Here is a 56,006-nt window from a genome sequence, read left to right as displayed (position 1 = left end):
GCGAGGACCGGCTGATGGAGCTGCTCACCCGCGCCATCGCGGCCGGCCAGCCGCCGCCCGAGACGGTCCGGCGGCTCACGCGGGCCGTGCTGGAGCACCAGGGCGGGCTGCTCCAGGACGACGCCACCGTGCTGCTCGCGCGCTGGACCCGTGCGGCGCCCGCAGGGTGACGCGACACTCCCCCGACACAGTCCCGCAACGCGGAGCACGCACCATGGGGAGGTGACCGACACCGCGCCCCGGCCCGACGAGGCGCCGGAGGTCCTGCCGCTGGCCGGCTACACCGTCGCGGTCACCGCCGCCCGCCGCAAGGAGGAGCTCGGGGCGCTGCTGGACCGCCGGGGCGCCCGGGTGGTGCACGCCCCGGCGATCCGGATCGTCCCGCTCGCCGACGACACCGAGCTCGTGGCCGCCACCCGCGAGGTGCTGGCCCGGCCGGTCGACCTCGTCGTCGCGACCACCGGGGTCGGCTTCCGCGGCTGGTTGGAGGCCGCCGAGGCCTGGGACCTGCCGCTGGTCGACCACCTCGCGAAGGCGCGCGTGCTCGCCCGCGGCCCGAAGGCCCGCGGCGCCATCCGCGGCGGAGGCCTGGTCGACGCGTGGTCGCCCGAGTCCGAGTCGTCGGCCGAGGTGCTCTCCCACCTGCTCTCCGGCGCGGAGGGTCCGCTGGAGGGTCGCCGGATCGCCGTCCAGCTGCACGGCGACCCGCTGCCCGACCTGGTGGCGGGGCTGCGCGACGCCGGCGCCGACGTCCTGACCGTGCCGGTGTACCGCTGGGTCCTGCCCGAGGACGTGACGCCGGTGCGCCGCCTGGTGGGCGCCGTGGTCGCGGGCGCGGTCGACGCGGTGACGTTCACCAGCGCCCCGGCGGCGGCCAGCCTGCTCCGGGTCGCCGACGAGCTGGGCCTGCGCGCGGACCTCGTCACCGCGATGAACGACCGGGTGCTCGCCGTCGCCGTCGGACCGGTGACCGCGGCCCCGCTGGACGCGGCGGGCATCCCGTCCCGCCAGCCCGAGCGGGCGCGCCTCGGCGCCCTGGCCCGGGAGGTGGTCGCCCGACTCCCCGAGCGCGACCCGGTGCTCCAGGTGGGACCGCACCAGGTCCAGGTGCGCGGGTACGCGGCGGTCCTCGACGGGCGCCTCGTGGAGCTCGCGCCCGGCCCCATGGCGGTGCTGCGGGAGCTGGCCCGCCGTCCTGGTCACGTCGTCCCCCGGCCCGAGCTCGTCGCGGCGCTGCCCGGCGGCGGGGACGGGCACGCCGTCGAGATGGCCGTGACGCGGCTGCGCGCGGCGCTCGGTGCGCCCGTCGTCGAGACCGTCGTCAAGCGCGGCTACCGCCTGAAGCTCTGACCCGTGCCCGGGCGGCGGGCGCGAGCGTCTTGAGCGGCTGCCACGGACGGTCCACAGTGGCACCGGGTCCGCCGGGGCGACGGGAGGAGCCGTCATGACCGTGCTGGTCGCGTACGCGAGCCGGAGGGGCAGCACGCGGGAGATCGCGGAGCGGATCGCCGCCCGGCTGCGCAGCCACGGGTTCGAGGTGCACCTCGACCCGCTGCTCGGCCGGGAGCAGGTCGGCCACTTCCAGGCGGTGGTGCTGGGCAGCCCCATCTACGGCCGGCGGTGGGAGCGGGAGGCGGTCGACTTCTGCCGCCGGAACGCCGCCGCCCTGGCCGGCCACGCCGTGTGGACGTTCAGCGTGGGCTGGCCGGGGACCGCCGACGGGCAGGAACGGGATGCCCGGCACCTGGACGAGGTGCACCGGCTCGTCCCCGCACGCGAGCACCACTACTTCCACGGCGCGCTGGCCGCCCGCGACCTCCCGCTGGTCCGGCGGGTGGCCTTCGGGATGCGACGCGGTCGCACCGGCGACCTACGCGACTGGCCGGCGATCGACGCGTGGGCCGACGCGATCGCCGCGCAGCTGCCGGCCCCCGCGGGCTCCCCCGGGCCGGGGTCGGTCAGCGCAGGTCCCGCCGCATCAGGACGCGGGGGAAGCCGTTGATGACCGACGTGGTGTCGGCCGCCTTGACGAAGCCCGCCCGCTCGAAGAGCCGCTGCGTGCCGACGTAGGCCATGGTCAGGTCGACCTTCCGGCCGTCGTTGTCGACCGGGTAGCCCTCGATCGCCGGGGCACCCCGCTCGCGGGCGAACTCCACGGCGCCCGCGACGAGGTGGTGGGCGATGCCCTGGCCACGGTGCCCGGGGCGCACCCGCACGCACCACAGCGACCAGACGTCGAGGTCGTCGACGTGCGGGATCTTGCGGTTGGTGGCGAAGGCCGTGTCGCTGCGCGGGTGGACGGCCGCCCAGCCCACGACCTCGTCGCCGTCGTAGGCGAGCACCCCCGGCGGCGGGTCCTCCCGGACCAGCTGCCGCACCCGCTCCCCGCGCTCCTGCCGGTGCAGCGCGAGGTTCTCCTTCGAGGTCAGGCGGTAGCTCAGGCACCAGCAGACGTCGGCGTCCGGCCGCTTGGGACCGACCATCGTCGCGACCTCGTCGAACTCGGTGGCCGGACGCACCTCGATCGCCATGCCGCGGATCTTCGCAGTTCGGCCCCGTCCAGAGGCTCGCCGCGAGCCTGCGAGCGGTGAGGGGGACGGGGTCCTTCTTCAGACGCGGCCGAGCGCCGTGCCGGGCCGCAGGTAGACCGTCCAGGTCACCGCGACGCAGACGACGTAGAAGGCGATGAACGCCAGGTACGCGGAGTCGCCGGTGCCCGTGGTCATGAACGACTGCCGGAACGCCAGGTTCACCAGGACCCCGCCGAAGGCGCCGATCGCGCCGGCGATCCCGATGAGCGCTCCGGACATCCGCAGCGCCCGCCGGTCCGCGGCGTCCGGGTCGCCGCCCTCGGCCACCTGCTGCAGCGCCTGGGAGCGGAAGATCGCCGGGATCATCTTGTAGGTCGAGCCGTTGCCGATGCCGCTGAGCACGAACAGCAGCACGAAGCCGACGACGAACAGCGGCAGCGACTCCACCTGGCTCGCCGTCCAGACCACCGACGCGCCGATGGCCATCGCGACGAAGTTCCAGCAGGTGATCCGCGCGCCGCCGAACCGGTCGGCCAGCGAGCCGCCCACCGGCCGGATCAGCGAGCCCAGCAGCGGCCCGAGCCAGGTCAGCGACGCGGCGGCCAGCGGCGTGGCGAAGGACTCGGTGAACTGGTTCTGCAGGACCTGCCCGAAGGCGAAGCCGAACCCGATGAAGGAGCCGAAGGTCCCGATGTAGAGGAAGGACATGATCCAGGTGTGCGACTCCCGGGTCGCCTCCCGCATGGCGCGCGGCTGGTTGCGCGCCGTCGTCAGGTTGTCCATCAGCAGCGCGGCGCCGAGGGCGGCGACGACGATCAGCGGGATGTAGACGAACAGGATCACCCGGGGGTGCTCGACCCCGACCGTGGCCAGCACGAGCAGACCGACCAGCTGGACGACGGGGACGCCGAGGTTGCCGCCGCCGGCGTTCAGGCCGAGCGCCCAGCCCTTGAGCCGGTCGGGGTAGAAGGCGTTGATGTTGGCCATCGAGCTCGCGAAGTTGCCGCCGCCGACGCCGGCGAGGCAGGAGACGACGAGCAGGGTCGTGAACGAGACGCCGGGCTCGAGCACGATCGCGGTGGCGATCGTCGGGACGAGCAGCAGCGCGGCGCTGACGATCGTCCAGTTGCGGCCGCCGAACCGGGCGACGGCGAAGGTGTACGGCAGCCGGACGAAGGCGCCCAGGGCGGTCGGCAGGGTGGTGAGGAGGAACTTCCCCGCGGGGTCGATGCCGAACACCGGCTCGGGCAGGAACAGCACCAGCACCGACCAGAGGCTCCAGATGGAGAAGCCGACGTGCTCGGAGAAGATGGAGAAGAACAGGTTGCGGCGGGCGACCCTCTTCCCCGTGCTCTCCCAGAACTGCGGGTCCTCCGGGCGCCAGTCGTCGATCCACCTCCCCCTGCGACCGGACGGCGCCTCGGCGACCGGGTGCTGCGTCGGCTGGGCGGGGCGGGTGGGAGCGGCCATGCGAGGACCGTCGCAAGGGCGCGTTACCCGTGCGTCGCCCCGAGGCTGAACTCGTGTTCCGTTCTGCTCACCGAGGCTGACCCGCTGTGGTGAGGGCGGACGTTCCCGGTGTGCAGCCCGGACGCGGGAACGACGAAGATCACCGGGTGACCGCATCCGAGCAGACCCACGCCGAGGACGGGCTGACCGGCCGCGCCCTCATCGAGGCCGGCAGCCCCGTGGCGGGGTCGATGTGCCGCGCCGCGGCGACCGTCGTCTTCGAGCCGGCGGCCGCGGTGGTGCAGGTCGACGACCGGTTCGCCGCGTGCCTGCGGACCGCCGCGGACGAGGCGGCGGGCGTGCCGGTACCGCGGGAGCGGGTGCGCGCCGGTGCCGCCCTCGCGTTCGCGGTGGAGTACGCGGCGACGCTGCGCCGCAACGGCCGGCCGACGCGCGACGACTGGTTCGGCGAGCGCGCCGGCGGCCGGCCCCCGGCCCAGGAGCTCGCCGAGGCGGTGGTCGCCGCGGCCCGCCGCTCGACCGACGAGCGGCGGGTCCGCCACCTGGGCTACCTCCTCGCGGAGGTGGCCGTCTCCCCCGACGTCGACCTCGAGCTGGCCGGTCGCGCCCTGCGGCTCGCGGACTCGCTCAGCTGGCGGCAGCTCGCCCTCCTCGCCGGGGTCGGCCGCCGCGAGCGCGTGCCGCTGCCCATGCCCCCGCTCGAGGACGAGCCGCGTGCCTGGACGGCCTGGGGCGCCCGGGAGGACGTCACCGGCCTGCAGTCGGCCGGCCTGCTCGACCCGCCGCCGCCGGTCGCGGCGCGGCCGGTCGCCACGCTCCCCCGCCTCCGGGCCGCCGACCTGCGGCTGACGCGCCGCGGCGTGCTCGTGCACCGGCTGCTCGTGCTCGACCTCCTGCACGACGACGCCGTCGCGTCCGCGCTCGCCGACCTGGGGCTTCCCCGCAGCTGAGCCCCCTCACCGGGCCCGGGCGAGCGCAACCAGGTTCGCGACGACGCCGATGGCCGAGCCGACGACGCCGACCCACAGCAGCACCCGGCACACGACCGGCCAGACGTCGGAGTCGCCGAGGTCGAACGGGAAGACCTGCAGCAGCCGCACCGCCGCGACGAGGCCCAGGGCGGTCGTGGCGAGGGCCCCTGCCGCCGTCAGCCACCGCGGGTCCCGAACCAGGTGGACGAGGTTCACCGCGGCGGAGACGACCAGCGAGGCATCGATCCACCCGAGCACCGACTCGAAGTCGCCGGTCAGGAACGGGACGGCGTCCCACCCCGGCCAGCCGTGGATCAGCCACAGCAGGACCAGGTTGATCGCGGCCGCGACCGCGTAGCCGCTCCGCCGGCTCGCCGCGGACTGACGCCGATCGACCGTCGTCCTCATGGCACCCCCTCCGTCCCGGCCGACGCTAGGAGGGTCGGCTACCGGCGATCAGGGCCGTAGGTCGCCCGTCCCAGAGGGCGGAGGTCAGGCACGACGAGGGGCTGCTGCACGAATCGTTACCGATTCGTTGCCGCCGGGTGTCATCCTTTCCGCCCCTTCGGAGCGTCTTACGTACCAGGGGGCCACTGAGGGGAGCCTGCGTTGCTCGAGCACCACGGCACCACCGCGGACACCGCATCGGTGATCGCTGCGCGTCAGCTGGCCGAGGACGCTCACCGGCGGCGCGTGCTGTCCGACCTCAAGCGCCGTCGTCGCCGTCCGCTCGTCGTGCCCCCGCTGCCGGCCGCCCGGCAGGCCCCGGACTCCACCGCGGGCTGAGCAGCGCACGCCGAGGCGTGGACGACGTCCCTCCCCCGGTCGCCGGAGCGGCATGCCTGCTGGCGGCCGGCCTGGCGCTGGGCGCCTGCCAGGCGGGAGCCGAGACCGTCTGCTCGGCCGTCGGCTGGTCGAACGGGCTGACCGTGGAGCTGGCCGAGGGGTGGCCCGAGGTCGCGGACGGCGCGCTCGGCCTCGACTGCTCGTCCCCCTGCGGCCTCCAGGTTCGCCAGGGCGACGAGCCGGACGGGCTCACCGTGCCGCTGACCGGGACGGTGACGGTGGCGCAGCTCGGCATGACCACCCCCGACTCGGTGACCGTCACGGTGCTCGGGGCCGACGGGGTCGAGCTGGCCGTGCACGAGGCGGATCCCGACTGGATCCGGGTGGGCGGCACCGAGGAGTGCGGCGGCCCGCACGCCGCCACCGTCGTCGTCCCGGTCCCCTGACCCCGGCCCCGGCGCACCCCGGGTGCCGCGACCGGGCCGCAGGAGGACAGTGACGGCGGCGGAGGGAGCGTCGGATGGACGAGCGGGACGCGCTGTCCGCCCTGCTGCCCCCGCTGGTCCCGGCCGCGGTCCTCATCACCGACTCCCCGGAGGACGCGGTCGCGCTCCTGGCCGCCGCGCTCGGCGCGCCCGGCGCCCTCGACGACCTGGCCGGCGCGCGCCGCGCGCTCGTCCGCGAGGGGCTGCGACGGCCCGGCCGGGTGGTGCAGGTCGTCGAGTCGGCGACGAGGCCACCGGACGACGACGACAGCGCCCTGGCCGCGGCCCTGCGCTCCCTGCCCGACCGGGACCGGGCGGCAGCCGTGCTGCACCTCGTGGCCGGACCGCTGCCGGGCGGCGCGGGCGACCGGGCCGTCGGCCTGCTGGGAGCGGAACTGGCGCGGCTCGACGAGGAGGAGCGGCACGAGCGCGACCGCGCCGCCGCGGCGTACCGGGCACCCGGGTCGGCGCCCGCGCCCGATCGACCCCCTCCGGAGCTCCCCGAGCGGCTGGCCCGGCTGGCCAACGGACGGCCGCTGCCACCGACCGCGCTCGAGACGATCGCCGCCGCGGTCGACGACGCCGCGCGCAGCCGTCGTCGCCGTCGGCTCCGCGTCGCCGCGGCCGCGGTGGCGGCCGGGCTGCTGCTCGCGCTGACCCCCCTGCTGCCGCGCGGGCCCGAGAACCCGCCGACGGTCTTCGGCGGTCCGACGAGCGGGTCGCTGGCCGAGGACGGCCGATTCCTCCGCGGGATCCGTGGGGCCACCTGGCCGGAGGCGCCGTCCGATCGGCGGGTCGTCTTCGCGGGCGACGTCCCCGGCGGGCGCTGGGCGCTGGTCGCCGCCGGCGGGACGCCGTCGAGCCCGGCGGCCGTCGCGTGGTTCACCGGTCCGGCCGGTGCCGACGCGGACGGCATGGTGCTGCGCTCGGTCCGGACGGCCCCCGAGCCGGCCCTCCCCGTGTCCCTGACCGACCCGGCGACCGGGGCCCTGGTGGTGGTGGGCCTCCCGGGCGACCGGATCGAGGTGTCGGAGCGGCCGGTGGTCGCCGCCGACGGCTCGCTCACCCGCGAGTACCACGGCGTCCCGTCCTCGGCGGGCGTCGCCGTCACCGGCCTGCCGCCCACGCCGTACACCGGGATGAGCGCCCTGCGTGTCCGCGTGGTCCGGGACGAGCGGGCCCTCCCGCTGCTCCCGCCGACGGTCCTCGACGCCCCCGGGGATCCGCGCGTCCAGGTGCCGCTGACCTCGCTCCGTCCCGGCGCGCCGTCCGCGGTCCAGGACGTGGCCGTGCAGTCGCGGCTCCGCTCGGTGCTCGGCCAGCTCGGCCTGGCGCCCGAGGACACCCCGGTCACGGCCCTCTGGTCGGGCGACCTGCCCGGTCCCGAGGACAGCCCCACCCGGCTGAGCGTGCTGGCGATCGCCCAGGCGTCCGGCGCCTACGTCGTCACCGCTCCGTACGGCTACGAGGCCGATCCGGGCGGGCCGGCCGTCACCTCGTGGTGCGGCACGGGGGTGCTCCCGTCCGGGCCGCCGCTGGAGGAGCGCGTCGTCGTCCTGCGCTGCGACTTCCGCGACCTCTCGATGCGCGCGGAGATCTCCCGGTTCCTGGTCGTCGTCGCGCCTCGTACCGCGACGTCGGTCCGGGTGCTGGACGGGACCGGGGCCACGATCGGCGAGCACCCGCTGGCCGACGGCGTGGCCGTCGTCCGCTCGCCCGGTGACGTCGCCCGGGTGTCGGTGACGACGGCGGGCGGCGGGACCGCGGAGGCCGTCCCGTTCGTGAACGCCGACCTCGCGGGTTGAGGCGCGGTCGCCTCAAGTGCGGCGCAAGTGCATCCAAGCCGCTCGTAAGCGACTCCCGTCATGGTCGCCCCCGACCGCACCCGACGAGGAGAACCCCCATGGCTTCGCAGACCTACCCCACCCCGTCCTCCGGCTCGCCGGCCCCGCAGTACGGCCGGCCGCAGTACGGCCCACCCGACTACGGGCCTCCGGCCGGCGGCTACGCGCCCGCACCCGCGCCGCGGCGCAAGCGCACCGGAGCCGTCGTCGCCGCGGTCGTCGGGGCGGTGGTGGTGCTCGGCGGGCTGGTCGTCGGCGCGCTCCTGCTCTTCGGCGCCAAGACCCTGGACACCGCGGAGGTCGAGAACCAGGTCCAGCGCCTGACCGCGGAGCAGACGGGCGTCGCGCCCGAGGACGTGTCGTGCCCCGCCGACGTCGAGGCGGAGTCCGGCGCGGCGTTCACCTGCACCGGGTCCCTGGAGGGGCAGCCGATCTCCTTCACCGTCACGCAGACCGACGACGAGGGCGACGTGCGGATCGAGAGCGACAACACCTTCGTGGACGTGGGGACGGTCGAGGCGTCGCTCGACGAGCAGCTGGGCGAGCTGACCGGCGTGGTCGTCATCAGCAGTTGCGACACCGGCGGCCGCTCCGTGCTCGTCGACGCGGTCGGGACGCCGATCCCGTGCTTCGTGGACAACGCCGCCGACGCCTCGGACACCGCCGAGGTCGTGGCGACGGTGGACGAGGACGGCGCCGTCTCCTACGAGTTCGCCTGACCGGCTACAGCTCGACGACGACCTGGCCGTCCACCTCGCGCACCGGGTAGACCCGGATCGGCGCGGCTCCGGACGTCGAGGCGCCGTCGGACCACCGGTACGCGTAGAGGTGCAACGGGCAGACCAGCACGTCGACGTCGGTCTGCCCGTCGGCCAGCGGGCCGCCTGCATGCGGGCAGGCGGCCTGCGTCGCGTGCAGCGAGCCGTCGCGCAACCGGAACACCGCCACCTGGACGTCACCGGCGACGAAGGCCCGCCCCTCCCCGGGCGGGATCTCCGCCACCGGGCCGAGGACGTGCTCGGTGGTGGTGCGGACATCGGTCATGCTCATCGGACGGGCACCTTCGGGAGCGGGATCAGGGGCAGCGCGGGGCGGAACTGGCCCGGGGTGGCCGGCTCCTTCGCGTCCTGGCCCCACGGGTCGCGGTAGGCGTCGATCGAGCGCTGGATCCCGGCGTCGAGGTCGGCGCAGATGCCCTCGCCGTCCTCCAGCAGGACGTGCTTGAGCTTCTCCAGCCCGACGCGGGGCACGAAGTCGTAGGTGCGCTCGAGCCAGTTGGCGTTCTCGCGGTAGTACTGCATGAACCGGCCGGCGAGCGTGATCACCGCCTCCGGGGAGTCCACGGTCGCCAGGAGGTCGCCCTTGCGCACCGACGCCCCGGCGGCGCCGCCGACGTAGACCTCCCACCGGCCGTTGCCGATCGCGACGACCCCGAGGTCCTTCACGTACGCCTCCGCGCAGTTGCGCGGGCAGCCGACGACGGCGAGCTTCATCTTCGCCGGGCTCTCGATGCCCTGGAACCGGGTCTCGAGGTCGATGCCGAGCTGGGTCGAGTCGCCGAGCCCGAACCGGCAGAAGTCGCTGCCGACGCAGGTCTTCACGGTGCGGAAGCTCTTCCCGTAGGCGTAGCCGGACGGCATGCCGAGGTCGTCCCACATCGCCGGCAGGTCCTCCTTGCGGACGCCGAGCAGGTCGATCCGCTGGCCGCCGGTCACCTTGACCATCGGCACCTCGTACTTCTCCGCCACGTCCGCGATCCGGCGCAGCTGCGCGGGCGTGGTGACGCCGCCCTTCATCTGCGGGACGACGGAGAAGGTGCCGTCGCGCTGGATGTTGCCGTGGACGCGGTCGTTGACGAACTCGGCGTCCTTCTCGGGGATGTAGTCGTGGCCCCACATCATCTTGAGCAGCGAGGTGAGCCCCATCTTCGACTTCGCGTCGTCCTTGCCGCCGGGCGCCAGGGCGGCGAAGACGGCGGAGACGCTGCGGAGGTCCCGCTCGCGGATGGCGGCCATGAGCTCGGGCTTGGCCAGGGGGATGCCCGGCACGTAGTAGGAGGCGGCCGGGTCCTCGGCGAGGTCGCCGTCGGCGGCCCACTCGACGATCTGCTTCACCAGCGACTTGCAGGAGCCGCAGCCCTTGCCGGCGCGGGTGCGGTCCATGACCTCGCCGACGCTGCCGCAGCCGCCCGCGACCGCGCCGCAGATGTCGCCCTTGCTCACCCCGTTGCAGTTGCAGACCTGGGAGTCGGCGGGCATCTCCGCGACGCCGACCTCCTCCGCGCCGTCGGACAGGTCGACCAGCAGGCGGATCCGCTCCTCGGGCAGCGGGGCGCCGCGGTCGAACGCCTGGGTGAGGAAGGCGACCTTGCGGGTGTCGCCGAGCAGCGTGGCCCCGACCAGCTTGTCGTCGCGGATGACCACCGAGAGGTGCACGCCGCGCCGGGGCTCGGAGATCACCAGGAACTCGTCGTCGTCCCGCTCCGGGGTGTTGATGCCCATCACGGCGACGTCGACGCCGGCGACCTTGAGCTTCGTCGCCGTCCGGCTGCCGTGGTACTCGGCGTCCGGGTCGGTGCCGGTGAGCACGTCGGCGAGGACCGTGGCGTGCTCCCAGGCCGGCGCGACGAGCCCGTAGACCTCGCCGCGGTGCTGGGCGCACTCCCCGATCGCGTAGACGTCGGGGTCGTCGGTGCGCAGCTGGTCGTCGACGACGACGGCCCGCTCCACCTCCAGCCCGGACCGGACGGCGACGTCGGTGTGCGGGCGCACCCCGGCGGCGACCACGAGCAGGTCGGTGTCGATGCGCCGTCCGTCCTTGAGCACGACCGCCTCGACCCGGTCGGTGCCGACGACCTCGGTGGCCAGGACGTCGAGGTGCACGGTGATCCCGAGTTGCTCGACGCTCTTCTTCAGGATGGCGCCGGCCTCGGGGTCGAGCTGCGCGTTCATCAGGTAGGGCATGGCGTGCACGAGGTCGACCTGGAGGCCGTGCCCCTGCAGCGCGCGGGCCGCCTCCAGCCCCAGCAGGCCGCCGCCCATGACGACGGCGCGGCGGCAGCTGCCCGCCTCGGCCAGCAGCGCCCGCGTCTCGTCGATGGTGCGGAAGCCGTACACGCCCGGCAGCAGGTCCCCGGAGTCGGTGCGCACCCCGGCCATCGGCGGGATGAACGAGTAGCTGCCGGTCGCCAGGACGAGGTGGTCGTAGGGCGTGGCCGACCCGTCGTCGGCGTGCACCAGCTTCGCCGCGGTGTCGATGCGCGCGACCCGGACGCCGGCCCGGAGGTCGATGCCGTTGTCGGCGTACCAGTCGTGGCTGTTGAGCACGATGTCGTCCTCGTGCTCCTCGCCGGCCAGCACCGGCGAGAGCATGATCCGGTTGTAGTTGCCGTGCGGCTCGTCGCCGAAGACGGTGATCCGGAACTGGTCGCCGCCGCCGCGCTCGAGCACCTCCTCGACGAAGCGGGCGCCGGCCATGCCGTTGCCGACGACGACCAGCCGGCCGCGGGTGTCCAGCTCGTCGTCCACGCGGAGGGCGGTGAGGCCCTCGGGGCGGCCGCCCAGGACGGCAGTCACACCTCCACCAGCCCGAGGTCGACCACGAGCTCGCCGGTGACGCCCTCGGGCGCCGCGGCGTGCAGCTCGACGACGGTCCCGCCGACGAGTTCCTCGACCACGCGCAGCGGCACGTGCACGTCGCCCTTGGCGCCGATCGGGAACCAGCGCATCGGCTCGCCGTCGCGGAGCAGCAGCACGTAGACCAGCTCGCCGGTGGAGTTGCCGCCGCGGAAGTACAGGGCCTGCGCGGACTTCCCCTGCGGGACCGTGTAGCGCAGGGCGGCGTCGACCGGGCCGGGCTTGGCCAGGCCCTCGCCGGTGATCGGGAAGACGCCTTGCAGGAAGCGTGGGGTGCTCTTCACGCGGGTGCTCCTCTTCCGGGTGGGGTGGCGCGGCTGGGGGGCGGACGGGACGGAGTGGTCGCGCGGCTGCGGCTGGGTCGCGGCGGGCGGCGGTGGGATGAGCTCCTCGGGCCCGCCGACCCGGGCCACGGCGACCGCGCAGACCTTGAAGGCGGGCATCTTCGAGGTGGGATCGAGGGCGTCGGCGTCGGTCAGGGCGTTGGCGCTCGAGCCGCCGCCCCAGTGGAACGGCGCGAAGACGACGTCGGGCCGGACGGCATCGGTGACCAGCGCGTGGAAGCGGGCCCGTCCGCGCCGGGTGGTCAGCTGGACCACGTCGTCCTGGGCGATCCCGAGCCGCCGGGCGAGGTCGGGGTGCAGCTCGGCGCGGGGTGTCGGCGCGACCAGCTGGAGGCTGCGCGTGCGGCGGGTCTGCGTGCCCGACTGGTACTGGGCGAGCACCCGTCCGGTGGTCAGCACGTACGGGTGGTCGGCGTCCGGCCGCTCGTGGGCGTCGACGTGCTCGACCCGGACGAACCGCGCCCGGCCGTCGGGCGTGGCGAAGCGCTCGGTGAACAGCCGCGGGGTCCCGGGGTGGTCGGCGGAGGGGCACGGCCAGAAGACGCCCTGCTCGTCGTCGATGCGGCGGTAGCTGATGCCCGAGTAGTCCGCGGCGCCACCGGCGCTGGCGCGGCGCAGCTCCTCGAACACCGTCTCGGGGTCGCCGCTGAACAGGTGCCCGGTGCCGAGGCGGTCGGCGAGCGTGGCCAGCAGCTGCAGGTCGTCGGGGACCCCGGTGGGCGGGTCGAGCGACTTCCGCCGCCGGATGACCCGCCCCTCGACGTTGGTCATGGTGCCGTCCTCCTCGGCCCACATGGCGCTGGGCAGGACGACGTCGGCCAGCTCGGCGGTCTCGGAGAGGAAGAAGTCGCTGACGGCGAGGAAGTCGAGGTCGCCGAGCCGGCTGACGACCCTGCGCGCATCCGGCGCGGACACCGCGACGTTGGAGGCGAGGACCAGCAGGGTGCGCACGCCCCCGTCGGTGCCGAGCGCGTCGAGCAGCTCGAAGGCGCTCCGCCCGGGCATGGGGAAGTCCTCGGGGTCGACCCCCCAGACGGCGGCGACGTGCGCCCGCGCGGCGGGGTCGTCGAGCTTCCGGTAGCCGGGCAGCTGGTCGGCCTTCTGGCCGTGCTCGCGGCCACCCTGACCGTTCCCCTGCCCCGTGACCGTCCCCCACCCGCTGCCCGGACGCCCGGGCAGGCCGAGGGCCAGGGCGAGGTTGATCCACGCCTGCGCGGTGTCGGTGCCGCTGCGGTGCTGCTCGGCGCCGCGGGCGGTGAGGACGATCGCCTTCGCCGCCCTCGCCAGCGCGAACACCGTGCGCCGCTGGTTGGCGACCGGCACGCCGGTCAGCCGCTCGACCCGGTCGGGCCAGTAGGCGGCCACGCCCGCCCGGACGTCGTCGAAGCCGGTGGTGCGCGCGGCGACGTACTCCTCGTCGACCAGCCCCTCGGCCAGCGCGATGTGCAGCAGGCCGTTGGCCAGCGCCAGGTCGGTGCCGGGGAGCGGCTGGAGGTGCAGGGCGGCGTTGCGCGCCGTCGCCGTCCGCCGGGGGTCGACGACCACGTGCTGGGCACCGCGCTCGCGGCCGGCGTCGAACCACTGCATCGCCGGCGGCATCGTGTCGGCCGGGTTGCTGCCGACCAGCACGACGACGTCGGCCTCGGCGATGTCGGAGAGCGGGAACGGCATCCCGCGGTCGAGCCCGAACGCCCGGTTCGCCGCGCCCGCGGCCGACGACATGCAGAAGCGGCCGTTGTAGTCGATCGCGCTCGTGCGCAGGGCGACCCGGGCGAACTTCCCGAACTGGTAGGCCTGCTCGTTGGTGAGCGACCCGCCGCCGAAGCAGCCGACGGCGTCGCGGCCGTGCCGTGCCTGCGTGCGCTCGATCGCGTCGACCAGCCGCCCCAGGGCGTCGTCCCAGGTGCTCTCGACCAGAGGGCTGCTGCGGTCGCCGGGGGTGCTGCGGACCAGCGGCCGGAGCAGCCGCTCCGGGTGGTCGAGGAGCTCGGTGGACGACCAGCCCTTCGAGCAGAGCCCGCCCCTGTTGGTCGGGAAGTCGGCGGGCACGAGGGTGGCCGGCCGGTCGCCGGCGGTCACCTGCATGCCGCACTGCAGGGAGCAGTACGGGCAGTGCGTCAGGGTCGTCCGCGCGCTGCCCGTCCGGGCCGCCGAGGGCGACGGCGAGGCGGCGGCGGGCATGGACCCCAGCGTGGGTGGCCGTCGTTTCCCCCCGTGGACACCCGCGTCAACGCTGCGTTCCGGCTCCCTCACAAGGGGGCGGGGGCTGGTGTGCGCTGCGCACCGGCGCAGGATGGGGGGCGAGGGGGCGATCGCGAGGCGAGGGAGCACGTATGAACGGGCCGGACACGACGCCGGACACGCTGCCCGACGAGAGCGCCGATCCCGACACCCCCGAGGGCCGCGGCGGCGCCGCCGCCGTCATCCCCGCCGCCTCGCCGGGCACCGGCCGCGGCGGCCTCGACCGCCGGCGCGTGCTGGGTGCGGCCATCGAGTTCATCGACCAGCGGGGCCTCAACGCCCTGACGATGCGCCGCCTGGGCGCCCACCTCGGGGTCGAGGCGATGGCGCTGTACCGCTACGTGCCCGGCCGGGAGAACCTCCTCGACGGCGTCGTCGAGTCGGTGATCGACGAGCTGTACGGCGACCCGGACGTGCACCTGGCCGCGTCGCACGGCTGGCAGGACTACCTGCAGCGCCTGGCGCACGGCGTCCGCCGGATCGCGCTCGCCCACCCCGAGGTGTTCCCGCTGGTCGCCACCCGCCCGCCGGCGGCGCCCTGGGTGCGCCCCCCGCTGCGCAGCCTGCGGTGGGTGGAGTCCTTCCTCGACGCGCTGATCGGGAGCGGCTTCACCGAGGAGTCCGCGGTGGCGGCGTACCGGGCGTACTCCAGCTTCCTGCTCGGGCACCTGCTGCTCGAGGTGTCGCAGAAGGGCGTGAAGATCAGCCCCGAGGACGCCCCGGAGGGGGTGCCGGAGGCGGTGGCCGCCACCGATCTCAGCGAGTACCCGACCGTCGTCCGGCTGGAGTCGTTGCTCTCCCTCGACGAGTCGGCGGCGGAGTTCGAGGAGGCGCTGGAGAACCTGCTCGAGCGCCTCGAGGTGGTGCTGCGGGAGGGGCGCACCCCGCGCCGCGGCGATCCGCGGGACTGATCCGGCACGACACGCGGGCGGTCGGTTTACGACGTAAATCGACGGGCATGGCCTGGGACGGCCCTCGGCGGAGCACGTACCCCCGAGGTGAGACCGCAATCCCAGCCCTGAACCCGCGAGGAGCGCACGTGATCACCGAACAGCAGATCAGCACCGTCATCGGCAGCACCGCCCACGGCGCGGACGGCAAGCTCGGCACGGTCGGCGAGGTCTACCTCGACGACGAGACCGGCCGTCCCGAGTGGGCCACGGTCCGCACCGGCCTGTTCGGCACCAAGGAGTCGTTCGTGCCGCTGGCCGACGCCGACCTGTCGGGCAGCGACCTCCGGCTGCCCTACGACAAGGACAAGGTCTCGCACGCGCCGAAGGTCGACACCGACGGCCACCTCTCCCCCACCGAGGAGGCCGAGCTCTACCGCTACTACGGCATCGGCTCGGGCCTCGGCTCGGGCAACGGTGAGCAGTTCACGGAGACGACCACGACGACCGGCACCGTCGGGCACGACACCAGCGGCCCGACCACCGACGACGCGATGACGCGCTCGGAGGAGCACCTGAACGTCGGCACCCAGCGGGTGGAGGCCGGCCGCGCCCGCCTGCGCAAGTACGTCGTCACCGAGAACGTGACGCAGACGGTGCCGGTGTCGCACGAGGAGGTCCGCCTCGAGCGCGAGCCGATCACCGACGCCAACGTGGGCGCCGCCCTCGACGGCCCGGCCATCTCCGAGGAGGAGCACGAGGTCGTCCTGCACGCCGAGCGGCCCGTCGTGGCCAAGGAGGCCGTGCCGGTCGAGCGGGTCCGCCTGGACACCGAGACGGTGACGGCGCAGGAGACGGTGACCGACACCGTCCGCAAGGAGCAGATCGAGCTCGACGCCGACGCCGACGTCCGGCGGTCGTGATGACCGAGGGCGCCCATTCCACGAAGGGCGCGGCCCGGGACGCGGTCGACGCGCAGCGGTCCCGCTACGGCGGGATCAAGTGGGGGGCGGCGTTCTTCGGCTGGCTGTCCGCGAACGGCCTGGCGGTCCTGCTGGTGGCGCTGCTCAGCGCCGCCGGGGTGGCGATCGGCCTGACGCAGGGCGTGCCGTCGACCGACGAGGCGGTCCAGGAGGCCGACACGATCGGCGTCGTCGGCGGCATCGTGCTGCTGGTGATCCTGTTCCTCGCCTACCTGGCCGGCGGCTACGTGGCCGGCCGGATGGCGCGCTTCGACGGCGCCCGGCAGGGCATCGCCGTCTGGGTCATCGGACTGCTCGTGGTCATCCTGCTCGCGGTGCTCGGCCTGGTGTTCGGCTCGCAGTACAACGTGCTGCAGCAGCTCAACCTGCCGCGCATCCCGATCGAGGAGGGCACGGCGACGACCGGCGGCATCATCGCGCTGGTGGCCATCCTGCTCGTCACGCTGGCCGGGGCGATCGTCGGCGGCAAGCTCGGCGACCGCTACCACCGCAAGGTGGACCGCGCCGGCTTCGACGTGTGAGCACACCGCACCTCCGCACGGGGGCCGTCCCGCCTGGGGCGGCCCCCGTCCGCGTCTCCGGGCGTGGTGGGATGCCGGGGTGACCCAGGGCCCCACCATCCGGCGGATCGACTCCCCGGACGAGGAGGGTCCCGACGTCCGTCCCGCCGAGCAGCGCGACGTGCCGCGCATCGCCGCCACGCTCACCGTCGCCCTCGCCGACTCCCGCTGGACCCGCTGGGCGCTGCCCGACGACGGCCGCATGCAGCGGCTGACCCGGCTGCACGAGCTGGACGCCGGCCACAGGGGTGTGGCCACCCGCACCGCCTGGGTCACCGACGACGTCGACGCCGTCGCCGTCTGGGAGCCGCCGCCCGGGGCCGAGGGCACCGCCCCGCTGCCGGCCGACGTGCGCGCCGCCCTGGCGAGCGAGTTCCCCCACCTGTCGGCGCACCGGACGGGCGTCGTCCGGGACACCACGGCGCTGATCGCGTCCCACCGCCCGGAGCAGCCGCACTGGTGGCTGCTGCACCTCGGCGTGCGCCCCAGCTCGCGGCGGCGCGGCCTCGCGGCGGCCGTCCTGGCCCCGGTCCTCGTCCGGTGCGACAGGGAGAAGACGCTCGCCGCGACGGCGGTATTCGGCTGGGCCAACGTGCGCTTCCTGCGCGGGTTCGGGTTCGAGGTCACCGCCGAGCTGCGGACGACGGACGACGAGCTGCCGGTCTGGGTCCTCGTGCGGCAACCTCAGCGGCTGCTGACCGGCTAGAAATCCTGTGCGGGGGTGTCGATCCGGCCGGCACCCGTTCGTACAGGGGGTGAGCGACCGGCACGAGGTCGGCGCCGCCCCGAGGAGGAACGCCATGCCGAAGTACCTGATGACCGTGGTCGAGCCGAGCACCGGTCCGGGGCTCGAGCCCGGGCAGCTCGAGCAGATCATGAAGGACGTCGACGCCCTCCACCACCAGATGCAGGACGCCGGCATCTGGGTGTTCGGCGGCGGACTGCACCCGCCGGCCACCGCCACGACCCTGCGTCCGCGGAACGGCGAGGTCCTGGTGTCCGACGGCCCGTTCGTCGAGGGCAAGGAGCACGTCGGGGGCTTCTCGGTCATCGACGTCCCGGACCTCGACGCCGCGCTCGAGTGGGGACGCAGGCTCGTACACGCGACCACCATCCCGATCGAGGTCCGGCCGTTCTACGACACCGAGGGCTGACGGTGTGACGCCGCCGGCCGCGACGGAGCTCGAGCGGGTCTTCCGCGAGCACTCCGGCAAGGCGGTCGCGGTCCTCACCCGCCTCCTCGGCGACATCGACGCCGCCGAGGAGGCGGTGCAGGACGCGTTCCTGACCGCCGTCCGGCGCTGGCCTCAGGACGGCGTCCCACCGAGCCCGGCCGGCTGGATCGTCACGACCGCCCGCAATCGGGCGATCGACCGGCTCCGCCGGGAGAGCACCCGCACCGACCGGTACCGCCAGGCGGCGCTGCTCCGCGACGACACCCCGACGGCCGAGGAGGAGGGTCCCGTGCCCGACGACCGGTTGCGGATGGTGTTCACCTGCTGCCACCCGGCGCTGTCCACGCAGGCGCAGGTCGCCCTGACCCTGCGCCTGCTGGGCGGGCTCACCACCGCCGAGATCGCGGCCGCCTTCCTCGTGCCGGAGGCGACGATGGCCCAGCGCCTGGTCCGGGCCAAGGCCAAGATCCGCGACGCGCGCATCCCCTACCGGGTGCCCCGCGAGGCGGAGCTGCCCGACCGGCTCCCCCCGGTGCTGGCGGTGGTCTACCTCGTCTTCACCGAGGGGCACAGCGCCTCGTCCGGGGACCGGCTGGTGCGCGAGGACCTCTGCGCGGAGGCGATCCGGCTCGGGCGCCTGCTGGCCGAGCTGATGCCCGACGAGCCGGAGGTGGTGGGGCTGCTCGCCCTGATGCTGCTCACCGACGCCCGCCGCTCCGCGCGCGTCGACCGGGACGGCGAGCTGGTGCTGCTCGCCGACCAGGACCGCGAGCTGTGGGACCGGTCGCTGATCGCCGAGGGCCAGGACCTGGTGCGCGCGTGCCTGCGCCGCAACCGGCCCGGCCCCTACCAGCTGCAGGCCGCCATCAACGCGGTCCACAGCGACCCCGGGCCCACCGACTGGCACCAGGTCCTCGCGCTGTACGACCAGTTGATGGCCGTGGCGCCGAGCCCGGTGGTCGCGCTCAACCGGGCGGTCGCCATCGCGGAGGTCCGGGGTCCCGCGGCCGCGCTGCCGCTGGTCGACGCCCTCGACCTCGACCGGCTCGACGTCTTCCACGCCGTGCGGGCCGACCTGCTCCGGCGGCTCGGCCGGTGGGCGGAGGCGGCCGAGGCGTACGCCGCGGCGATCGAGCGGAGCGGGAACGAGACCGAGCGCCGGTTCCTGCGCCGGCGCCTGGCGGAGCTGGGCTAGTCCCAGGAACGGCGCTGCTTCTTCAGCTGGCCGCGCTGCTTCTTCGCCTCGATCCGACGCTCCTGGGACCCGCGGGTCGGCCGGGTGCGCCGGCGGCTCGGCGGCGGGGGCGCGAGCGCGGCCCGCAGCACGGCGGCCAGCCGGTCCCGGGCCGCCTGCCGGTTGCGCAGCTGCTGCCGGTGCTCGCTGGCGGCGACGGTGAGCACGCCGTCGACCAGCCGGGCTCCCAGGCGGGACGCCAGCCGGGCGCGCTGCGCCTCGCTCAGCCCCGGCAGCTCCAGCGGGGCAACCGACAGCTCGACGCGGGAGTCCGCGGTGTTCACGCCCTGTCCCCCGGGGCCCGACGACCGGGAGAACCGCCAGCTCAGGGCACCCGCCGGCACCACGAGGGAGCCGGTGACCGCGAGGTCACCGGAGGCGTCGTCGGTGGCCGGCATGCGCACAGTGTCGCCGACCCTCACGCGGGCACCCCGTCGAGCGGGCCCGGCGCCAGGTGCTCCGCCGTCCAGCCCGGCACGCTGCCGGCCCACTCGGCGCGCTCCCCGGGGTGCACGCCGCGCAGGATGCGGCGCCAGGTGAGGGCACGGGCCAGCGGAGTGACCCGGAGCCCCGCGCCGCACTGCTCCCGCAGCTCCCGAGGGCTGCCGTAGGCCGACCACGGCTCGAGGTAGGCGTCGCGCAGCCGGCGCAGCGCGGGGTCGCCGTCCGGCAGGCCCAGGGCGCGGCCGGCCATCCGCAGGCTGACGAGCAGGCTCAGGAAGGGGTGGGCGACTGAGGCGTCACCCCAGTCGAAGAAGCGGTACCCGCCGCCGGTCACGAAGACGTTCGCGTCGTGCAGGTCGTCGTGCTGCAGCGTGGCGGGGATGCCGCCGTCGTCCAGGGCATCGCAGTCGTCGGCGAACCGGCCGAGCGAAGCTTGCACGGCTGCCCGTTCGTCGGTCGGGAGCCCGCCCGGACGGCCGGAGAGCTGCGCCTCGTCGTCGGCGAGCAGGTCGTCCACCAGTCCGGGCAGACGTTCCGGCCGGCAGTCGGGCACGCCGGCCGCGAGCATGGCGTCCGCGTGGGGCACGAGGCGGAGCTGCAGGTCGGCATACGCCTGGAGCATCGCCGCCCAGCCCGCGAGGTCGGGACCGCTCTGCCGGAGGGTGCGGCCGCCGTCGGGGAGCAGCAGGAGCCTGCGCGCGGGGTCCACGGCCAGCGGGACCAGCACCTGGTCGGGCGCCCAGCGCCCCAGCGCCTCGGCCAGGACCGGTTCCTGCGCCGACCCCGGACCTACCGCCTTGAGCCAGACCGCTCCGCCTCCGCGCACGGGGAGGCGGAAGGCTGTCGACCAGGCGCGCACGTGCGGCTGCTCCGCCTCGCCGGCGAGCGCGAGCCCCGCGCCGGCCAGCTGCCCGGCCGCCCACTCCAGGGCCGCGGCGCGCCAGGCCGCGTCGCGCCAGGTGGCGCCGCCCGTCGTCCCGTCCTCACCGGTGCGCACCCGGCGACGCTAGGCGACCCGCTCACCCGGGCGCACGCCGTTTCCGGACGTCAGCCGTTCGGGACCGGGTCGGCACCACCGGTCGCGCCGGGCCGGCACCGGACAAGCCGGCGGATCGTCAGCCAGGACCCGCGCCGGGCGCCGTGCCGCTCCAGCGCCTCGACGGCGTAGGCAGAGCACGTGGGCGCGAAGGAGCAGCAGGGCGGGCGCCTCGGGCTGATCTGCCGCTGGTAGACCCGCACCGCCGCGACCATCCGGTCGGCGAGCCGCGTGCCCCGCTCCCCCGTGCCGCTGCGCCGGACCTCGCGCACCGTGGCAGGTGCGAGGAGGAAGGAGTCGGTGCCGCAGCCGATCGCGTTCGCGAGGCAGCAGCCGGTGTTGAGCAGGAGCAGGTCGCGCAGGCAGCCGTCGTCGCGGCGCCCGTAGCCGTACCCGTAGCCGGGTGGCGGGCCGTAGCCGTAGCCCGGTGGGCGGCCGTAGCCGCCGTACCCACGTCGCGGACGGCGGCGGCGCGGGCCCCAGCCACTGCTCCAGATGAACACCATGGGGAGGGCAGTACCGCGGGATGATCGTGGGCATGCCATCCCTGCCCGAGGCGCTCGCCACCGGACCGGTCGTCCTTGACGGCGGGCTGTCCACGGAGCTCGAGTCGCGCGGGCACGACGTCTCGTCCGCCCTGTGGTCGGCCCGCCTCCTCCGCGACGACCCGACAGCGATCGTCGCCGCGCACGCCGCCTTCGCCGCGGCCGGCGCCCAGGTGGCGACGACGGCGAGCTACCAGGCGACTGTCGAGGGCTTCGCCGCGGCCGGGGTGGGCGCGGACGAGGCGCGGCGGCTGATCGCGTCGTCAGTGGCGCTGGCCCGCGAAGGCCAGGGCGGTGCGGGCTGGGTCGCGGGATCAGTGGGGCCCTACGGCGCCATGCTGGCCGACGGCTCGGAGTACACCGGCGCGTACGTCGCCGACGTGGATGTGACCGCCCTCCGCGCGTTCCACCGGCCACGGATGGAGCTGCTCGCCGCCGCCGGGGCCGACGTCCTGGCCTGCGAGACGGTGCCCGCGGCGGCCGAGGCGGAGGCGCTCCTCGCCGAGGCCGACGCCCTCGGCGTCCCGGTCTGGCTGTCGCTGACCACCGTCGTCGACGACGACGGCGTGGCCCTGACCCGGCGCGGCGAGCGGGCCGCCGACGTGTTCGCCATGGCCGCGGACGTCGACGCCGTCGTCGCGGTCGGGGTCAACTGCACGGCGCCCTCCGCCGTCGGTCCGACAGTCGCCGCCGCGGCGGTCGCCGGCAGGCCGGTCGTCGTCTACCCGAACAGCGGCGAGACCTGGGACGCCGCCGCCCGGCGGTGGACCGGGCCGCCCGGGGTGTCACCCGACGACGTCCCCGCCTGGACCGCCGCCGGCGCTCGGCTGGTCGGCGGGTGCTGCCGCGTCCGCCCGGCCGACGTCGGGCGGATCGCGGCAGAGCTGCGCGGCTAGAGGATCGGGTTGCCCCCGGTGACGGCCACCCGGGCGCCCGAGACGTAGGACGCCTCGTCGCTCGCGAGCAGGACGTAGACCGGCGCGAGCTCGGCCGGCTGACCGGGACGGGCCATCGGCACCTGCTGCCCGAAGCTCTCCACCTTCTCCTCGGGCATGGTCGCCGGGATCAGCGGCGTCCAGATCGGGCCCGGGGCGACGCTGTTGGCCCGGATCCCCTTGTCCGCGTACATCTGCGCCATGCTCGCGGTGAAGTTGGCGATGCCCGCCTTGGTCATGGCGTAGGGCGCCAGGTTCGGGCTCGGCATGTCCGAGTTCACCGACGACGAGTTGATGATCGCCCCGCCCGGCGGCATGTGCGGGATCGCGTCCTTGGTCAGCACGAACATGGCGGTGAGGTTGGTGGCGACGGTGTGGTCCCACTCGTCGTCCGAGACCTCGTCGAGCGTGTCGTGGCTCATCTGGAAGGCGGCGTTGTTGACCAGGATGTCGACCTTCCCGAACTCCTCGACGGCCTTCGGGATGATCGTCTTGCAGTGCGCCCGGTCGGAGATGTCACCGGGCACCAGGACGCACTTCCGCCCCGCCTCCTCGACGTACTTGGCGGTGTCCTGCGCGTCCTCGTGCTCGTTCAGGTACGAGATGAGGACGTCGGCGCCCTCGCGGGCGAAGGCGATCGCGACGGCCCGGCCGATGCCGCTGTCGCCACCGGTGATCACCGCGGCCTTGCCGGTCAGCTTCCCGGAGCCGCGGTAGCTCTCCTCGCCGTGGTCGGGCTTCGGGTCCATCTTCCCGAGCACGCCGGGCACGTCCTGCTTCTGCGCGGGCTGGCTCTCGGGGCGGGGCGACGACATGGGTCCTCCGGTGCGTGCGCGGGTGCCCGGACCCCTGCGGCCCGGAACTCTCCCGCGCGCTACCCGGCGAGGACTACCGGGAACCTGGAGGGGAACCCGGCGGGGTGGCTCAGGCCGCCCGCGCGACCTCCGCGGCGCGGATCGCCGTCACGGAGCCGGACAGCTGCCAGCGCATCTCCAGCCGCCGCCTGCCGTTGCCGTCCACGACGGGAACCCACCGGCACTCCGGGCATCCGAGATCGCGCATCGTCCATCCACCTTTCGTTCACCTGCTGTTCACCTTCTCTCCATCTCGGCGTCAGCTATGCAGATCCTGAGGTTCCGTTACCGCTTCGTGACCGAATTCGCCCCGCCCGGGCGGTGCGCGGGAAGCCGGACGGCGTCGGGCACGCTGTTCCTCCTGATGACGACCACCGCCCCTCCCCTGCTCGACGACGCCGCCGACCTGACCGCCCTCCGCGCGAAGGGCGACGACGCCGACGAGCTGTTCGCCTCCTTCGCCGCCTGGGCCGAAGCGGGCGGCACCGTGCTGTACCCGGCCCAGGAGGAGGCGCTGATCGAGCTGGTCAGCGGCGCCAACGTCGTCCTGGCCACGCCCACCGGGTCGGGCAAGTCGCTGGTGGCCACCGGCGCCCAGTACGCCGCCCTGGCCGGCGGTCGGCGGAGCTACTACACCGCGCCCATCAAGGCTCTGGTGAGCGAGAAGTTCTTCGCGCTCTGCGGGGTCTTCGGCGCCGCCAACGTCGGCATGCTGACCGGCGACGCCAGCGTGAACCCCGGCGCCCCGATCATCGCGTGCACCGCCGAGGTGCTCGCCAACATCGCGCTGCGCGAGGGCGCCGATGCCGACATCGGGCTCGTCGTGATGGACGAGTTCCACTTCTACGGCGACCCCGACCGGGGCTGGGCCTGGCAGGTGCCGTTGCTGGAGCTGCCGAAGGCGCAGTTCCTGCTGATGAGCGCCACGCTCGGCGACGTCACCTCGCTGCGCGAGGACCTGACCCGGCGCACCGGCCGGCCCACCGCGCTGGTGGCCAACGCCGAGCGCCCGGTGCCGCTGCACCACTACTACGCGACGACGCCGATGCACGAGACGATCCAGGAGCTGCTGGACACGAAGCAGGCGCCGGTCTACGTCGTCCACTTCACCCAGGCGTCGGCGCTCGAGCGGGCCCAGGCGCTGATGAGCGTCAACGTCTCCACCAAGGAGGAGAAGGCCGCGATCGCCGAGATGATCGGCGGCTTCCGGTTCTCCTCGGCGTTCGGGACGACGCTGTCCCGGCTGGTCCGCCACGGGATCGGCGTCCACCACGCCGGCATGCTGCCCAAGTACCGGCGCCTGGTGGAGCAGCTGGCCCAGGCCGGGCTGCTCAAGGTCATCTGCGGTACGGACACGCTCGGCGTCGGCATCAACGTGCCCATCCGGACCGTCGTCTTCTCCGCGCTGTCGAAGTACGACGGCACCCGCATGCGGCTGCTCCAGGTGCGCGAGTTCCACCAGATCGCCGGGCGGGCCGGTCGGGCCGGCTACGACACCGCGGGCACCGTGGTCGTCCAGGCACCCGAGCACGAGGTCGAGAACCTCAAGATGTTCGCCAAGGTCGAGGACGACCCGAAGAAGCGGCGCAAGCTCGTCCGCAAGAAGGCGCCCGAGGGCATGGTTCCCTGGAGCGAGGCGACGATGAACCGGCTGATCGAGTCCGAGCCGGAGAAGCTGACCAGCCACATGCGCGTGACGACGGCGATGGTGCTCGACGTCGTCGACCGGCCCGGCGACCCGTTCGCGGCGATGCGCCGGCTGCTCACCGACAACCACGAGCCGCGCAAGCGGCAGCTGCGGCTGATCCGCGAGGCGATCGGCATCGCCCGGTCGCTGCTCCAGGCCGGTGTCCTGGAGCGGCTGCCCGAGCCGGAGCCGGACGGCCGCCGCTACGACCTGACCCTCGACCTGCCTGAGGACTTCGCGCTCAACCAGCCGCTGTCGACCTTCGCGCTGGCCGCCATCGACCTGCTCGACCCGGCCTCGGACACGTACGCGATGGACGTCGTCAGCGTGATCGAGGCGACCCTCGACGATCCGCGCCAGATCCTCGCCGCCCAGCTGAACAAGGCCAAGGGCGAGGCCGTCGCGCAGATGAAGGCCGAAGGCATCGAGTACGAGGAGCGGATGGAGCTGCTCGAGGAGGTCGGCTACCCCAAGCCCCTCGAGGAGCTGCTCGGCCACGCCTACGACGTCTACCGGCAGACCAACCCCTGGGCCGCCGACGCGCAGCTGTCGCCGAAGTCCGTCGTCCGGGAGATGTGGGAGCAGGCGTTCACCTTCCGGGAGTTCGTGAACACCTACGGCCTGACCCGGTCGGAGGGTGCGGTGCTGCGCTACCTCTCCGACGCCTTCAAGGCGCTCCGGTCGGGGGTGCCGGCGTCCGCCCGGACCGAGGAGGTCACCGACCTCGTCGAGTGGCTGGGCGAGCTGGTGCGCCAGGTGGACTCGTCGCTGCTCGACGAGTGGGAGGCGCTGACCAACCCGGACGACGGCCCGGTGGCCGAGGTCGCCGTCCCGGCGCGGCCGCGACCGCTGACCGGCAACGTGCGGGCCTTCACCGCGATGGTCCGGAACGCGCTGTTCCGCCGCGTCGAGCTGTTCGCCCGACGCCGCTGGTACGACCTCGGCGAGCTGGACTCCCCTTCCGGCTGGGACGCCGACAGGTGGGAGGAGGTCGTCCGGGCCTACTTCGAGGAGCACGACGAGGTGCGGACCGGGGCGGACGCCCGCGGTCCCGCCCTCCTGATCGTCGACAAGGACGAGCCGGGCGTCTGGCGGGTGCGGCAGATCCTCGACGACCCCGAGGGGAACCACGACTGGGGCCTCGACGTCGAGGTCGATCTCCAGGCCTCGGACGAGGAGGGCACGGCGGTCCTCCGCCTGGTCGACGCGGGCCGCAAGGACTAGGCGCGTCGTTGACCTCCCGCGGCCCCGGCCGCCAGACTTCCGCCGTGCCGACCCCGGGAACCACGCCGCAGTCCGGATACGCCCCGCTCGGCGACCTGCGGATGTACTACGAGGTCCACGGCGCAGGGGGCACCCCGCTCGTCCTGCTCCACGGCGGGCTCTTCGACATCGACCAGCAGTTCGGGGAGCTGATCCCCGGGTTGTCCGTGACGCGCCAGGTGATCGCCGCCGACTTCCAGGGCCACGGGCGGACCAACGACGTCGACCGGCCCTTGCGGACCGCGGACCTGGCCTCCGACGTCCTCGGCCTGCTGCGGCACCTGGACGTCGAGCAGGCCGACGTGTTCGGGTTCAGCGTCGGCGGCGCGGTGGCGCTGCACCTGGCCGTCCGGCACCCGGAACTGGTCCGCAAGCTGGTCGTGTCGTCGGTGTCCTTCAGCCCCGACGGGGACCGTCCGGAGAACAGCGAAGCCGTCGGCGGGATGACCGTCGACATGCTCGCCGGCACCCCGATGGAGGCGGCCTACCGCGCGAAGTCGCCCCACCCCGAGAAGCTGCAGGACCTGCTCGACAAGCTCGGGACGTTCGACGAGGGATCGACGGGCTGGTCCGACGCGGACATCCAGGGCATCGCCGCCCCGACCCTGATCACGGTGGGCGACTGCGACATGGTGACCCTCGACCACGCCGTCCGGTTCCTGCGCCTGCGCGGAGGCGACGTGAACGGGGACTTCGTGGGCGTGCCGGCGTCGCAGCTGGCCGTCTTCCCCGGCACCACGCATTTCCACGGCCTCGCCCGGACCGCTCTGGTCCTCGACGTGGTGACGACGTTCCTCGACGCGCCGACGCCCGGGTCCTGAGCGACACGCCGGGATCCGTCCGGAGCCGTGCCGTTTCGGTCGCCGGGCGGCCCTCCGCGGCTCTAACCTCGTCCTCAGCGGCGGTCTCCCCGCGCCGCGTCGCGCGTCGGAGGACCCGATGACCCAGCGCCTGCAGCAGCCCAGCGACTCCGGACGACGTACCTCGCGCAGGCGCGCACCGCGGGTCGAGGTCCCGGTCAGCGAGCCGACGATCCTGGGCTTCCCGGCCGAGCGGGTGGGCGACACCGCGCCGAGGCAGGCCGTGCCCGAGGACGCCGCGAGGGACCTGCCGGAACCCGGGCTCACGGTCGTCCGCCGATCGGAGCCGGTGGGCGCCGCGGCGCTGGTGCTCGCCGGGGTGGCGGCCAACGTCAGCCTCCTGCTCGCGTGGTCCCCGGGCGAGGGCCCCACCGGCCTGACCCTGGTCCGACGCGGCGGCGAGGCCCTCGACGCGGGGCTCGCCGAGTCGGCACACCGGGGCGTGTGGGAGCCGCTGGCCGTCGTGCTGTGCGGCGGACTGCTCGTCCTGCTCGGTTTCGCGCTGCTCGTGCCCGCCCGCGCCCACCGGATGCTCGGGGTGCTGGCGCTGGCCGTCGCGCTGGCCGCCACCGCGGCGGTGGTGCTCCTGGTCTCCGCCGCCGGCTGGCGCCCCGACCGCTTCGGCCCCGGCCTGTGGTGCGCCGTCGCGGTCCCCGTGCTCGGCCTCCTGGGGGCGCTCAAGGCGATGCTCACGCCGCCGCGCGTGACACTGGCCGGTGATCCGACTGTGAGCTGATCGACCGGCCGACCGCGGGCGGCGGCCCCTCCCGCCGTGTCAGGCTCGACCCGATGTCCGCATGACCGGCTGGGAGATGCTCGCGGTGGCGGCCGCCGGTGTGGCCGCCGGTGGCATCAACGCCGTCGTCGGCTCGGGGACCCTGGTGAGCTTCCCGGTCCTGCTGGCCGTCGGCCTGCCGCCCGTGCCGGCGACCATCAGCAACTCCCTCGGCCTCGTGGCCGGCAACCTCAGCGGCTCGATCGGCTACCGCCGCGAGCTGCGCGGCCAGCGGCGGCTGCTCCTGCGGCTCATGCCCGCCTCGGTGCTGGGCGCCCTGACCGGGGCCTTCCTGCTGCTGCACCTGCCCGCGGCGACCTTCGAGGCCGTCGTGCCGGTGCTCATCGGGATCGCCGTCGTGCTGGTCGCGGTGCAGCCGGTGCTGCAGCGCCGGGTTCCCGAGGGGCCCGGCGCCCCGGTGCGGGGTGGGCGCCTGGCCGCCCTCTTCGCCGGTGCGTACGCGACGGGCACCTACGGCGGCTACTTCGCCGCCAGCCAGGGCGTCCTCCAGATCGGCATCTTCGGGTTCCTGCTGCGCGAGTCGCTGCAGCGCCTCAACGCGCTGAAGAACGTGCTGACGCTGACCGTCAACACGGTCGCGGCGGCCGCGTACGTCGTCGTCGCCACCGACCGGGTCGACTGGGCCGCCGCGGGGCTGCTCGCCGTCGGCTCGCTCGCGGGCGGCGCGGTCGCCTCCCGGTACGGCCGCCGCCTGCCCGCCGGGGTCCTGCGGACGGCGATCGTGGTGCTGGGCGTCGTCGCCATCGTGGTGCTGGTGCGCCGGTGAGCACCTGGGAGTTCGGCTTCCTCGTCCTCGCCGGCATCGGGGCGGGCCTGACCGGGAGCATCGCGGGCCTGGCGTCGCTGATCAGCTACCCGGCGCTGCTGGCGACCGGCATCCCGCCGGTCACCGCCAACGTCTCGAACACCGTCGCGCTCGTCCTCAACAGCGTCGGGTCGGTCAGCGCCTCCCGACCGGAGCTGAAGGGGCAGCTCCGCCGCCTCATGCCCTTGGCGGTCGCCGCCGTCCTGGGTGGGATCGCCGGTGCGGTCCTCCTGCTGCTCACGCCGTCGGAGGCGTTCGAGCGGATCGTGCCGTTCCTCATCGCCGGGGCGTCGGCGGCCATCCTGGTGCAGCGACCACCGCGGGACCTGGCCGCCCGGGGAGCGGAGCACCACCGCCCCGGCGCCCACGACCCCCGCTGGCTCCCTCTCGGGACGTTCGTCGTCGCCATCTACGGCGGCTACTTCGGCGCGGCCGCCGGAGTGCTGCTCCTGGCCCTCTACCTGCTCGGCACGGGCGAAGGGCTCCCCCGGGGCAACGCGATGAAGAACGTGATCCTCGGGGTGGCCAACGCCGTCGCCGCGGTCGGCTACGTGCTGTTCACGTCCGTGGCGTGGTCGGCCGTCATCCCCCTGGCGATCGGCTGCCTGGTGGGCGGCCGCATCGGACCGGCCGTCGTCCGGCGCGCGCCCCAGGCCGGGCTGCGACGGGTGATCGCGATCGCCGGCCTGGGGCTCGCCGTGCACCTGGCCATCCAGGCGTTCAGCGGCTGACGTAGGCCGCCAGAAAGAGCACGAACCCGCTCGCCAGCAGCAGCAGCCGGGCGGGCGTGGCGCCGTTGAGCAGTCCCGCCGTCGCCTCCACCCACTGCGGCCGGACCGTCGCCTCGCGGGCCCGCTGCCGCATCATCCGCACCTCGTCGGCGAGCAGGATGCCCGCGCTGCCCAGCATCCCCAGCCCCAGCACCACGAAGGCGAGCGCAAGGCGGTCCTCGAAGCTCTCCGCCGTCCCGGCGAGCAGCAGGACGACGACCACCCCGAGCAGCAGGCCGAGCAGGCCGCCGGCCACGGGTGCCCACGGACCCATCACGGTCAGCGGTCCGCGGCGGGGTATGCGCGGCCGCGGACGGACCGTCACCGGCGCCGTCGGCTGCAGACCCGGGGCGACCTCCTCCTCGCGCGTCTCGGGCGCCGGGGTCGGCTCCGCCGCCGGCGGTGGGGGCACCTCGGCGGCGGGCCGGACGACCGGGATCTCGGCCGTGCCGGTCCCGACGGACGTGCTTCCGTTGCGTTCACTCATCGCTGATCACCTCGTCCGCCACGCTAGGCGCACCCGTCGCCCGCGCCCCGGACGGCGCCCCGGCGGCCCGCGCACGCTGCGTGATGCCACGCCGGGTACCACGCGGCGCTCCCCCGGACCCACCCGGGCAGACTGGCCCGGTGATCAGCATCCGGCCCGCAGTGCCCGCCGACGGACCCCGTCTGGTCGCCCTCGACCGGGCCACCTGGTCGGTGGAGAACGCCGTCGTGCCGCTGTGGGCCGAGGACACCGACTTCTTCGAGCGCCGGACCCCCGACGACGTGCTCGTCGCCGAGCAGGTCGGCCGGCCCGTCGGCTACGCGGGGCTCGGCCACCCGACGCCGCTCGAGTGCAACCGGCACGTGCTGCACGTCCAGGGGCTGACCGTCGACCCGGCGTGCCAGCGCCAGGGAGTGGCCCGGCGGCTGGTGGAGGCGGCGGTCGACGAGGCCCGGCGGCGCGGCGCCCGCAAGCTGGGCCTGCGCGTCCTCGGGGGCAACGCGCCGGCCCGGGCGCTCTACGCGTCGTGCGGCTTCGTCGTCGAGGGCGTGCTGCGGGAGGAGTTCTTCCTGGGCGGGCGCTACGTCGACGACGTCCTGATGGCGCGCGACCTCAGCAGGTAGCGAGCAGCGACTCCAGCGCGTCGGCCTCCGCGGGCGTGACCGACAGGGCGTAGGTGGACTTCACGGTCACCACGACCGTCGCGTAGGAGCAGCCGTAGGCGGGGTCGCTCGGCACCCACTCGTCGGCGGTCGAGTCACCCTTCGCGGAGTTCTCCGAGCGCGTCGTCGCCATCAGGTTCGCGAGGTCGTTGGCGAAGGCCTCGCGCTGGTCGTCGGTCCACGCCGCCGCGCCCTGCACCCACGCGGCGGCGAGCGGGACGACGTGGTCGATCGGCACCTCGGCCGCGGTGGCCTTCTCGAAGCGCACGACCTCACCGGTGTACGGGTCGTCGAGCCTGCCTGCGACCACGACGCAGTCCTGCGTCCCCTCGCGCACCTCGACCTCGGTCAGGTCGCGGTGCAGGACGTCGTTGCGCTGGTCGCAGCCGTTGCGGTCGACGTCGGACCACGCCGGTCCGAACACGCAGCCCTCGCCGTCGCCGCAGCCGCGCTCGTACCCGTCCAGGGTGCCCTTGTCGGCGACCGGGAGCGCGGCGAGCGCGGTGGCGGCAGCGGCCGGGTCGAGCGTTCCCGCGGGGACGTCGCCCTGGCCGACGGACGCGGCGGGCGACGGCGGGCCCGGCTCGAGCTGCCACTCGAACTCGCACCCGGTCAGCGACAGGAGGACGGCCAGGAGGACAGGAAGGACGGAACGGCGCACCGCCCGACGCTACGAGCGGCCACCGACGGTTCCCGGGACCGACACCCGAGGGACTTTCTGTACCGAAAGTCCCCGGACTTTCGGTACAGAAAGTCCCCCGTGGCCGGTCATACGAGGCGGCGGCTGTCCTGGGCGACGACGCGCAGCCAGCGGTAGCCGTAGCCGCCCAGCGGGATGCTCACCGACCCGTCGTCGGCGACCGAGGTGCTGCCCGTCTCCAGCAGGTCGACCAGCTTGTGCGAGGAGTCGCAGCCCTCGAGCGTCAGCGGCACGGTGCGGGGCTCCGGGCAGAGGTTGTGCAGGGCCACCAGCGCGCCGTCGTCCCAGGTGCACAGGTGGGCCAGCACCTCGGGACACGGGTGCTGCAAGACCTGGAACCCGCCCCAGCCGAGCTCCGGTGACTCCCGGTACCGGCGGATGAGCAGCTTCATGAACGACAGGAGCGAGTCCGGGTCGTTGCGCTGGTCGGCGACGTTCACGTACTCCGGCGCGAAGCCCCCGGTAACCACCGGCCCGGGCAGCTTCCGCGGGTCGGCGGGCGAGAAGCCGCCGTTGCGGCCCGACGTCCACTGCATCGGCGTCCGGACGGCGAGCCGTCCCTCGGCGTCGAGGTCCTCCCCCATGCCGATCTCCTCGCCGTAGAAGAGCACCGGCGTGCCGGGCAGCGAGAACAGCAGGCTGTAGACCATGCGGACCCGCCGGGGGTCGCCCTCGAGCATCGGTGGGAGCCGGCGCCGCAGGCCGCGCCCGTAGACCTGCATGCGCTCCTCGGGCCCGAAGGCGGCGAAGACCTCCTGCCGCTCCTCGTCGGACAGCTTGTCCAGCGTGAGCTCGTCGTGGTTGCGCACGAAGGTGGCCCACTGCGAGTCCGGGTTCAGCCCCGGGCGGCCCTCCAGCGCGCGGGCGATCGGGCCGGCGTCGGCCCGGGCCAGCGCGAGGTAGAGCGCCTGCATGCCGATGAAGTCGAACTGCATGGTCAGCTCGTCGCCGTCCGTGCCGCCGAAGAACTCCAGCTGCTGCTCGTACGGCAGGTTCACCTCCCCGAGCAGGACGCCGTCGCCGGTGCGCCGGCCGACCAGCGAGCGCAGCGCCCGGAGGTACTGGTGCGGCTCCGGGAACGCGCCGTCGTCGGCACCCTGGGTCTCGAGGAAGAACGGGACGGCGTCGACGCGGAAGCCGGACAGCCCGAGCTGGAGCCAGAAGCCCATGATCTTGGCGACCTCGTCGCGGACCTGGGGGTTCGTGACGTCGAGGTCGGGCTGCTCCTTGTAGAAGCGGTGCAGGTACCACTCCCCCGTCTTCTCCGACAGCGTCCAGATGCTGTCCTCCTGGTCGGGGAAGACCACCTGGTCGGAGGTGTCCGGGGGCGGGTCGGACCGCCAGACGTAGAAGTCGCGGAACGGCGAGTCCTTCGACGACTCGGCCGACCGGAACCACGGGTGCTTCCGGGAGGTGTGGTTGACCACGAGGTCGGCGATGACCCGCATGCCGCGGTCGTTCGCCGTCCGGATGACCTCCACGAGGTCGCCGTGCGTCCCCAGCCGCGGGTCGACGCCGTAGAAGTCGGTGATGTCGTAGCCGTCGTCGCGCTCGGCGGTCGGGTAGAAGGGCATCAGCCACAGGCAGGTCACGCCCAGGTCGGCGAGGTGGTCGATGCGCTGCGCCAGGCCGGCGAAGTCGCCGACGCCGTCGCCGTTCCAGTCCATGAAGGTCTCGACGTCCAGGCAGTAGACGACGGCGTTCTTCCACCACAGATCCGCCGTGTCGGTGATCCTCACGGCGCGGGCACCGGGTCGACGTAGGGCCGCAGGTTCTCCGCCGGCCCTGGCGAGTCGATCGCCGCGACCGGCGCCGGAGCGGTCACGCCGAGCTGCGGCAGCACGTGCTCGCCGAACGCGTCGAGGAAGGGCCGCTGCTCCTTGCCGACGTGGTGCAGGTAGAGCTCGTCGAAGCCCAGCTCCAGGTACTCCTGCAGCCACGCGGTGTGCTGGCCGAGGTCCGCGGACACGCGCACCGCCCCGGTCACGTCCTCGGGCGCGACGTGGGCGCTGGCCTGCTCGAACGCCTCGGGGCTGTCGAGGTCCCAGCACAGCGGCGGCGGGAAGACGTTGCTCCGCCACTGGTCGTGCGCGAGGCCGAGCGCCCGGTCGGGGTCGGGGTCCCAGGAGACGTGCACCTGCAGCACCAGCTTGCCCTGCCCCCCGGCGTCCCGGTACGCGGAGATCATCTCGCGGAGCTTGTCGTGCGGCTGGTTGATGGTGACCAGCCCGTCTGCCCAGTCGGCGCCGTTGCGGGCCGTGGCCACGCTGACCGCCGGCGCGATCAGGGCCGGCTGCACCTCCGGGAGCGTGTAGATCTTCGCCCGTTCGACGGTCACCAGCCCGTCGTGGGTGACCTCCTCGCCGGCCAGCAGTGCCCGGATGACGTCGACGCACTCGCGGAGCCGGGCGTCCCGGACCTGCTTCGGCGGCCACTTGTCCCCGGTCACGTGCTCGTTCATCGCCTCGCCGCTGCCCAGGGCCACCCAGAACCGGCCGGGGAACATCGCCCCGAGCGTGGCGACCGCCTGGGCGACGATCACCGGGTGGTACCGCTGGCCCGGGGCGTTGACCGCGCCGAACGGCAGGCTCGTGGTGGCCATCGCGGCCCCGAGCCACGACCACGCGAAGCCCGACTCGCCCTGCCGCGGATTCCACGGGGTCAGGTGGTCGGAGCACATGGCCGCCGTGAAGCCCACCTCCTCGGCGTGCTGGACGGCGGTGAGGAGGGCCGCGGGGTGGACCTGCTCGTGGGAGTTGTGGAACCCGATCACCGGCATGCGCCATGCCTACCGAAATGACGTCGCGGCGGCCACGCGGATGCCCCCGCCGCCGGTGTTCAGCCGCCCGTGACGGCCAGCGGAGCGGGCCGACGGAGCAGCAGCCGCTCCGCGTCGACCGGCTCGAGCGGTGCGGCGAAGAGGTAGCCCTGGGCCAGCTCGCAGCTGGCGGCCCGCAGCTGGTCGCGCTGCACCGGGAGCTCGACGCCCTCGGCGACGATCTCCAGGTCGAGGGTGCGGCCGAGGTCGATCAGGCCCCGGACGATGGGCGGCAGCTCGGCGGTCTGGATGGTGGAGATGAACGAGCGGTCGATCTTCAGGACGTCGACGGTGAACTGACGGAGGTAGCTCAGCGAGGAGTACCCCGTGCCGAAGTCGTCGAGGGCCAGCCGCACGCCGAGCGCCCTGAGGGCGGCCAGTTGCTCCGCGGCGCCGTCGGGGTCGCGGACGAGGGCGGTCTCGGTCACCTCGAGCACCAGGGCGGCGGCGGGCAGCCCGCTGGCCGAGAGGGCGTCGGCGATCTGCCCGACCAGGTCGGGCGAGGCGAGCTGGAGCGCCGACACGTTGACGGCCATGGTGAGTTCCCGACCGGCGGGCAGCCGGCGCCAGTCGGCGGCGGTGGCGCATGCCTCGCGCAGCACCCACGCCCCGATCTCCCCGACCAGGCCGAGGTCCTCGGCCACCGGCACGAACCTGTCGGGCGCGATCGGCCCCAGCGACGGCGAGTGCCAGCGCAGGAGGGCCTCGAAGCCCACCACCGTGCTCCCGGCGAGCTCGACGACCGGCTGGTACACGAGCCGGAGCTGCCCGCCGGCCAGGGCGCCCTGGAGTTCGCGCTCCATGGCGCGCCGCTCGACGACGGCCGCGCGCATGTCCGGGTCGAAGACCACGACCTGGCCCCGCCCCGCGGCCTTGGCCGCGTACATGGCGATGTCGGCGTCCCGGACGAGGGAGTCGCTGGTGGCGGCCTGCTCGCTGACGGCGACGCCGACGCTGCCGGACACGCTGATCACGTTGTGCCCGATGCGGACCGGCTCCTGCAGCGCCGCGAGGACCCGCTCGCCGGTCGCCGTCGCCTCCGCCGGGTCACCGACCTGCTCGACGAGGATCGCGAACTCGTCGCCGCCCAGGCGGGCCAGCGTGTCCCCTTCGCGGACGGCGGCGGTCAGCCGGTCCGCGACCTTCTGCAGCAGCACGTCGCCGGCCTCGTGCCCGAGGGTGTCGTTGACGCCCTTGAAGCCGTCGAGGTCGATGAACACGACGGCCGCCGCCTCGTCGTGGCGGGTGTTGTGACGCAGCGCCTGGTCGACGCGCTCGGTGAACAGCGCGCGGTTCGCCAGTCCGGTGAGGCCGTCGTGGAAGGCCTGGTGCGCGAGAGTCTGCTCGGCGCGCTTGCGCTCGGTGATGTCCGTGGCGTGCACGACCACGCCGCGGACGTCCGGATCGCCGGACAGGTCGACCAGCCGGACGCCGAGCCACGACTCGCGGCCGTCGACCCGGCGCGGCAGCTCAGCGCTCACGACCGACCCGCGGGCGGCCAGCGCACGCTCGAACACCACCCGCGCCTCGCCCATGTTCAGGCCGGTGCGGGCCATGAGGCCGGAGATGCCGCCGTCGGGGTCGCCCTCGGCGCCGAGCAGACCGGCCAGCAGCGACGCGTCGCTGAGCAGCCGGCCCGACCGGTCGAGGACGACGACCGCGTCGGACGAGTGCGCGGCCAGCGCCGCGTTGTACCGCGCCTGGCGGCGCACCATCTGCCGGGCGCGTGCCTCCGCCGTCAGGAGGCGCACGGTGCGCGCGAACACGAGGAGGACGAGGACCGTCGTGGCCGCGTAGAGCGTGAGCGGGCTCTCCGGCCCCTCGGCGAGGTCCGTGGCGAGCTCCAGGGTGCCGGGGACCAGCAGCGCGCCCAGGCACACCGCCAGACGTCCGATCCCGTCGCTTCCACGCACCGCCGTCCCCTCGGCGGCGGCAGCGGTCCGGCTGGTCCGCGCGGCGAGCGCGAGCAGGATCGCGCCGAGCATCCACCCAGAGTCGAGCAGCGCCGTGGTCTCGCTCTGGTCGTCGGCCAGCAGGTAGCCGAGGTCGGAGCCCAACCAGCACAGCGCCCCGGCGGCCACCGCGAGGGCTCCCACGTCCCGCCGCCGATCGCCCACGACCAGCCGGAACACGAGGGCGACCAGCGCCGCGTCCAACGCCGGGTACAGGGCCCAGACCACCCTGGTTCCCAGCGGCACGGAGGTGTCGACCACCGTGGCCGCGATGGAGACGTGCCACATGACCAGGAGGGCGGCGACGAACACGACCACCGCGTCGATCCAGCCGTCGACGCGCTCGCGGCCGGGTCGCCCCCCGGCGCCCGCCATCGCGGTCAGCCCGAGCGCCACGGCGACGTACCCCGCGAGGTAGGCCGCGTCGGCGACGGAGACGTCCGGTTCGCGACCGAGCCAGATCAGCGTCTGCCAGAGCAGATCGCCCAGGGACGACAGGGTGAGCCCGAGGGCCAGGAGAACCGGTGCCGGCCCCGCGGCACGCCCGCGGAGCCCCGACCAGGCCACGCCCGCGGCGGCCCAGACGACCAGCAGGTAGAGGACGTCCGCGGCGGGAGCGTCCCCGAGCACGTAGTACCAGACGAGCAGGGCCAGGACGGCGGACAGCGCACCGGCACCGGCGAACCGCCGTCGTCGTGGTGCCGCTCCGTCGTCCATCGTCCCCCGCCCTCGTCGCTGTCTCCTCCGGACCTCGGCCGGGGGGTCGGTTCACTGGAGACCGGCGGGCGGCGACGCCCTCCAACGGGTGAGACCTCCCGCGGGCCCCGCCAGCACCACGCCGAGGACCGCCCCGAGGACGAGCAGCCAGCCGGTCCTGGCGAGCAGCCACCCGGGCGTCCCGGGGCTCTCGTGCAGTCCCGGCAACGGCGCCAGCCGCAGGGTGCCGAGCCAGACGCCGGCGAAGACCACCTGGTGCAGGAGGAAGACCGGGTAGGCCCGGCGGCCGATCGAGGCCAGCGACCTCGCGACGCCCCCGCCGCGCCGCAGGAGCGGGAGGACCAGCGCTGCCGCCCCGCCCTGCGCGAGGGCCAGGGCGACGGTCGCCACGGACGGCGGATCGAGGTTGGACTCCCCCGCCCCGGGGACGCCCACGGCGGTCGGCGGCACCGCACCCGTGGCGACGAGCAGGAGCACCGTCGCCGCGCCGGCCAGGAGCAGGACCGCGGCGACGGCCGGCCGCAGCGGCCGCCGTGCCATCGCGATGCCCAGCTGCCACGGCACCCACCACCCCGCGAGGACGGCGGCCGGGATCAGCGCCGTCCCCGGTGCGACCGTGGCCAGGACCCCGGCCGCGGCGACCGCTGCCAGGACCGCACGGCCGCCGACCCGTGCGTCCAGACGCACCAGCGCCGGGGTCGCGGCCGACAGCACGAGGTGGACGCCGAGGAACCACGACGGCGTCGCCACGATCCTGACGATCCGGGCCACCAGGCCCTGCGACGCACCGGCGAGGGCCAGGACGACGACGGCGAGCGCCACCGCTCCGGCCAGCGCGGCAACCGGCCCGGCCAGCCGACGCGCCCGGGCCCACCACCACCGGCCGGCGGACTGCCTGGAGGCGACCCGGCTCCGGGCCGCGGCGAACCCGGCCACGAGGCAGAAGAGCCCGAGCGTCTGCAGCAGCCAGCTCGCCGGTGCCAGCTCCGGCATCGTGCGCAGCGGGCTGTCCAGGCGGACCGCACCGGTGACCTGGTCGGGGGCGAGCGGCGCCGTCACGAGCCAGTGCCCGAGGACGATCCCGAGCACCGCTCCCCCACGGAGCACGTCGAGGCCCGGGTCACGGGCGGGCGCCGTCACGGGTGCACCGCCGGGGTGCGGCCGAGCACGACGTCGGCGAGCCCGGCCACGGCTGCCGAGCCCGGCCGGAAGTAGCCGTCGTGCCCGGCGGTCCCGCCGACCGGCAGCGCGCGGGCGCCGAAGGAGGGCGAGGTGGGGTCGGTCCCGTGGCCCAGGTCGCCGATCCGCACCGACGGGACACGGCCGATCCAGTCCCCCGCGGTCCGGGCCGCCCAGACCCGTGCGGACGTGCCCAGCTCGGCGACCGAGGAGGCCCGGGCGCCGGGGCTGCCGAGCAGGACCAGGTCGTCGGCGGGCAGCTCACCGGCCGCGAGGGCCACGACCACCGCGCCGTAGCTGTGCCCGATCACGGTGAGGTGCCCCGCGCGCGGCAGGTCGTCGAGGAACCGGACCAGCGCCGCCGCTCCCGCGCGGGCCAGCCGGCCGGTGGCCGCGTCGAGCGAGAGCCCCTCGGGAGTCACGTAGCCGACCCAGACCACGACCGCCACGTCCTCACCGGCCGCGTCCGCGAGCGCGGCGGCCCAGCCCAGGGGCCGGCGGCCGGGATCGCTCCGGCTGGCGATCCGGGCCAGGTCGATGTCGGCGCCCGGGACCAGGACGGCGACGTGCGCGGCGGTGGCGGGGTCGCCGATCGCGACGACGGCCAGACCGCGTCCGGCCGGATCGCAGCCGAGCACCCGGGCGGGCGCGACCCGTTCGGCGAGCTCGGCGGCGCACCGGGGATCGGGTCCGAGGCGGGACGGCACGGCCGCGTCGGCGGGCCCGACGAGCAGCACGGAGGCGAGGCAGAGCGCGGCCGACCGGGCCGCCCAGCGCATGATCACGGCACCCGACGCTAGGCACACGGCGTGGTCGGGTCGTCACACCCGGGAGCCGTTCGGCGGGCATACCGGGGTACTCAGCTGCCGGGGGTAACCAGCCCGCTCTCGTACGCGAGGACGACGGCCTGGGCGCGATCGCGCAGCCCCAGCTTGGTGAAGATCCGGCTCACGTGGGTCTTCACGGTCTGCTCGGCGAGGAAGAGGTGCGCCGCGATCTCGGCGTTGCTCTCACCGCGGGCGACGTGGCCCAGCACCTCCGCCTCGCGCTCGGTCAGCACGTCCAGACGCACCGGGCGGTTCCCGGCCTCGCGAACGGCGCGCGCCGCCACGAAGTCGGCGATCAGCCGCCGGGTCACCGCGGGCGCCAGCAGGGCGTCCCCCGACGCCACCACCCGCACCGCGTGCAGCAGCTCGGCCGCCGTCGCCTGCTTGAGGAGGAAGCCGCTCGCGCCGGCCCGCAGCGCGTCGTAGACGTAGTCGTCGAGGTCGAACGTGGTCAGGACGATCACCCGGGGCGCGTCGTCCGAGGGCGGGTCGAGCAGCGCCCGCGTCGCCTCCAGCCCGTCCAGCACCGGCATGCGGACGTCCATGAGCACGACGTCGGGCGCCTTCCCGGCCGCCCGCAGCTCGCCGTGCAGCCGCAGCGCCGCCGCGCCGTCGCCGGCCGTGCCGACGACCTCGATGTCCGGCTGCGCGGCGAGCAGGGCCGCGAAGCCCTCGCGGACCATGTCCTGGTCGTCGACCAGCAGGACGCGGATCACCGTTCTCCCCCGGCTCCGAGCGGCAGCCGGGCGGCGACCCGGAAGCCCCCGTCGGCCAGCGGCCCGGCGTCCAGCCGGCCGGCGTGCACCTCGACGCGCTCCCGCATGCCCTGCAGGCCCAGACCGGCACCCGCCCGTCCGGGGGCGGCGCCGGGGCCGTTGGTCACCTCGAGGACCAGGTCGTCCGCGTCCCGGACGACGCGGACCCGCACCGCCGAGCCCGGCGCGTGCTGCGCGGCGTTGGCGACCGCCTGCTGCACGACGCGGAAGGCGGTCAGGCCCACGAGATCCGGCACGACGACCGGTTCGACGTCCCACTCCAGGTCGGTGCCGGCGGCCCGGACGGCGGCGAGCAGCCCGGGCAGCGTGCCCAGGCCCGGCTGCGGCGCGCGCTCGGCCGACTGGTCGTCGGAGCGGAGGACGCCGAGCAGTCGCTGGAGCTCGGTGAGGGCCTCGCGCGCCGTGCCGGCGATCTCGGCCAGCTCACCGGCCGCGGGCTCCGGGAGGGGTGCCAGCCGGTAGGGCGCCGTCTCGCAGCGCACGGCGATCAGCGACAGGTGGTGGGCGACGACGTCGTGCATCTCCCGGGCGATGCGGGCCCGTTCGGCGAGCGCTCCGCGCGCGGCCTGCGTCTCGGCAGCCCTGACCTGCTCCGCGGCCAGATCGCGGCCGGCCCGCTGGCGGGCGCCCAGGCTGGCGCCCACCACGAGCGGGACACCGACGCCGAGGAGCGCGGGGACGAAGGTGAGCGGCGGGGTCCACGGCGACCACCCCGGCAGCGTGAGCACGACGAGCAGCGACAGCGCGCCGACGACGAGCGTGGCGCGCGGCGGGACCGCCCAGGCCGCGGCGAAGAGCACGGGGCACCAGAAGCACCACTGCCAGGGTTCGAGCAGCGGGACGTCCCCGCCTCCGCCCTGGATCAGGAACGGGGTGGCGACGAGCCAGATCGTGGACAACCGCCACCCGTCCAGCGGGCGGTACAGGGCCAGGACCACGGCGATCGGCAGGGGCAGGAGCAGCAGGAACGCCACCCCGCCGTTCGCCCGGCCGCTGTCGTTGATCACTCCGCCGGCGGCGACGATCGCCACCACGAGCGCGTAGCCGGCGACGGCTCCCAGCAGCCACCGGTCCAGCCGCCGCACGCCGGTCCGCCACGGCGGGTCGGTCGGGCCCGGGGACGTCCACAGCACCTCGGCGACGGCCCGCCCTGCCGTGGCGACGGGGGCGGCCTGACCTGCGGCTTCCGGGTACGCGGTCGGCACCCGACGACCCTAGGAGGCCGCGCCGGTCCCGTGCGTCACCCTGGGGTAGCACTCCGGGCGGGCACCCCCTACCCCGGTCAGCGTGCCGAGAGGGCCAGCCGCACCCCGAAGCCGACCAGCGCCGTCCCCGTGACGCCGTCGATCGCCCGGACGGTGCCGGGGCGGCGGAGCCAGCGGCTGAACAGCGACGCCAGTCCGATCAGCAGCGCGAACCACGCGACGGACAGCACCGCGTGCACACCGGCGAGCAGCAGCCCGACCAGCAGCGGATCGCTGCCGGGGGGAAGGAACTGCGGCAGGAGCGCGGCGTAGAAGACGCCGACCTTGGGGTTGAGCAGGTTCGTCGTGAGCCCGAGGCGCGCCGCCCGCCAGGCCGACCCGCCGTCGGCACCCAGATGCGCGGCCCCGGCCCGCGTCGGGCGCGCCGCGCGGGCGAGCAGCCGGACGCCGAACCAGACGAGGTAGGCCGCACCCGCCCAGCGGAGGGCGTCGTAGGCGAGCTCGGACGCGGTGAGGAGCGCCGAGACGCCGACCGCCGCGGCGGCGCCCCACACGAACAGGCCGGCGACGATCCCGGCGGCGGTGGCGGCCGCCTCCCGCCGGCTCCGGGTCAGCGCGGCGCGCAGCACCAGGGCGGTGTCCAGGCCGGGCGTCACCGTCAGAGCGGCGGCGACGAGCGCGAATCCCAGCACAGCGCTCCCCACGGTCACCCGGCCATCTTCCACGGCGCACCGGGAGAGCGGGACCACGCCGGCCCGCTCTGCGCGCCGCCCGCCGCCCGGCGAGGATCAGCCGGTGACACCGACACCGACCACCGACGAGTGGGGCATCGACGCCAGCTGGCTGGACGCACTGGACGAGGAGCACGAGGTCGCGCAGGCGACCATCGACCGGCTGCGGGAGGTCATCGGGCAGCCACCGGCCGACCTCGAGGAGCGCGCGCCGATCGTCGCCCGTCCCGGCGACGTGCTGGAGATCGACGAGGCCGACGTCGTCTGCGAGGACGGCGAGGTGCGCCACGTGGACGGCGAGCTGCCCGAGGACTTCCCCCTGGGCTACCACTGGCTGCAGACCCCGGAGGGGCGCCGCCGCCGGCTCATCGTCTCCCCCGGCCGCTGCTGGGTGCCCGAGGACCGCCGCTGGGGCTGGGCGGTGCAGCTGTACGCGACGCGCAGCCGGGACAGCTGGGGCATCGGCGACCTGGCCGACCTGCGCGCGGTCCGCCGGATGGCGGCCGAGCAGGGCGCCGGCTTCCTGCTGATCAACCCCCTGCACGCCGTCGCCCCGACCGCCGGTCAGGAGGCCAGCCCCTACCTGCCGGCCACCCGCCGGTTCCGCAACCCGCTGTACCTGCGGGTCTCCGAGGTCCCCGGTGCCGAGGGCGTCGACCTCGAGGAGGACGCCGGCCGCGCGCTGTCCGACGGCCCGCTGATCGACCGCGACGCGATCTGGGCGCGCAAGCGCGAGGTCCTCATGCGGATCTTCTTCGCCCACGGCGGCGGCGAGGCGTTCGCCCGGTGGCGCGAGGAGCAGGGTCGGACGCTGCAGGACTGGGCGACCTGGGCGGCGATCGTCGAGGAGCACGGCGGCGACTGGCACACCTGGCCCGAGGAGCTGCGCCGCCCGGAGAGCCCGGAGCTCGCCGAGTACGTCCAGCAGCACGGCGCCGTCGTCGCCTTCCACGCCTGGCTGCAGTGGGCGCTGGACCTGCAACTCACCGCGGCGACCGGGGACATGACCGTCATCCAGGACCTGCCGATCGGGTTCGCCGGCGGTGGCGCCGACGCGTGGGCCTGGCAGGACGCGCTGGCCGAGGGCGTCAGCGTGGGCGCGCCGCCGGACGCGTTCAACAGCCAGGGGCAGGACTGGGGCTCCCCGCCGCTGATCCCGTGGCGGCTGCGCGACGCCGACTACGAGCCGTTCATCCAGTCGATCCGGGCGACAATGGCCGGTGCCGGCGGGCTGCGCATCGACCACGTCATGGGGCTGTTCCGGCTCTGGTGGGTGCCGTCGGACGGCAGCGCCGCCGAGGGCGCCTACGTCCGCTACCCCTCCGAGGACCTGCTCGACATCGTCGCGCTGGAGAGCCACCGGGCGCAGGCCCTCGTCGTCGGCGAGGACCTCGGCACCGTCGAGGAGGGCGTCCGGGAGGCCATGGCCGAGCACGGCGTGCTCTCCTACCGGCTGCTCTGGTTCGAGGACGACGACCCCGCCGAGTGGCCCGCCGAGGCGATGGCCGCGATCACCACGCACGACCTCCCGACGGTGGCGGGGCTGTGGACCGGCGAGGACGTCGAGGAGCAGCGCGAGCACGGCACGGGCACCGACGAGGAGCTCGAGCGGGGCCGGACCTCGCTGCTGGAGCACCTGCCGGGCCTGGAGGAGGGCGCGTCCCCCGAGGACGCCGTGACGCGGGCGCACGAGCTGCTGGCGCGGGCGCCGTCCACCCTGCTATCGGCCACCCTGGACGACGCGCTCGGGGAGATCCGCCGGCCCAACATGCCGGGGACGACGGACCGGCCGAACTGGTCGCTCCCCCTGCCGGTGCCCGTCGAGGAGCTCGCGGACCACCCGCTCCTGCAGAAGGTCGCCGCCACCCTCGCCGCCGGGATGGCCGGGCGCGGCTGACGCCCGGAACGCGACCGGCGCGGGCACCTCCTGACGAGGTGCCCGCGCCGGCGCGGTTCAGGTGCGGGGACGGATCAGGACTCGACGCCCTCCTGCTCCTGGGAGCCCTTGCCGCGTCCCTGGTTCAGGACGTCGGCCCCCGGGCCGCCGATCAGCCGGTCCTCCCCGTTGGCGCCGTCGAGGAGGTCGTCCTCGAAGCCGCCGCTGAGGACGTCGTCGCCGTTGTCACCGGAGAGCCGGTCCTTCCCGGAACCGCCGCAGATGACGTCGTCGCCGTTGCCGCCGGTGATGACGTCGTCGCCACCGAGACCCATGATCACGTCCCGGCCGTTGGTGCCCTTGAGGACGTCGGCGCGGTTCGTGCCCGTGATGGTCGGCAGCAGGCCCTGGCAGCGCTCCTCCAGGTCGATGCCGAGGACGAGCGGGTCGTGGTCGCTGGAGCGGTACGGGTCCGGCGCGTAGAGCGCCGCGTCGCCGTCGTACTGGTAGGCGGAGGACTCGACCGCGTTGATGTTCCAGTGCGCCAGCCCGGTCACCTTGTGCCGGAGCTCCGCGGTGGCGAGCGCGTGGTCGAGCGAGCCGGACAGCGCGTCGAAGACGTAGCTGTAGCGGCCCGGGTCGAACTCCTCACCCAGGTCGCCGTAGCCCGCCTCGGCCAGTTCGACGATCGGGTCCTCCTGGGTGTAGGCGTTGAAGTCGCCCATCAGGACGACGTCGTGGTCGCCGGTCGACTCCTGCAGCACGTCCGCGAAAGCGGCGAGCGACTCGGCCTGCGCGACTCGGGCGACGTTCCAGTTGCCCTGCCCGTAGTCGTTGTTCGGGTCGCCCTCGATTGGGTCACCGTTCTCGTCCTCGGGCGGGCTGCCCTTCGACTTGAAGTGGTTGGCCACGACCGTGAAGGCGTCACCGTCCTTCACGAAGGTCTGCGCCTGAGGCTCGCGGGCGTTGAACCAGACGTCCTCGTCGGCCAGGCCGACCGGGTCGCCGACGGGTTGCACGACATCGTGGCGGTAGATGATCGCGCTGCGGATCACGTCCCGGTCGACCTCGTACAGCTCGTCGGGGAGCGGCACGTAGCTCCAGACCTGCGAACCCTCCGCGGTGTTGAGCCGCGTCACCAGGTCGGCCAGCGCACCGTCGGCGTTGCCGCGCGAATGGCCGGTGGAGTCGGTGTCCTCGATCTCCATGAGCGTGACGACGTCGGCGTCCAGTGCCTGGATGGCGGGGACGATCTTCGCTGCCTGCTCCTCGAGCTCCGCCTGGTTCGGCGCACCCCGGCTCTCCGGGCCGAAGGAGATGAAGTAGTTCAGCACGTTGAAGGCAGCGATCTGCACGTCGCCACCGACCTCGTCGGGCTCACTGACGTCCGAGCGGGTGTTCTGCGGCGCGAAGGTGCCGTCAGCGGTGCCGTCGGCCGGCTGCAGCCGCCAGTCGCCGAACCCGAAGCCCAGCACCGTCGGCTCGGTGAAGGTGACGGTGTCACCGACGCGGACGGGCGTCGCCGGCGACAGGTAGGGGCGGTTGGTGACCGAGAGGGTGGCGTTCGACGCGTCGTCGAGGACGATCTGCCGCAGGGCGTTGTCCTCCGCGACCGCGGCCGCCGCGGCGGTGCCCGGACGCGCCAGCTCGGTGGGCTGGACGAGCACCCGGTCGGCCGCCAGCATCAGCTCGCCGTATCGGGCCAGCGTGAAGACCTCGCTGACGACGAGGCTGCTGTCGGGCGTGACGCGCATCCCCTCGAACGGCTCGCGCTCGGCGGCGGTCGCGGGGAGGTCGAGGAGGACGGGCTTGGGCAGATCGGCCGCGTCGCCGTCCTCGCACACCGCGACGTCCTCGCGCGAGGTGATCTGCGTCTGGCCGAAGTTCTCCCGGACACCGCCGGTGACCGCGACGGTGTCGCCGAGATCCACCGCGATGCCCGACTCGATGAAGATGCCGTCGGAGGTCGCGGCGTCCCCGTCACCGTCCGGGCTCTGCAGGTAGAACCCGGACAGGCCCGGGGTGTCCCCGACCACGACGCCGCGGACGGTCACCTGCTGGCCGGGCAGGGGCGTGCTCGCGCCACTGCCCTGCACCTGGCCGATCTCGTGCGTGGGATCGACGTCGCAGGAGTCGGGAGCCTCGAAGGTGGGGTTGACCTGGTTCCGCGTGTTCGGTGCCGGCGGGTACCACGCGCCGGCACCGGCTGCGTCGAAGCGGAGGGAGAGGGACAGCCCGTCCGGCTCGGTGCCGGCCTCGGCGACGCCGACGTCGACGCTCGTGCGGCCGGCCGCGGGACCGTTGCTGGCGGTGAACGTGCCCTCGTAGGAGAGGAACTCGAGGACCTTGCCGTCCTGGACCAGCGCCAGCCCGTCGGGCGCCCCGTTCTGCGCGCCGACCGCGTTGCCCGAGATCGCGATCGGGGCGTCGGCGGGAGCGGTGACCGACGGGAACGTGACCAGGGGTGTGTACGACGCGCCGCCGTTGCCGTTGTAGAGGACGACCGAGAGGCCCTGGGACGTGGTCCCGGCCGGCAGCGTCACCTCGACGAACTCGCCGGCATCCGCGCCGTCGTCGTCGTAGTGGAACTCGGAGATGTAGGGGGTCGTGGGCGGCGCGGCCTGCGCGAGGGCAGGCAGGCCCACGACCGCCACGGAGGCGGCGAGGGTGCCGAGAGCAGTGCGGCGCGCGAGAACGCGCGGACTGCCGAGTCGTGCGAGCACAGGGGTCCTTTCGGACGGACAGTGAGGACACGGCGACGCTAGGTACGCCGGATGAACGACGGCGCGACGTTATGTGACGGGGACGTCACAGAAAAGCCTCCATCTCGGATGCCCCGGACTGCCGGGCGACACGCAGTGACGACATGCGGCGACACGCCGGGAGTCGAACAGACGTTCGACGTGCGTGCGAGACTTCCGACGTGGCCGGCGGCATGACTCCAGGACGCGGCGGGCGCTCCCTCGGCGAGCGGGCGGCCGCGTCCGGCGTCCGAACCGACGCACCGGCGCCGGCGGCCGGGCCGTCGTACGCGGCGGCCGGCGACGGTGGCGAGGGGCGGCACTGCTGGGTGCACGACCCGCCCGACGCCCCGGGCATCTGGCCGGGCCTGCTGGTCGAGTGGCGGCAGCGCGGCGGCGGCTGGCAGGGCCGCGTCGCCTACACGGTCACCGGGCCGCACGGGCCCGCGCTGGTGGAGACCTGGCTGCCCGCGGCCCGGCTCGAACCGCGCTGAGGGCCGGATCACGGGATTACCCCGAGCCCCCCACGGCTATGGCCCCGGTGCAGACGATCACTCCACACGGACGGAGCACCGATGACCGGCCCGCACGACACCCCCAGCCTCGACGACGTCATCCAGCCCGAGGAGAACGTCACCCGGGACCGCACCCAGCACGCCAAGGACCCGCACCCGGACGACGAGGTGCTCGAGCACCGCACCGAGCAGGAGCGGCAGGCGGTCGGTTCCGACGACGCCGACCCGGCCGGTGCCGAGTTCCACTCCGCCACCGACTGACGCGCCACCGACTGAGCGAGGACCGGCCCGGCAGGCGGGCGTCCCGGCTGTCCGTCGGCGACGTCGCCTGCTGGGTGCTCAAGACCAGCCGCCCGCCCGAGCAGATCGCGCCCGGCTGGGCCGCTCCGGATCCGCAGCAGCTGGACCGGTGCGTCCGCCGCTCGTACCGCCTGGACCTGATCGCACCCGGCCAGCCGTGCCTGCTGTGGCTCAGCGGCCCGGACCGGCCCGGCGTGCACGCGCTGGGCGAGGTGACCGACAGCGTCGAGGAGCGGGCGGACGGACCCGTTCTGCACGTGCGCCTGGCTCTCCTCGACCGGCACGTCCCGCGGGCGGAGCTGCTCGCCGACCGACGCATGCGCGACGCCGAGGTGCTGCGGATGCCCGCGGGCAGCAACCCCTCGTGGCTGTCGGCGGCGCAGTTCGCCGCCGTCCTGGACCGGACGGACCGGGACGGCCTGGGACGATGGGCGCCGTGAACCGGAACCGCCTGCGCTGGGGCGCGATCGCCTGGATCCTGACCCTGCAGTTCTTCGTCCTCGAGGCGCTCGCGCAGGCCCGCTTCGAGGGGTCCTACAGCCGCGCCGACGACGTCATCAGCGCGCTCGGGGCCGCCGACTCCGCCGGCCGCGCGCTGATGAACGCGTCGTTCGTCGTGCAGGCGGCCCTGATCCTGGCCGGGGCGCTGCTGCTCCGGCCCGCGCTGGTGCGAGGTGCCGCGCAGGTGGCGCCGGTCCTGCTCGGTGCCGCCGCGGCCGGGGTGCTGCTGGTCGGCGTCTTCCCGACCGACGGCAACTCCACGATGCACTCGATCGGCGCCGTCCTGTACCTGGTCGGCGGCGGCCTCGGACTCATCGCGCTGGCCTACGCCGTTCGTCCGCGCTCGGAGGCGCTCGGGACGGCGCTCGCCCTGCTCGGAGTGATCGCCACCGCCGCGACGGTCTTCTTCACGACCGGCGTCACCCAGTACCTCGGCGAGGGCGGCACGGAGCGGGTGGCCGCCTACCCCCTGCCGCTGGGGCTGGCGCTGGCCGGGGCCGCCCTCTGGCGCATGGGCCCGCCGGCGGGCGAGGCCGCCGACGAGGAGGCCCCTCGACTCAGCCGGCGCGAGGAACGGGAGCAGGCGCGCGCTGAGAGGGCCGCGCGCGCCGCGGAGCGCGACGCGGCCCTGGAGGCGGCCGCCCGCCGCCGCGCCGAGGCGCACCCGGACGACGAGCTCGAGGACCCCTGGGCGGGCAGCGGCCGCCGCGACTGAGCCCGCTCGGTCAGCCCGCCGGCTCGAACCGCAGCACGTCCGACACCGGCCGACGGCCGCTGACCGCCGCCGACGCCTCCTCCGGCGGGTACCCCATCCGGAGCAGCATCTGCGGGTGCCCGACCAGGGAGAGGCGGGACTGGAGCCGGGTCCGGGTGGCCGGCCAGTCCAGCGCCTGGGTGAGCGGGGAGGCGGCCACGCCCCCGGCGGTCGCGATGAGCAGCAGCCGACCCAGCGCCCTTCCGGACTGCAGCCAGGCGTAGCGATCGTCGCCGCCGGTCCCCAGCAGGACGACGGTGGGCCGCTCCACGTCCGGCGGCGGCGCGTCCGGGTCGCCGGCCTCGAGGAAGTCGTGCTGCTCGCGCTGGCCGACGACGAAGTCGCGGATCAGCCAGTTCGAGGGGCGGGCGTGCGGGTCACCGCTGGGCACCGCCTCGACGGGCACGCCGTCGACGGCCCCGGGGTCGGTGCGCAGCCACCGCTCCAGCTCCTCGCGGTAGGCCGGGTCGCCCTGCTCCATCTCCTCCGCGCGGGAGATGAGGAAGACGGTGGCCACCTCCTCCTCGGACCGGGTGATCGGCTTCACCCACGTGTCGAAGACCCCGGCCTCCTGCTGGAGCCGGTCCACCAGCTCGGTGGGCACCGCCCGCGGCTCGAAGGCGGCCCGCACGGTGTGCCGCCGCTCGATCGCGCCGGCCAGCTCGCCGTCCTCCGCCGTCGGCTCGCGCCTGCCGGTCACCGTGATGGTCGCCAGGTGGTCGGGATCGGCGTCGTCGGTCAGCAGGTCGACCTCGCCGTCGTAGCCGGCCGCCGAGAGCGCCACCACCGCGAACTCGACCGCGCTGCCGCAGCTGATCACCTGCTGCCGGTGGGTGGGGTCGAGCACCGGGAGGGCGCGCTCGGTGTCCAGGTAGACGTCCAGCCGGTCCGGCGTCGCGAGGAAGCGCCACGGCTGCGTGTTGTGGATCGACGGCGCCCGTGTGGCGGCGGCGACCACCTGCGCCCAGTCCTGCTCCTGCACGCTGACCTCCCGGCTCGGCCCGTGCACCCTGCACGGTTCGGAACGTGGTCCCTGCCTACCCCATCCTCGCCGCGCACCGCGCACCGCGGTCCCGTCCCAGGGCCGAGACGCTGCGCACAGCGCGGCTCCTGGCCAGGATGGGGGCATGAGCAGCTCCCCGGGGCAGCCCGGCGCGACGATGCAGACCATCCCGACCGACGAGTGCTACCGGCTGCTGGCCACGCACGAGATCGGGCGGATCGGCGTCAACGCCGAGCACTATCCGCTGATCCTGCCGGTCAACTACGCCGTCGACGGCACGACGCTGGTCATCCGGACGCGGCCAGGCACCATCCTGCGGGCCGCCAGCCACGCCAACGTGACGTTCGAGGTGGACGAGATCGACCGGGAGACGCGCAGCGGCTGGAGCGTGCTCGTGCGCGGGCAGGCCGAGGAGGTCGGTGACGAGCACCGCGCGGAGCTGGTGGAGCGCACCCGTGCGACCGGTGTGCAGCCGTGGGCTCCCGGTGAGCACGGCAGCTGGCTGCGGCTGATCGCCCACGACGTCTCCGGACGCCGGATCGTGCCCGGCGAGCTGCCCCCGGCCGTCGACCCGCGCGCCTACCTCTGACCTCAGACGGTCGGGCCGGCCTCCTGCGCCACCGGCACCGGGGGACGGACCCGGTCGCGGCGGCGCGAGAGCGCGACACCGGCGAGGCAGACCGCTCCACCGACGAACGCGAGCGCCGGCGGCACCTCGTCGAGCAGCAGCCAGCCCAGCACGATCACCAGCGGCGGGACCAGGTACGTGGTGACCCCGAGCTTCCCGGCGTCCATCCGGCTGAGCGCGTAGGCCCAGGTGCTGAACGCCAGGGCCGTCGGCACCGCGCCGAGGTAGACCATGCCGAGGACCGAGCCGGCCGGTGCCGACCCGAGGTCGTCGACGAGCGCGCCGGCCCAGGGCAGCGTGCAGACCGCGCCGGTGGCGCAGGCCATGAACGTGACCTGCAGGCCGGGCAGCCGGCGCAGCAGGGGCTTCTGCGCCACCACGCCGGCGGCGTAGGTCACCGCGGCGACGACGCAGAGAACCACGCCGAGGATGTCGGTCTCCGCGCTCCGTGTTGCCAGCCCGATGAGCACCACCCCGGCGAAAGCGACCGTGATCCCGGCGACCAGCCAGCGCGGGAAGCCCTCGCCGAGCAGCAGGCCCGCGAAGACGGCGATCAGGATCGGCCCGATGTTGACCAGCATCGCCGTCGTCCCGGCGTCCAGGTGCTGCTCGGCCGCGTTCAGCGCGACGTTGTAGATGCCGAACCAGCCGATGCCGCAGACGGCCAGCAGCCCCCACTCGCGGCCCTGCGGCCGGACCCAGCCGCGGCCGAGCAGGAGCAGGCCCAGCACCGCCGTGCCGACCAGCAGGCGGCCCAGCGCCAGCGCCCCGGGTGAGAGGTCCTCCCCCACCCCGCGGATGGCGACGAAGGCCGAGGCCCACGCCAGCACGGTGACGACGACCGCCGCGATCGTGCGGCCGTCCGGTGGGGCCGCGGACAGGGCACGGACGGGGCTCTGGATGCTCACGGAGGGACAGTAGGTGCTGGGTAGGACGGTTCTCCGGCGCTTTTCGGACGCCGCGTGCCGAGGACCGTCCCGTTGCGGGAAGTGGCAGGGACGACGCGGTCGCCGTCAGCCGTGCAGGTTCTGCCCGTAGGTCCGGGTGCCCCGCTCGCCACCACTGGGCACCGCCGCGCCGTCGCGGAAGGCCGCGCCCAGCTTGCCGGGCACGGGCGTCGCCACCACGTGCGCGCCGGGGGCGCGGGCCGCGGCCCAGGCCCGGGCGAGGTCGGCGGCGGAGAGGTCCTCGGGGCCGCCGTACTCGACGACGCCGCCCGACGGCGGGCGCCCGACGACGTCGGCGACGTGCTGCGCGACTTCCCCGACGTCGACCGGCTGCACGCGCCACCCCATCGGGACGGGCAGCACGGGGCCACGGCGGGCTGTCTCGAGCAGCCCGTCGACGACCTCGTGGAACTGGGTGACCCGCAGCAGCGTCACCGGCAGCCCGGAAGCCAGCAGCACCTGCTCGGCGGCGAACTTCGCGCGGTAGTAGCCGTACGGGATGCGGTCCACGCCGACGCAGGACACGTAGACCAGGTGCCGGAGCCGGTCCCGGTCCACGGCCTGCACCAGGCGGCGGGTCCCGGCGACGTCGACCTGCCAGGGGTCGCCCTGCGGATCGCTCGCCGCGTGCACCACGACTTCGGCGCCGGCCAGCGCGAGGTCGAGGTCGTGGCCCGTGGCGAGGTCACCCCTGACGCCGCCCGGTCCGGTGCCCCGGCGCGACATCAGCTTCACCGCGTGGCCCGCCTGCTGGAGCGGCCCGGCCAGCCGCTGCCCGAGCCGTCCCGTTCCGCCGGTCACCAGTACGTCCATGTCGTGCAGTCTGGTCCGATCGGGTGGCGCGGCGGGTCGTGACCCAGCCTTATCTCACACAAGAGATAACGTCTGTGGTCGTGACGCTCACCGATCCCACGACCGACACGGCCATGCGGCGCATCGGGTCGCTGGTCCGCGACGCCCGGCGCCATCACGGCCTCACGCAGCAGCAGCTCGCCGAGCGCCTGGGCACCAGCCAGAGCGCCGTCGCCCGCATCGAGCAGGGCAACCAGAACCTCACCCTGGAGCTTCTGGGCCGCCTGTCCGCGGCGCTGGAGAGCGAGCTCATCAGCCTGGGGCCGACCGGGCCCACGCACCTCCGGGTCGCCGGCGGTCACCCCCTGCGCGGCAGCGTCGCGGTGAAGTCGTCCAAGAACGCCGCCGTCGCCCTGCTCTGCGCCTCGCTGCTCAACCGCGGCCGGACGACGCTGCGCAACGTGGCCCGGATCGTCGAGGTCGAGCGGATCCTCGACGTGCTGCGCTCCATCGGCGTCTCCGCCGTCTGGGACGCCTCCGGGCACGACCTCACCCTCGTCGTCCCCGACGAGCTGGACCTGGCCGCCATCGACGCCGACGCCGCGCGTCGGACCCGCAGCATCATCATGTTCCTGGGGCCGCTGCTGCACCGGGCGGACACCTTCGAGCTGCCCTACGCCGGCGGCTGCGACCTGGGCACCCGGACCGTGCAGCCGCACATGATCGCGCTCCGCCCGTTCGGCCTGGAGGTCGAGGCCCGGGCCGGCGAGTACCACGCGACGGTGCAGCAGAACGGTGCCCCGCGGCGGGCCATCGTGCTGACCGAGCGCGGGGACACCGTCACCGAGAACGCGCTCCTGGCCGCCGCGCGCACCGACGGCACGACCGTCATCCGCAACGCGAGCTCGAACTACATGGTCCAGGACCTGTGCCTCTACCTGGAGCTGCTCGGCGTCGGCATCGAGGGCCTGGGGACGACGACGCTCGTCGTCCACGGCAAGCCGGTGCTCGACGCCGACGTGGACTACACGATCAGCGAGGACCCGGTCGAGGCGATGAGCCTGCTGACCGCCGGCATCGTCACCGGCTCGGAGCTGACCGTGCAGCGGGCGCCGATCGACTTCCTGGAGATCGAGCTCGCCGTGCTGGCCGAGATGGGGCTGCAGTACGACCTCTCCCCCGAGTACCTGGCCGACAACGGCCACACCCGGCTGTCCGACATCACCATCCGGCCGTCGGTGCTGCACGCGCCGATCGACAAGATCCACCCGATGCCGTTCCCGGGTCTCAACATCGACAACCTGCCGTTCTTCGCCGTGATCGCGGCGCAGGCGAGCGGCTCGACGCTGATCCACGACTGGGTCTACGACAACCGCGCCATCCACCTGTCGGACCTGACGCGCCTCGGCGCCGACGTACGGCTCATGGACCCGCACCGCGTGCTGGTGAACGGCCCGACCCGCTGGTCGAGCGCCGAGGTCGTCTGCCCGCCGGCGCTGCGGCCCGCGGTGGTCATCCTGCTGGCCATGCTGGCGGCGAAGGGCACGTCGGTCCTGCGGAACGTCGACATCATCGCCCGCGGCTACGAGCACCTCTACGAGCGGCTGGTGGAGATGGGCGCCCACATCGAGGTCTTCCACGACTGACCCGATCGCGGTCCACGCGTCTCGCGCTAGTCGAGCGTGACGCCGAAGCCGTGCAGGGCCAGCCGCACGAGTACAGGTCCGGGGCGGAGCAGGTCGGCGACCCGTTCGGCGCTGACCGCCTCCAGGTCGGCCAGCCGGACGACGTAGGCGGCCTCGCCCTGGAGCCGCGCGGCGTGCAGCGCCGCGGTGTTCGCCCAGACCTTGCGTCGCGCCTCGCGCAGGAACAACCGGCTGGCCTGCCGGTTCACCGGCGCCAGGAGGCGGTCCAGCGGGGTGCGCCGGCCTCCCGCACGCTGCAGCGCGAGGTCCTCCTCCCCCACCCGGGCGGCCAGGACGTCGTCGATCCGCTCGTGGTCGCGCCGGCGGCGCTCGAGCAGGGCCGACGAGCCGAAGTCCTCGGGCGGGATGACGGCGATGAGCGACTGCGGCAGGTCGAAGTTGATGTGCGCGTTCATGCCCAGCAGCACGTGCGCCTCCGGAGGCAGACCCGGATCGGCGCCGAAGGCGCGGCGCCACGGCGCCGGGACCTCCTCCGGTCGCTTGCGGTGCAGCTCCAGGGCGTCGAGGTAGAAGCCCGCGAAGTCGACGTCCCACAGCACGACCCACGCCGGGTCCTCGAACCGCCCGGCCGCCAGGGCGGCGCCGACCGCTCGCGTGGTGCGCAGGTAGGTGCCGAGGAAGAAGCGCGCCGGGTCGCCGGCCCCTTCCAGCGACTCCAGCAGCTGCTCCATGCGGAGGACGAGCGCGTCCACGCCCCCTACCACGGCAGCGGTCCCCGGCCGGTTCGTCGCCTGCGTCAGAGCAGCGAGTCGAGGCCGTCGTCGGTCGGCAGGGCCAGCCCGCTCTCGATCGGCGGCCGGTGCGGCTGGTCCAGCCCGCGCATGCGCGCCGCGTGCAGGGCCAGGAGCAGGTTCAGCCGCAGGGTCGGGTCGGTGGTGAAAGGCCCGAGCAGCCGCTCCAGCTTCCCGATCCGGTAGCGCATCGTGTTGTAGTGGAAGTGCAGCCGGCGCGCGGACTCCGCGACGTTCAGGTTGGTCTCCAGGAGCACCCGGAGCGTCTCCCGCAGGTCGGCCGAGTCGGGGTCGGCGGCGTCGGCCAGCGGGCCGAGCACCTCGTCGACGTAGGTCCGCAGCTCCGTGCTGTCCGGGATGAGCGACAGCAGCCGGAACACCCCGAGCTGGTCGAAGTGCGTGACCGACGAGCCGCCGTGGATCTCCTGGCCGACGCCCAGCGCCCGCTGCGCCTGCCGGTGCGCCTCCGCCAGCGCCGACAGCGAGTCGGCCGGCCGGCCGATGCCGGTGCCGAGCACCCGGCCCACCCGGCGCAGCCGGCCGTTCACCCGTGAGGTGACGGCGGAGACGAGCCCGGACAGCTCCTCCATGGTGCGGCCGTCGAGCGGCAGCAGCGTCACGATCTCGGTGGCCAGCCCCGCGACCGCCGCCCCGGCGACCTCCGGCTCCAGCGCGGCCCGCCAGCCGTCGGCCAGCCGGTCCAGGACGTCGAGGGCCTTGGTCGGGTCGGCCGCGGCGTCCGCGACGGTCTCGGTGGCGGTGACGAGCACCGCGACCGGGCCGTCGAGCCGCCATCCGAAGGAGCGGGTGTAGGCCAGGGTGCGCTCGGTGTGGCCGACCGACCCACCCACCAGCCGGCGGACCAGGTCCCCCTGGAAGCGCAGCTCGACGGAGTGGACGGCCTGGAGGCGGATGACCGACAGGGCGGCGATGACCGCCGCCCGCTCGAGGACACCACCGGCGCCGAGCATCATCGCCCCGCTGCGGTGGACGGCGACCAGCCAGCCGTGCCGCTGCTCGCCGGCCATGATCGGCGCGACGGCGTACTCGCCCACGCCGCCGGGGAGCTCGTGGTGGCCGGGGACCAGCAGGATGCCGTCGGCCGGCGAGAGGTCGGCGTCGGCGAGCACGTCCGCCGGGGTGACGACCGTCTGGTCGGCGCGGACGCCGGAGAGCCGGCGGGACGGCGTCAGCTCGGCGAGGGCGTCGTCCGCGGCGGCGTCGAGCAGCCACAGCCAGTCGGAGATCTCCTCGACGTCGTCGCGAGGGCCGGCGCTGGTGACCACCTCGCGGTCGGGTCCCAGGCCGAGGACCGCGGTGCCCTCGAGCATCACGGCCAGCCGCTGGGTGACCTCGGCGAGCCCGCCCCCGGTGAGGGCGACCTCCATGAACTCGTCGTCCATGCGCGAGGACAGCGCGAGCGCCTGGCCCTGCTTGGTGACGACGGCGCCGAGCACCTCGGAGACGATCTCGTCGAGCCGGACGGTCGCCGGCAGCGCGAGGACGGGCAGCCCGCGGCGCTCGGCCTCGGCCAGCACCTCGCCCGGCACCGGCGCGGGGCCCTCGGTCCGGCGGAAGGCCAGCGCGGCGGTCCCCATGGAGTCCAGCCGCTCCACGAGCGCACGGCAGTTGGCGGGGTCGGCCGGGGGCAGCCGGGCGCCGAGGACGACGAGGACGTCCGGGCCCGCCGCGGCCAGCGGGTCGGCCGGGTCGTCGACGACCATGTGCCGGACGACGCGGCCGAGCCCGGCGCCGCCGGCGGCCACCGACGTGCCCGCGAGGCCGGGGAGCTGCAGCGCCTCCTCGACCGTGAGGCCCATGCGCTCCTGCCAGCTGGTGCGGTCGTCCCGCGTCACCTCGACGCGCGACTCGTCGACAGCCCAGTTACGCCGGAAAGGGATCGACCCGTTACGGTGCGTTGGAGCCACCAGCGAAGCATCACCCTGGGTCACGACACATCCCCCTCTTGTCGCCGTCCAGGTTGCCATACCGCTCGTGCCTGTCAGGAGTCCCTGGACGCCGGGGTCCATTCTTGGCGAGTTCCGCCATAAGACGGCGTGCGACGCGCCGAATAGGTTCGAGACCCGGTCCACCCCGTTCGTCTGGATGGTAGGCCGTCGCCGGACCCCGGTGACCACCGACCCTCCCCCGGCGGACGGACGTGGTCCGGGCCGGGCGGGGGGTACTGGGCGCCTCCCGTCGCCCCACCGCCGAAGGGTCCGCCATGCGCACGATCGACCAGACCTCAGCACCGGGTCGCCACTCGCAGTCGGACGCGCAGACGCGCGGCCGAGCAGCGCGGGCCGGGTTCCCC

The 56,006-nt window shown here is 74.6% G+C and carries 56 protein-coding genes (2 of these 56 cut by a window edge); 29 read left to right on the top strand and 27 right to left on the bottom strand.

Annotation, left to right across the window (positions count from 1 at the left end; all coding sequences use genetic code 11):
• The 3 genes from ACI78T_RS12710 to ACI78T_RS12700 all read left to right on the top strand — a co-directional run.
• Positions 1-170, top strand: the 3' portion of a protein-coding gene (locus ACI78T_RS12710) for a PP2C family protein-serine/threonine phosphatase (RefSeq protein ID WP_456558462.1). The gene continues 1,291 nt to the left of window position 1, outside the view; only the last 170 of its 1,461 coding nucleotides appear in the window; the start codon falls outside the window, past its left edge; it ends in the stop codon at positions 168-170.
• Positions 171-222: 52 nt separating this feature from the next.
• Positions 223-1,350, top strand: coding sequence for a uroporphyrinogen-III synthase (locus tag ACI78T_RS12705; RefSeq protein WP_456558461.1), 1,128 nt, complete (start codon positions 223-225; stop codon positions 1,348-1,350).
• A 94-nt stretch (positions 1,351-1,444) separates the two neighbouring features.
• A complete protein-coding gene (locus ACI78T_RS12700) occupies positions 1,445-2,002 on the top strand; it encodes a flavodoxin domain-containing protein (protein WP_456558460.1) in 558 nt (185 codons plus the stop codon).
• Here the strand turns inward: ACI78T_RS12700 and ACI78T_RS12695 are convergent.
• Positions 1,959-2,531 (bottom strand): GNAT family N-acetyltransferase, encoded by a 573-nt coding sequence (locus ACI78T_RS12695; protein ID WP_456558459.1) that lies wholly within the window; start codon positions 2,529-2,531, stop codon positions 1,959-1,961. The two genes, ACI78T_RS12700 and ACI78T_RS12695, sit on opposite strands and share 44 nt — an antisense overlap.
• Before the next feature lie 78 nt (positions 2,532-2,609).
• Positions 2,610-4,001, bottom strand: a complete 1,392-nt coding sequence (locus ACI78T_RS12690; RefSeq protein ID WP_456558458.1) for a nitrate/nitrite transporter — start codon at positions 3,999-4,001, stop codon at positions 2,610-2,612.
• Between the two features lie 146 nt (positions 4,002-4,147).
• Here ACI78T_RS12690 and ACI78T_RS12685 point away from each other — a divergent pair, with 146 nt between their 5' ends.
• Entirely contained in the window at positions 4,148-4,951 is an 804-nt protein-coding gene (locus ACI78T_RS12685) for a hypothetical protein (protein WP_456558457.1), read from the top strand.
• A 6-nt stretch (positions 4,952-4,957) separates the two neighbouring features.
• On the opposite strand, the gene ACI78T_RS12680 is transcribed toward ACI78T_RS12685, so the two are convergent.
• A complete protein-coding gene (locus ACI78T_RS12680; protein WP_456558456.1) occupies positions 4,958-5,380 on the bottom strand; it encodes a hypothetical protein in 423 nt (140 codons plus the stop codon).
• Between the two features lie 201 nt (positions 5,381-5,581).
• On the opposite strand from ACI78T_RS12680, the gene ACI78T_RS12675 reads away from it, so the two are divergent.
• The 4 genes from ACI78T_RS12675 (at position 5,582) to ACI78T_RS12660 (ending at position 8,806) form a co-directional block, all read left to right on the top strand.
• On the top strand, positions 5,582-5,758 hold the full coding sequence (locus tag ACI78T_RS12675; protein WP_456558455.1) for a hypothetical protein: 177 nt from the start codon (positions 5,582-5,584) through the stop codon (positions 5,756-5,758).
• A 17-nt stretch (positions 5,759-5,775) separates the two neighbouring features.
• Complete coding sequence (locus ACI78T_RS12670) at positions 5,776-6,204, top strand: hypothetical protein (protein ID WP_456558454.1); 429 nt, start codon at positions 5,776-5,778, stop codon at positions 6,202-6,204.
• Positions 6,205-6,278: 74 nt separating this feature from the next.
• A complete protein-coding gene (locus ACI78T_RS12665; RefSeq protein ID WP_456558453.1) occupies positions 6,279-8,048 on the top strand; it encodes a hypothetical protein in 1,770 nt (589 codons plus the stop codon).
• Positions 8,049-8,146: 98 nt separating this feature from the next.
• Entirely contained in the window at positions 8,147-8,806 is a 660-nt protein-coding gene (locus ACI78T_RS12660) for a DUF4333 domain-containing protein (RefSeq protein WP_456558452.1), read from the top strand.
• 4 nt (positions 8,807-8,810) lie between these two features.
• Here ACI78T_RS12660 and ACI78T_RS12655 read toward each other — a convergent pair whose 3' ends face one another.
• From ACI78T_RS12655 to ACI78T_RS12645, 3 genes are read right to left on the bottom strand one after another with little or no spacing between them, the layout of a single operon-like run.
• A complete protein-coding gene (locus ACI78T_RS12655; protein WP_456558451.1) occupies positions 8,811-9,137 on the bottom strand; it encodes a Rieske (2Fe-2S) protein in 327 nt (108 codons plus the stop codon).
• The gene (gene nirB, locus ACI78T_RS12650; protein WP_456558450.1) at positions 9,134-11,662 is read right to left on the bottom strand and encodes a nitrite reductase large subunit NirB; all 2,529 of its coding nucleotides are present in this window, start codon (positions 11,660-11,662) and stop codon (positions 9,134-9,136) included. Before nirB ends, ACI78T_RS12655 begins: the two co-directional genes overlap by 4 nt.
• Positions 11,659-14,247: a molybdopterin oxidoreductase family protein gene (locus ACI78T_RS12645; RefSeq protein ID WP_456558449.1), complete on the bottom strand. Its 2,589-nt coding sequence runs from the start codon at positions 14,245-14,247 to the stop codon at positions 11,659-11,661. Before ACI78T_RS12645 ends, nirB begins: the two co-directional genes overlap by 4 nt.
• 152 nt (positions 14,248-14,399) lie before the next feature.
• On the opposite strand from ACI78T_RS12645, the gene ACI78T_RS12640 reads away from it, so the two are divergent.
• The 6 genes from ACI78T_RS12640 to ACI78T_RS12615 all read left to right on the top strand — a co-directional run bounded on the left by ACI78T_RS12640 (position 14,400) and on the right by ACI78T_RS12615 (position 19,110).
• Positions 14,400-15,218: a TetR/AcrR family transcriptional regulator C-terminal domain-containing protein gene (locus ACI78T_RS12640; RefSeq protein WP_456558448.1), complete on the top strand. Its 819-nt coding sequence runs from the start codon at positions 14,400-14,402 to the stop codon at positions 15,216-15,218.
• A gap of 128 nt (positions 15,219-15,346) precedes the next feature.
• The gene (locus ACI78T_RS12635) at positions 15,347-16,120 is read left to right on the top strand and encodes a DUF2382 domain-containing protein (RefSeq protein WP_456558447.1); all 774 of its coding nucleotides are present in this window, start codon (positions 15,347-15,349) and stop codon (positions 16,118-16,120) included.
• Positions 16,120-16,701, top strand: a complete 582-nt coding sequence (locus ACI78T_RS12630) for a hypothetical protein (protein ID WP_456558446.1) — start codon at positions 16,120-16,122, stop codon at positions 16,699-16,701. Before ACI78T_RS12635 ends, ACI78T_RS12630 begins: the two co-directional genes overlap by 1 nt.
• A gap of 79 nt (positions 16,702-16,780) precedes the next feature.
• Positions 16,781-17,446 carry an N-acetyltransferase gene (locus ACI78T_RS12625; RefSeq protein ID WP_456558445.1) on the top strand — a complete coding sequence of 222 codons (666 nt, stop codon included), beginning with the start codon at positions 16,781-16,783 and terminating at the stop codon, positions 17,444-17,446.
• Between the two features lie 94 nt (positions 17,447-17,540).
• Positions 17,541-17,894, top strand: coding sequence for a YciI family protein (locus ACI78T_RS12620; RefSeq protein WP_456558444.1), 354 nt, complete (start codon positions 17,541-17,543; stop codon positions 17,892-17,894).
• A 4-nt stretch (positions 17,895-17,898) separates the two neighbouring features.
• Positions 17,899-19,110, top strand: a complete 1,212-nt coding sequence (locus tag ACI78T_RS12615) for an RNA polymerase sigma factor (protein ID WP_456558443.1) — start codon at positions 17,899-17,901, stop codon at positions 19,108-19,110.
• Here the strand turns inward: ACI78T_RS12615 and arfB are convergent.
• Genes arfB through yidD form a run of 3 tightly spaced genes read right to left on the bottom strand, consistent with a single transcriptional unit; the run spans position 19,107 to position 21,135 of the window.
• Positions 19,107-19,547, bottom strand: a complete 441-nt coding sequence (gene arfB, locus ACI78T_RS12610) for an alternative ribosome rescue aminoacyl-tRNA hydrolase ArfB (protein WP_456558442.1) — start codon at positions 19,545-19,547, stop codon at positions 19,107-19,109. The two genes, ACI78T_RS12615 and arfB, sit on opposite strands and share 4 nt — an antisense overlap.
• Positions 19,548-19,567: 20 nt before the next feature.
• Positions 19,568-20,590, bottom strand: coding sequence for a phosphotransferase (locus ACI78T_RS12605; protein WP_456558441.1), 1,023 nt, complete (start codon positions 20,588-20,590; stop codon positions 19,568-19,570).
• 50 nt (positions 20,591-20,640) lie between these two features.
• Positions 20,641-21,135 (bottom strand): membrane protein insertion efficiency factor YidD, encoded by a 495-nt coding sequence (gene yidD / locus ACI78T_RS12600; protein WP_456558440.1) that lies wholly within the window; start codon positions 21,133-21,135, stop codon positions 20,641-20,643.
• A 32-nt stretch (positions 21,136-21,167) separates the two neighbouring features.
• Here yidD and mmuM point away from each other — a divergent pair, with 32 nt between their 5' ends.
• Positions 21,168-22,070 (top strand): homocysteine S-methyltransferase, encoded by a 903-nt coding sequence (mmuM, locus tag ACI78T_RS12595; RefSeq protein ID WP_456558439.1) that lies wholly within the window; start codon positions 21,168-21,170, stop codon positions 22,068-22,070.
• Here the strand turns inward: mmuM and ACI78T_RS12590 are convergent.
• A complete protein-coding gene (locus ACI78T_RS12590) occupies positions 22,067-22,924 on the bottom strand; it encodes an SDR family oxidoreductase (protein ID WP_456558438.1) in 858 nt (285 codons plus the stop codon). The two genes, mmuM and ACI78T_RS12590, sit on opposite strands and share 4 nt — an antisense overlap.
• Positions 22,925-23,033: 109 nt before the next feature.
• Positions 23,034-23,171 carry a hypothetical protein gene (locus ACI78T_RS12585; RefSeq protein WP_456558437.1) on the bottom strand — a complete coding sequence of 46 codons (138 nt, stop codon included), beginning with the start codon at positions 23,169-23,171 and terminating at the stop codon, positions 23,034-23,036.
• 156 nt (positions 23,172-23,327) lie between these two features.
• Between ACI78T_RS12585 and ACI78T_RS12580 the strand changes: the two genes are divergently transcribed.
• From ACI78T_RS12580 to ACI78T_RS12560, 5 genes are all read left to right on the top strand, one after another.
• Positions 23,328-25,874: a DEAD/DEAH box helicase gene (locus ACI78T_RS12580; RefSeq protein ID WP_456558436.1), complete on the top strand. Its 2,547-nt coding sequence runs from the start codon at positions 23,328-23,330 to the stop codon at positions 25,872-25,874.
• Positions 25,875-25,918: 44 nt separating this feature from the next.
• On the top strand, positions 25,919-26,734 hold the full coding sequence (locus tag ACI78T_RS12575) for an alpha/beta fold hydrolase (protein WP_456558435.1): 816 nt from the start codon (positions 25,919-25,921) through the stop codon (positions 26,732-26,734).
• Positions 26,735-26,852: 118 nt separating this feature from the next.
• Positions 26,853-27,509: a hypothetical protein gene (locus tag ACI78T_RS12570; protein ID WP_456558434.1), complete on the top strand. Its 657-nt coding sequence runs from the start codon at positions 26,853-26,855 to the stop codon at positions 27,507-27,509.
• Positions 27,510-27,570: 61 nt separating this feature from the next.
• A complete protein-coding gene (locus tag ACI78T_RS12565) occupies positions 27,571-28,335 on the top strand; it encodes a sulfite exporter TauE/SafE family protein (RefSeq protein ID WP_456558433.1) in 765 nt (254 codons plus the stop codon).
• Positions 28,332-29,105: a sulfite exporter TauE/SafE family protein gene (locus ACI78T_RS12560; protein WP_456558432.1), complete on the top strand. Its 774-nt coding sequence runs from the start codon at positions 28,332-28,334 to the stop codon at positions 29,103-29,105. The genes ACI78T_RS12565 and ACI78T_RS12560 overlap by 4 nt, the downstream gene beginning before the upstream one ends.
• Here ACI78T_RS12560 and ACI78T_RS12555 read toward each other — a convergent pair.
• The gene (locus ACI78T_RS12555) at positions 29,095-29,631 is read right to left on the bottom strand and encodes a hypothetical protein (RefSeq protein ID WP_456558431.1); all 537 of its coding nucleotides are present in this window, start codon (positions 29,629-29,631) and stop codon (positions 29,095-29,097) included. The two genes, ACI78T_RS12560 and ACI78T_RS12555, sit on opposite strands and share 11 nt — an antisense overlap.
• A gap of 140 nt (positions 29,632-29,771) precedes the next feature.
• On the opposite strand from ACI78T_RS12555, the gene ACI78T_RS12550 reads away from it, so the two are divergent.
• On the top strand, positions 29,772-30,254 hold the full coding sequence (locus ACI78T_RS12550) for an N-acetyltransferase family protein (RefSeq protein ID WP_456558430.1): 483 nt from the start codon (positions 29,772-29,774) through the stop codon (positions 30,252-30,254).
• Here ACI78T_RS12550 and ACI78T_RS12545 read toward each other — a convergent pair.
• The 9 genes from ACI78T_RS12545 to ACI78T_RS12505 all read right to left on the bottom strand — a co-directional run bounded on the left by ACI78T_RS12545 (position 30,244) and on the right by ACI78T_RS12505 (position 41,177).
• Positions 30,244-30,954, bottom strand: a complete 711-nt coding sequence (locus ACI78T_RS12545; RefSeq protein ID WP_456558429.1) for an HNH endonuclease family protein — start codon at positions 30,952-30,954, stop codon at positions 30,244-30,246. The genes ACI78T_RS12550 and ACI78T_RS12545 overlap by 11 nt on opposite strands.
• 107 nt (positions 30,955-31,061) lie before the next feature.
• Positions 31,062-32,732 (bottom strand): alpha-amylase family protein, encoded by a 1,671-nt coding sequence (locus ACI78T_RS12540; protein ID WP_456558428.1) that lies wholly within the window; start codon positions 32,730-32,732, stop codon positions 31,062-31,064.
• Positions 32,729-33,772 (bottom strand): TIGR03885 family FMN-dependent LLM class oxidoreductase, encoded by a 1,044-nt coding sequence (locus ACI78T_RS12535; RefSeq protein WP_456558427.1) that lies wholly within the window; start codon positions 33,770-33,772, stop codon positions 32,729-32,731. Before ACI78T_RS12535 ends, ACI78T_RS12540 begins: the two co-directional genes overlap by 4 nt.
• A 59-nt stretch (positions 33,773-33,831) precedes the next feature.
• The gene (locus tag ACI78T_RS12530) at positions 33,832-36,480 is read right to left on the bottom strand and encodes a putative bifunctional diguanylate cyclase/phosphodiesterase (protein WP_456558426.1); all 2,649 of its coding nucleotides are present in this window, start codon (positions 36,478-36,480) and stop codon (positions 33,832-33,834) included.
• A 51-nt stretch (positions 36,481-36,531) separates the two neighbouring features.
• A complete protein-coding gene (locus ACI78T_RS12525) occupies positions 36,532-37,620 on the bottom strand; it encodes an acyltransferase family protein (RefSeq protein ID WP_456558425.1) in 1,089 nt (362 codons plus the stop codon).
• Positions 37,617-38,438, bottom strand: a complete 822-nt coding sequence (locus ACI78T_RS12520) for an alpha/beta hydrolase (protein WP_456558490.1) — start codon at positions 38,436-38,438, stop codon at positions 37,617-37,619. Before ACI78T_RS12520 ends, ACI78T_RS12525 begins: the two co-directional genes overlap by 4 nt.
• An 80-nt stretch (positions 38,439-38,518) precedes the next feature.
• Entirely contained in the window at positions 38,519-39,202 is a 684-nt protein-coding gene (locus tag ACI78T_RS12515; protein WP_456558424.1) for a response regulator, read from the bottom strand.
• On the bottom strand, positions 39,199-40,467 hold the full coding sequence (locus ACI78T_RS12510) for a sensor histidine kinase (RefSeq protein WP_456558423.1): 1,269 nt from the start codon (positions 40,465-40,467) through the stop codon (positions 39,199-39,201). Before ACI78T_RS12510 ends, ACI78T_RS12515 begins: the two co-directional genes overlap by 4 nt.
• A gap of 77 nt (positions 40,468-40,544) precedes the next feature.
• Positions 40,545-41,177: a LysE family translocator gene (locus ACI78T_RS12505; RefSeq protein ID WP_456558422.1), complete on the bottom strand. Its 633-nt coding sequence runs from the start codon at positions 41,175-41,177 to the stop codon at positions 40,545-40,547.
• A gap of 85 nt (positions 41,178-41,262) precedes the next feature.
• Here ACI78T_RS12505 and malQ point away from each other — a divergent pair, with 85 nt between their 5' ends.
• On the top strand, positions 41,263-43,095 hold the full coding sequence (malQ, locus tag ACI78T_RS12500; protein WP_456558421.1) for a 4-alpha-glucanotransferase: 1,833 nt from the start codon (positions 41,263-41,265) through the stop codon (positions 43,093-43,095).
• A 74-nt stretch (positions 43,096-43,169) separates the two neighbouring features.
• Here malQ and ACI78T_RS12495 read toward each other — a convergent pair whose 3' ends face one another.
• Entirely contained in the window at positions 43,170-45,728 is a 2,559-nt protein-coding gene (locus ACI78T_RS12495) for an ExeM/NucH family extracellular endonuclease (RefSeq protein ID WP_456558420.1), read from the bottom strand.
• Positions 45,729-46,009: 281 nt separating this feature from the next.
• Here ACI78T_RS12495 and ACI78T_RS12490 point away from each other — a divergent pair, with 281 nt between their 5' ends.
• The 4 genes from ACI78T_RS12490 (at position 46,010) to ACI78T_RS12475 (ending at position 47,846) form a co-directional block, all read left to right on the top strand.
• The gene (locus tag ACI78T_RS12490) at positions 46,010-46,309 is read left to right on the top strand and encodes a hypothetical protein (RefSeq protein WP_456558419.1); all 300 of its coding nucleotides are present in this window, start codon (positions 46,010-46,012) and stop codon (positions 46,307-46,309) included.
• Between the two features lie 81 nt (positions 46,310-46,390).
• A complete protein-coding gene (locus ACI78T_RS12485) occupies positions 46,391-46,591 on the top strand; it encodes a hypothetical protein (RefSeq protein WP_456558418.1) in 201 nt (66 codons plus the stop codon).
• Between the two features lie 74 nt (positions 46,592-46,665).
• Positions 46,666-47,070, top strand: a complete 405-nt coding sequence (locus ACI78T_RS12480) for a hypothetical protein (RefSeq protein WP_456558417.1) — start codon at positions 46,666-46,668, stop codon at positions 47,068-47,070.
• Positions 47,058-47,846: a DUF998 domain-containing protein gene (locus ACI78T_RS12475; RefSeq protein WP_456558416.1), complete on the top strand. Its 789-nt coding sequence runs from the start codon at positions 47,058-47,060 to the stop codon at positions 47,844-47,846. The genes ACI78T_RS12480 and ACI78T_RS12475 overlap by 13 nt, the downstream gene beginning before the upstream one ends.
• A gap of 10 nt (positions 47,847-47,856) precedes the next feature.
• Here the strand turns inward: ACI78T_RS12475 and ACI78T_RS12470 are convergent, their stop codons facing one another.
• Complete coding sequence (locus ACI78T_RS12470; protein ID WP_456558415.1) at positions 47,857-48,867, bottom strand: Acg family FMN-binding oxidoreductase; 1,011 nt, start codon at positions 48,865-48,867, stop codon at positions 47,857-47,859.
• 145 nt (positions 48,868-49,012) lie between these two features.
• On the opposite strand from ACI78T_RS12470, the gene ACI78T_RS12465 reads away from it, so the two are divergent.
• Entirely contained in the window at positions 49,013-49,477 is a 465-nt protein-coding gene (locus tag ACI78T_RS12465) for a pyridoxamine 5'-phosphate oxidase family protein (protein ID WP_456558414.1), read from the top strand.
• 2 nt (positions 49,478-49,479) lie between these two features.
• On the opposite strand, the gene ACI78T_RS12460 is transcribed toward ACI78T_RS12465, so the two are convergent.
• Both ACI78T_RS12460 and ACI78T_RS12455 read right to left on the bottom strand, forming a co-directional pair.
• The gene (locus ACI78T_RS12460; RefSeq protein WP_456558413.1) at positions 49,480-50,424 is read right to left on the bottom strand and encodes a DMT family transporter; all 945 of its coding nucleotides are present in this window, start codon (positions 50,422-50,424) and stop codon (positions 49,480-49,482) included.
• Between the two features lie 105 nt (positions 50,425-50,529).
• Positions 50,530-51,276 carry an SDR family oxidoreductase gene (locus ACI78T_RS12455; protein WP_456558412.1) on the bottom strand — a complete coding sequence of 249 codons (747 nt, stop codon included), beginning with the start codon at positions 51,274-51,276 and terminating at the stop codon, positions 50,530-50,532.
• Positions 51,277-51,356: 80 nt separating this feature from the next.
• Here ACI78T_RS12455 and ACI78T_RS12450 point away from each other — a divergent pair, with 80 nt between their 5' ends.
• The gene (locus tag ACI78T_RS12450; RefSeq protein WP_456558411.1) at positions 51,357-52,901 is read left to right on the top strand and encodes a helix-turn-helix domain-containing protein; all 1,545 of its coding nucleotides are present in this window, start codon (positions 51,357-51,359) and stop codon (positions 52,899-52,901) included.
• A gap of 26 nt (positions 52,902-52,927) precedes the next feature.
• Here ACI78T_RS12450 and ACI78T_RS12445 read toward each other — a convergent pair whose 3' ends face one another.
• Positions 52,928-53,653: a DUF5995 family protein gene (locus ACI78T_RS12445; RefSeq protein WP_456558410.1), complete on the bottom strand. Its 726-nt coding sequence runs from the start codon at positions 53,651-53,653 to the stop codon at positions 52,928-52,930.
• A 44-nt stretch (positions 53,654-53,697) separates the two neighbouring features.
• On the bottom strand, positions 53,698-55,548 hold the full coding sequence (locus tag ACI78T_RS12440; protein WP_456558409.1) for a PucR family transcriptional regulator: 1,851 nt from the start codon (positions 55,546-55,548) through the stop codon (positions 53,698-53,700).
• Between the two features lie 368 nt (positions 55,549-55,916).
• On the opposite strand from ACI78T_RS12440, the gene ACI78T_RS12435 reads away from it, so the two are divergent.
• A protein-coding gene (locus ACI78T_RS12435; RefSeq protein WP_456558408.1) for a DUF2877 domain-containing protein crosses the window boundary here: on the top strand, positions 55,917-56,006 show its 5' portion. Its footprint extends 918 nt past the window's final position; only the first 90 of its 1,008 coding nucleotides appear in the window; its start codon is at positions 55,917-55,919; its stop codon lies off the right edge, out of view.

Source organism: Blastococcus sp. SYSU D00922, from assembly GCF_054050495.1.
The sequence above is the reverse complement of the archived record's forward strand: the minus strand, read 5'-3'. Positions and strand labels throughout refer to the sequence as shown.

Coding starts and splice junctions, on each gene's coding strand:
- ACI78T_RS12690 (WP_456558458.1), bottom strand. CDS start 4,001: ATGGCCGCTCCCACCCGCCCCGCCCAGCCGACGCAGCACCCGGTCGCC.
- ACI78T_RS12630 (WP_456558446.1), top strand. CDS start 16,120: ATGACCGAGGGCGCCCATTCCACGAAGGGCGCGGCCCGGGACGCGGTC.
- ACI78T_RS12645 (WP_456558449.1), bottom strand. CDS start 14,247: ATGCCCGCCGCCGCCTCGCCGTCGCCCTCGGCGGCCCGGACGGGCAGC.
- ACI78T_RS12665 (WP_456558453.1), top strand. CDS start 6,279: ATGGACGAGCGGGACGCGCTGTCCGCCCTGCTGCCCCCGCTGGTCCCG.
- ACI78T_RS12490 (WP_456558419.1), top strand. CDS start 46,010: ATGACTCCAGGACGCGGCGGGCGCTCCCTCGGCGAGCGGGCGGCCGCG.
- ACI78T_RS12585 (WP_456558437.1), bottom strand. CDS start 23,171: ATGCGCGATCTCGGATGCCCGGAGTGCCGGTGGGTTCCCGTCGTGGAC.
- ACI78T_RS12565 (WP_456558433.1), top strand. CDS start 27,571: ATGACCGGCTGGGAGATGCTCGCGGTGGCGGCCGCCGGTGTGGCCGCC.
- ACI78T_RS12475 (WP_456558416.1), top strand. CDS start 47,058: ATGGGCGCCGTGAACCGGAACCGCCTGCGCTGGGGCGCGATCGCCTGG.
- ACI78T_RS12640 (WP_456558448.1), top strand. CDS start 14,400: ATGAACGGGCCGGACACGACGCCGGACACGCTGCCCGACGAGAGCGCC.
- ACI78T_RS12655 (WP_456558451.1), bottom strand. CDS start 9,137: ATGAGCATGACCGATGTCCGCACCACCACCGAGCACGTCCTCGGCCCG.
- ACI78T_RS12590 (WP_456558438.1), bottom strand. CDS start 22,924: ATGTCGTCGCCCCGCCCCGAGAGCCAGCCCGCGCAGAAGCAGGACGTG.
- arfB (WP_456558442.1), bottom strand. CDS start 19,547: ATGCCGGCCACCGACGACGCCTCCGGTGACCTCGCGGTCACCGGCTCC.
- ACI78T_RS12555 (WP_456558431.1), bottom strand. CDS start 29,631: ATGAGTGAACGCAACGGAAGCACGTCCGTCGGGACCGGCACGGCCGAG.
- ACI78T_RS12570 (WP_456558434.1), top strand. CDS start 26,853: ATGACCCAGCGCCTGCAGCAGCCCAGCGACTCCGGACGACGTACCTCG.
- ACI78T_RS12660 (WP_456558452.1), top strand. CDS start 8,147: ATGGCTTCGCAGACCTACCCCACCCCGTCCTCCGGCTCGCCGGCCCCG.
- ACI78T_RS12465 (WP_456558414.1), top strand. CDS start 49,013: ATGAGCAGCTCCCCGGGGCAGCCCGGCGCGACGATGCAGACCATCCCG.
- mmuM (WP_456558439.1), top strand. CDS start 21,168: ATGCCATCCCTGCCCGAGGCGCTCGCCACCGGACCGGTCGTCCTTGAC.
- ACI78T_RS12530 (WP_456558426.1), bottom strand. CDS start 36,480: ATGGACGACGGAGCGGCACCACGACGACGGCGGTTCGCCGGTGCCGGT.
- ACI78T_RS12455 (WP_456558412.1), bottom strand. CDS start 51,276: ATGGACGTACTGGTGACCGGCGGAACGGGACGGCTCGGGCAGCGGCTG.
- ACI78T_RS12580 (WP_456558436.1), top strand. CDS start 23,328: ATGACGACCACCGCCCCTCCCCTGCTCGACGACGCCGCCGACCTGACC.
- ACI78T_RS12695 (WP_456558459.1), bottom strand. CDS start 2,531: ATGGCGATCGAGGTGCGTCCGGCCACCGAGTTCGACGAGGTCGCGACG.
- ACI78T_RS12485 (WP_456558418.1), top strand. CDS start 46,391: ATGACCGGCCCGCACGACACCCCCAGCCTCGACGACGTCATCCAGCCC.
- ACI78T_RS12535 (WP_456558427.1), bottom strand. CDS start 33,772: ATGCCGGTGATCGGGTTCCACAACTCCCACGAGCAGGTCCACCCCGCG.
- yidD (WP_456558440.1), bottom strand. CDS start 21,135: ATGGTGTTCATCTGGAGCAGTGGCTGGGGCCCGCGCCGCCGCCGTCCG.
- ACI78T_RS12680 (WP_456558456.1), bottom strand. CDS start 5,380: ATGAGGACGACGGTCGATCGGCGTCAGTCCGCGGCGAGCCGGCGGAGC.
- ACI78T_RS12520 (WP_456558490.1), bottom strand. CDS start 38,438: ATGCGCTGGGCGGCCCGGTCGGCCGCGCTCTGCCTCGCCTCCGTGCTG.
- ACI78T_RS12700 (WP_456558460.1), top strand. CDS start 1,445: ATGACCGTGCTGGTCGCGTACGCGAGCCGGAGGGGCAGCACGCGGGAG.
- ACI78T_RS12620 (WP_456558444.1), top strand. CDS start 17,541: ATGCCGAAGTACCTGATGACCGTGGTCGAGCCGAGCACCGGTCCGGGG.